We start from the raw sequence: 56,331 nt of genomic DNA, 5'->3' as shown, positions 1-56,331 counted from the left end.
CGGGCTAATGCACCAGACCTCACGCTGACAGGTGTCCCCATGAACCTCTCCGAGACGACCAACCTCCTCCGCCGGGCCGCTGACGACGAACTGACTTCCGAGGAAGTTCAGGCGCTCGAATCGCATCTTGCAGCGCGCCCACAGGACCAGGAGTTCATCGCGTTTGAGCGGCGCCTGCGCGGCGCTGTCGGGCGCGTGATGGGCGATGTCTCGGCGCCGCAGGATGTGCGCGCCGCGGTTCAGGCGCAGGTGGCGCAGCCGGCCCTTCGATTGGCGGGCACGGCGGCAGCGGCGCCTGGGATGCGTCGGGGGGCGCCGCGGCGGCTGTTGGCCCCTTCGGGGCTGGCGGCGGGCTTCGTGCTGCTCGTCGGAGCGGCGGTGGTCATCGGCCTGAGCGGGCGGGCGGACTGGTTCGACTGGTTCCGCGCGCCGCAGATCGACATCAGCACCGACGACGGGTCGCTGGGCTTCCCCATTGACGAACATCGCCGCTGCGAGAGCGACGCCACCTACGCCCGGCAGAAGTTCACGCTGCACGGCCGCGAGCAACTGCAGCAGTATTTCGCCGATGAACTGCAGTGGAACGTCACGCTGCCGGACCTGACCGCTTTCGGATTCGAGTTCGCCGAGGCGGGCAACTGCAGCGTGGGCAGTGGCACGGTCGATTCCGTGCACCTGCGATACACGAACGGGCCGAGCACGCTGAGCGTGTGGATCGAGCACTCCATGCCCTCCGATCTCACCCATTCAGCCGCGATCGTCGAGGGCCGTGCGTACCTCGTGACGCCGACCAATCGCGAGGCGGCGCGCGATGCGCGGGGCGCGTACTACGCCTGGCGCGTCGGCGATTTTGTTTATCGTCTCGTGCCCGCGTCGCTCGATAAGGCGCGCCAGATGGCTGTGGCCATCGGCATGCCCGACGTGCCCGCCGAAGAGATTCACTGAGTAGCCATTTCTCCCGATGAACCGGGCCGGCGCCGCGATGCTCTCGCTGCGCTCTGGTCGCCGCCGAGGCCCGGTGCGCCGGCGCGGCGCTATCATTGATTGACGCAAGCGATCACGCCAGTCTCTGCCCTGGCAGCGGAGGTGAAGCATGCCAGTCGAAATGACCCGAACGTTGCAACGGATGCTCAGCGCAGCCGCGGCGGGCGCCATGCTGTGCCTGGCGCCGATCGCTGCTGCACAGAATGCACTTGGCGACGGCCGCGCGCTGGACGCCAATCTGAGCACGCGCGGCCGCTACAACCAGCCCAAGCAGGGCTTCCTGCTCAATCGCATCAACGAGGCGATCGTGACGGGCACGGCCCCTGGGGGCAAAAGTTTCCGCGGCGACGTGGGCTACACGAGCCCGTTCGCGTTTCGCGGGAGCACCGCCGGGGGGCGTCTCTACGACTTCGAACGCGATTCGTTCTATTCAAACATTGCGCCGCGGCGCGGCGCGCCTCACCAGCCGGGCATGCTCGGCTCGTACCAGATTCCTGATCTCAGGCAGCGCGGCGACTCACCGTATGCGGCCGGGGCGACGGTGCTCACGCCGATGAGCGGCGCGAGCCTGCAGCAGATCGCGCGGGCCCGCTACGGCACGGGGCTGCCTGATTTTGAAGCGAGCGCTTCGGTGCAGCAGTTCCGCCCGAACCGCAGCGCCGCGACCGAATCGCTCGACGCGACGACCGGTTCGGCGGTGGAGCGCCAACTCAGCCCGCTGACGCTCGCGGCGATCAATTCCGTCGATCCGCTGCTCAATCGCACGTCGCTGCTTGCCGCGTCGGCCAGCGGGGCGCTGCGGCCTTCGACGCCGTGGCCGGCGCCTGACAATGAACGCACGGCCACCACTCCGGGCGTGACGCACAATGCTCTGGCCCGCGGCATCGACCGCACGTTCGACGGCGTAGCTTTTGCCGAGGGCTGGACGAACCGCATCGCCGCCCAGTCCGCCGCCTCGCCCAGCGCCGCCGAGCCGCTCCTGGCCGGGCAGGATGCGTACGCTGACTACGTCGCGCGCCTCACCGCGCCGCGCGGGCAACTCCCCGAGCCGGGACAGGCTTACAGCGCCGAGAACATCTCGGGCATGCGCGACTTCTCGCGCGATGTGTTGGGCATCAGCGCTCCAGGCGGCGTCGAGGCGCCAATCCAGCCGCCGGCAAGCCCGCTCGAATCGCTCGATGAGACGCGGCTGAATCAATTGACCCAGCCGCTGCCGCCGATCAAGACGCTCGCGGGCGATAACACGAGCCAGTTCGCTGAGCGCGTGCGGTTGGGGGAGACGGCGCTGAGCGAAGGCCGCTTCTTCGACGCCGAGAGTTGGTTCGACATTGCGCTGTACTACACGCCGCAGCATCCGCTGGCCCTGGCGGGCCGCGCGCATGCGCAACTCGGCTCGGGCAAGTACCGCTCGGCGGCGCTGGGTTTGCGCCGGCTCTTCGAGGCGCACCCGGAACTGATCAACTCGCGCTATGAGAGCAACCTGCTGCCCCCGCCCGAGCGCCTGGATGCGATCGCGGCGGAGTTGGAGCAGATGATCGCCCGGCCGGGCGCGGCGATCGAGTCCGGCCTGCTGCTCGCGTACGTGGGCCACCTGACCGATCGGCCCGAGCTGATCGAGAAGGGCCTGACGGACCTCGCGGCCCGGCAGGAGGATGATGCGCTGGGCCCGGTGCTGCGGCGCATCTGGTTGGCCGAACCGAAGCCGTAGCGTTTGCTCGCGGCTGCACTCAGGGCTCGTAGCAGGCGCTGCGCTTCGCCATTCGACGAGGCCGAATCGCTTCACGACCCGGCGCGGCCGCGCGGTTGCGAGGCGGTTTCGCGGCTACACTGTCGGCCCATGCCCAAAACAGCAGCGAAAACGAAGAAGCGCGGCTCAGCCCCGTCGCGCCGGCGGGCCACCTACACCGCCGCCACCGCCGACAAGCACCATCTCTATGAGCGCGCTGTGCAGAACCCCGAAGCGGAGATCGAGTTCATCGATCGCACCTTCCGCAAGTGGCGCGGCAGATTGCCCTCCGTGCTGCGCGAAGATTTCTGCGGCACGGCGTTCATGGCCTGCACCTGGGTTCGCGGGCGGCGCACCAACCAGTCCATCGGCGTCGATCTCGACCGCCCGACGCTGCAATGGGCCATCGCCAACAACCTCTCCTGGCTCAGCGACGAGGAGCGCACGCGCGTTGAACTCATCTGCGACGACGTCATGAAGGTGCGGGCCAGGCCGGCGGATGTGATCGCCGCGTTCAACTTCAGCTACTTCATCTTCAAATCGCGCGCGATGCTGCTGGATTACTTCAGGGCCGCTCGGCGCGGGCTCAAGGACGACGGACTGTTCTACCTCGACTGCTACGGCGGCTACGAAGCGCAGGACGTCATGGAGGAGCCGCGCAAGTGCGCCGGCTTCACCTACGTCTGGGACCAGGCGCACTTCAACCCCATCACCAGCGAGACGCTCTGCCACATCCACTTCCGCTTTCCCGACGGCACGAAACTGAACAAGGCGTTCAGTTACGACTGGAGACTGTGGTCGATCGCCGAGATCCGAGAACTCCTGGCGGAGGCCGGCTTTGCCCGCAGCACCGTCTACTGGGAAGGCAGCGATGAAGACGGCGAAGGCAACGGCATCTTCCGCCCGAGCACCAAGGGGGAAGTGTGTGCGGGATGGGTGTCGTACCTCATCGCGGAGAAATAGCGCCGCGGCGCGGGGCCGCGCACGAGCGCAGGCCGCTCAGGGCACGAAGTAGGTATCCAACCAGCTGATGATCTCGACGTCCGCCTCGCGGGCGTTGGTCGGGTCGTTGGGGGCGCGCATGAAGTTGTGGCCCTCATCGCTCCAGACGTTGCCTTCGAAGCGGCCGCCCATGCGCTGCAGAATGCCGCGGAATTCTTCGACCCGCTCGGGCGGCACCTCGGTGTCGAGGCGGCCGAAGATCCCCAGGATCGGCTCACGGACCTTCTGCAGCGCTTCGGGCGTGGTGATGAGCGGGCCGTAGCAGATGACCAGCGCTTCGAGGTCCATGTAGCGGGCCAGCGTGAGCGCGTGTCCGCCGCCCTTGCCCCAGCCGATCGCGGCATAGCGACCCACGGGAGTGCGGCCGAGTTGGCGTTCGGCTTCGGCGATGGCTGCGGTGACGTTGTCGAGCACGGGCTGATCGAACGTCTCGCCCGCGAGTTCGGAGAGATCGGGGCAGAGCACGTTGTAGCCCAGCCGCGCATACGCCTCAGCGCGCTGCTGGAGCCAGGCATCCACGTGCTCATCGAGCAGCAGCAGTATGGGCGCGCTGCCGGGGTTGTCGTAGCGCACGAAGTGGCCGAGCATGCGCCGGCCGGAGACGCTGTAGATGAGCGCGACGTGCTGAATCTCGCCGCTGGCGGGCACGGTGTTGCGCGGGTCGGGCAGCAGGACGCTGGGCTTGGGCTCGGCCGGCGCCGCCTCTTCTCCCTCCGGAGCTTCCTTGGGCGGCTTCTTCTGGTTGTTCTTGCAGCCCGGTGCGGCGGCGATCAGGGCCATCATCGCGCACGCGAGCGCGGCCCGTGAAACAAGTTTCGTTTTCAGCAGCAGGTTCAGTGTCATTTCATCGCCTCGAATCTGAGGTGTGCGTTCGGCTCAGCGCGGCCGCTGGGTCCAGATCGTGCCCTGCGGGCCATCCTTGATCTCGATACCCATCGACGCCAGTTCATCGCGGATCGCGTCGGCCCGCTTGAAGTCGCGACCGGCCCGGGCGGCGTTGCGCTCGGCAATCAGGCGCTCGACCTGCGCTGCGTCGATGCTCTCGCCCGTCGGCGCGATGCCGAGGCGATCGAGCAGTGCCGCGTCGGCCTGCTCGGGCAGTTCGAGCACGCCCAGCACGTTGTCGAGGCGGCGCATCATCGCCGCATCGGCGCGCGACGGCTCTGGCGTCTGGCTGATCCACTTGTTTATCGCGCCCAAAGCCCCGGCGATGTTGAGATCGCTGTCCATCGCCTCGCTGAACTCGCGCAGCACCGCCTCGTCGGCCGGGCGGTCCGAGCCGCTCGACTCGCCGCGCTCGACGAAGGCACGCCAGCGCTGGGTCATGCGCTGGGTGTCCTTGAGCCCCTGGAAGGTGAAGTTGGCGTTGGAGCGGTAATGGGTCTTGATGAGTTCGAGCCGGATGGCGGCGGGCCCGTAGCCGCGCGCGAGCAGGTCGCGCACGGTGAAGAACGTGCCCTTGCTCTTACTCATCTTCTGTCCTTCGACGAAGAGATGGCGCGGGTGGAACCAGTGGCGGGCGAAGTGATCAGCGCCGGTGGCGCCGCGGCTCTGGGCGATCTCGCATTCGTGGTGGGGGAAGATGTTGTCCTCGCCGCCGCTGTGCAGGTCGATGGTCGCCTCGCCGCCGCGGGCCAGCAGGTCCAGCGCCATGGCCGAGCATTCGAGATGCCAGCCGGGATAGCCCTCGCCCCACGGACTGGGCCAGCGCATGAGGTGCGTCGGATCGGGCTTCCAGAGCATGAAGTCGGCCGGGTGCTTCTTCACGGCCTGGTTCGCTTCATCGACGCGCCCGCCGGCGCCGCTGCGCAGTTGTTCGAGGGTGTTGCCCGACAGTTGGCCGTACTGCGGGAACGACTGCACGTCGAAGTAGACCACGCCGTCGCTGGCCACGTAGGCGTGCCCGGTGTCGATGAGCTTCTGCGTCAGGGCGATCATCTGCGGCACATACTGCGTGGGGCGCGGCATGATGCTCGGATCGTCAAGTACCTCGCTGGCGACCTTGAGACCCAGCACGCGCGCGTCAGCCAGGAACGCTTCGGCGTAGAACGAGCCGATCGCGTACGGGTCGTCGGGATCGAGACTCACGCCCGGTGGGAGCTTGCCCGCCTTCTTCGATTCGAGCAGGCGCTGGCGGGCGATCTCGAGTTTGTCCGGCCCGCCGCCGTCGGCCGCCTCGTCATCGACCATGTGCCCCACGTCGGTCATGTTCATGACCTGGCGGACCTGGTAGCCGCTGAACTCGAGGTAGCGGCGCAGGACATCCGCGGCGAGGAAGGAGCGGAAGTTGCCGATGTGGGCGAAGTCGTAGACGGTGGGCCCGCAGGAGTAGAACGTGACGCGCGGCGGATGAGCCGGTGCGAAGGCCTGCTCCGAGCGGGTCAGCGTGTTGTAGAGCACCAGAGGCATGCGGCAACGGTACGGGCCGACGACGGGCATCTCCACAGGATGCACGGGTGTCAGCGGTCGCGACTCAGCAGGATGGCGTCCACGGCCTGCATGGCCGCGTCCATCACGGCGGCGGCGTCGGCCGGGTTCACCATCAGCGGGTCGGGCACGACGTAACGCGCATCCGTCGGGAACTCATCCAACTGCTCGCGCGGCAGGATCGGGATGTTGTGCGAGTCGCTCTCGTTGAGCAGCTTCTGGCATTCGCTGCTGAGCAGGTACTCGGCGAAGAGTTGCGCATCGGGGTTGTCGGGCCGGCCGGCCACGAGGCTGACGGTGTTGGGGATGAAAAGCGTGCCGTGCCCGAGCCGGTCGCCGTGGCGCGGATACACGAGCGAGATCCGATGGCTGTTGCGCTGCAGGGCCCAGACGTCATCGGTATCCGTCAGGGCGAGATCGGCCAGGCCCTGCGCGACTTCGCGGGCGGCCTGCGAATTGCCGCTGACGATGCGGATGTCGTTGGCCTTGAGGGCTTCGAGGAACTCGGTGGCCTTGTCCGTGCCCCAGAGCACGAACCACGCAGCGACGTGGCCGCGCGTCGTACCGTAGTTCGGATCGGCCATGACCACGCGGCCTTTGAAGCGCGGGTCGGCCAAGTCGCGCCAGTAGCGCGGCGGGTCTTTGACGCGCTCCGGGTCGTAGGCGACGACGCGCGCGCGGGCGGCCAGGCCGTACCAGCGCCCCTGTGGATCGCGGAAGATCGCCGGCCAGTCGCGCGTGGCATCGCTCTCCCACGCCTGGAGCAGCCCCTCGTCGGCGAGCTTCTGCGTCAGGAACACCTCGCTCGACCAGAACACATCGGCCTGCGGGTTGTCGCGCTCGGCGCGGAGGCGCTCGACGAGGCCGGTGGTCTTGGTGGCCTCGGAGTCGTAGCGCGGCAGCACGAGGACCTCGGGATGCTTTTTCTGGAACGCGGCGAAAATGACCTCCGCGTACTCCTGGTCGGCGCTCGTGTACACCACCACGGTGCGCCGCGAAGGCGGCTGCGTGCACGACGTGATCGCCGCGCCGCACATCCCGATGAGCAGCGCCGCGCGAAGCATGTTCGCCGCCATTCTCGTTTGAAGCAGGGTCACGGCGCTCTCCGTAGATGAATCGAGGCGCGGCGGAAACCGGGCCGTGTTCATGATACGGGATGTGCGATGAGCCGGGCGATGGCGGCGCGATGGATCAGACGATCCAGCCGACGATGGTCAGCAGCCCGATCCAGAAGACGCAGCTCAGGCCGACGACGATTCCTCCCGCGAGCCACGCGGGGAAGAGGTCGATCGGTTCGGGTCCGGGCTGGAAGTCATCGCCGCCGTGGCCTCCGAATCCCGTTCTGACCGCGTCGTGGAGGCAGCCGGAGAATTCGGGCGCGGGGCCGGTCGCCAGGCCGGACATTCGCGCAACGGGTTGGGTGGGAGAGAGATACATGTTGCCCAATTCAATTCGGCGCGATCGGGGCGTCGCTTAAGGTGCTTTCGAAACCGCACTGCCGATAATGGGCGCCGGGCGGAAACCCGGAACGACCTTCCCCGGCTATGCTGCGTTTCATGCCAGTGAGATGAATTTCATCGTGGACCGCGAAAAGCCAGTCAGACGTGGATGGAGCCGCTGGTTTGCAATCGCGGCTGTCTTGATCTGCGCGCTGGTCCCCGCGGCGAGGCTGACCGGACCGAGCGACCTGCACGACCAGACGCAGGAAAAGACCAGCGCTTATACGACTGATCTCGCCCTGCACGCGGGCGACTGGCGGCGGTGGGTGCTGCCGATGCAGCAGGGCGCGTACCCGGCGACGAAGCCGCCGCTGTACAACTGGCTCGCGACGCCGGCGGTGCAACTCACACAGGGCCGATGGGAGTGGCCGCACCATCTGCCCAGTCTGCTGGCGTACGTGGTGGTGTGCGCGTTGTTGTGGAAGCTCGGCGAGCACATCGATCCGAAAGGCCTGACCGGGCCGCTCGCCGCGATGATCCTCGCGTCGAACTACGCGTGGTTCAAACTCAGCGTGCTCGTGCGGCCGGACACGCTGCTGTCGCTCTGGCTCGTGCTGGGCTGGATCGGCGCGACGGTGGTGCTCAGCGGCGCGGCGGGCGCTGCGAAGCGCAACCGGTGGCGGGCGGTGGTCTGGATCGCGTGCGCGCTGGCGGTGCTGACCAAAGGCCCGCCGGCCCTGCTCATTCCGCTGTTCATCGTGGCGCTGGGCTGCTTTACAGCCGAGCCAGGCAGCGGCCCGGCGGCGCGGCTGCGGCGAGCGGGCTGGGCGCTGCGGCAGTGCGGCGCGCACTGGGGCCTGCCGCTCGTGCTGGGCGTTACCGTGGCCTGGCTGGGGCTCGTGTGGTGGGTCAATCCCGATCACCTCTACAACACGCTCATTCGCGAGGAGTTCGTCGATCGCGCGATGGGCACGGGCGATGAGGGCGTGAAGCATGGGCCATGGGATCTGCTGCGAACGGCGCTGAACATGCCGCTCTACTTCGTGACGCGATTCCTGCCGTGGTCGGTCTTTTTCTTTGGCGCGCTCATCGACCTGCGGCGCGGCCGCGGAACGATTCGGGCCGAGGGCACGGCGGTGGATCCGGCGCGCCAATGGATGCGCAGCGGCGTGATTTACACGGTGCTCGTCGTGCTGGCGTTCACACTCTCTGCGGGCAAGCGGGCCGATTACATCGCTTCGGCGTATGTCTCGGCGTCGCTGGTGACGGCGTGGTGCCTGGCGCATCTGGGCTGGAGACTCGCCGCCCGGCAGCCGGCGCTCATCCTCGCCACCGCGGCGCTCACCACGGCAGCGCTCATCGTGCACGAGCGCCTCAACGCGTATGCAGTGAGACATCCACTGTCGGAATCACTCTGGGAGTTTGCCCGCGAGGTTCGGCCGGAGATCGAAGCCCAGCCGCTTCCGCTCGAGTTCTATCGCACGGGCGTGGCGCCGCTGCAGGTGATGCTGCACCGCTCGCAGCCGGTGCTCGCCTCGCCGGCCGAACTGGCCGAGGCGGTTGAAGGCAGGGAGATGGTCTGGCTGATCGTGACCGATCGCGGTCTGGGCGAAGTGCTCGAGCAGGCCCGGCTGCACGGCTGGTCGCTCGACCTGCGGGCGAGTTCGACGCCGGCCAGAGGGAGCGAGGCGGCGGCGCTGGAGATGCGCCTCTACCACGTGAGCCGCCAGCCGGGCAGCGAGCCATAGCGCCGCGAGACGAACTTGAGGATTTCATGCCCGAGGCGGTGAACCTCCGATAAGTCCGACATCGGTCATCATGGTCGTGATCGACGTCTGGGGCTCAAGGGGCTGCGCGTGCGAACCATCGCGATCATCAATCAAAAGGGCGGCTGCGGCAAGACGACCACCGCGATCAACCTCAGCGCCGCCGCAGCGCGCCGGGGCAAGCGAGTGCTGCTGATCGACCTGGACCCGCAGGGGCACTGCGCGCTGGGGCTGTCGGTGCCGGCGACGTCGATCGAGAAGCAGATCGGCGATGCGCTGATGGCCGATCTCAATCGCTCCTTCGACGCCACCGACCTGACGTGGCAGGCGGGGGACAATCTTGATCTCATTCCCAGCTCGGTGCGGCTTGCGGCTCTCGAGGCGGTGAGCGGCGGGCTGTCGCGGCTGCCTGACCGGGACCGGCGCCTGGAGCAACTGCTCCGCTGGGTCGCGCCGCGATATGACCTGTGCGTGCTTGATTGCCCGCCGCACATCGGCCTGCTGACGTTCAATGCGCTGCGGGCCAGCAGCGAGATCATCGTGCCTGTCGAGACAAGTTACTTTGCTCTGCAGGGGGCGGAAAACCAGGTTCGCACCATCGACACGGTGGCGCGGCGCATCGGGCGGTCGCTCTCGGTGGTGCTGCTGCCGACAATGTTCGATGAGGGCGTCCGTCTGTCGCGCGAGATTCTCGAAGAACTCCGGCGGCGCTATGGCCAGAGCGTGGCGCCGATCACGATTCGCTTCTGCGCTTCGCTGCGCGAGGCGGCGAGTTTCGGTCAGCCGATCTTCGAATACGCGCCCGAGTCCACGGGCCGGCAGGATTACGAAGCGCTGGCGCAGTGGGTGGAGGCGTACCGCCCGCCGCGACGCGCGGAGTTTGACGGGATTCCGGTTCATGCGGCCGCTGATGTTTCAGCTCCGGCGGTGGAGACGTGCGTCGGACCCACGTGGCCGCGGCCGAGCGCCGAAGGCGGCAACCGCGCCGCGGAATTGGCGCAGCGGGCCCGCTACCTGCTGCAGCGGCGCTTCGAGACGCAGGCGAGCGAGGCGACGAGTCTTGCCGAGGCCGAGATGCGGCCGGCGTCCATCAGGCCCGCATCCGCAGCGGCGCCGACTCCCGCCGCGGTGGAGTTGGAGCGTCGGCCGGCGGCAACCGGGTGCCGCATCAGGATGGTGTACCGCGCCGCGCACAGTGCCGAGCGCGTTTTCATCGCGGGTGACTTCAATCAGTGGACGCCGCAGGAAACGCCGATGCGATTCAACGAGTCGCAAGGGGAGTTTGAGGCTTGGCTCACGCTGCCGCCGGGGCGTTACCGCTACCGCTTCGTCGTGGATGGGCACTGGATCATCGACCCGGATAATCCGCGCACCGAACCGAGCGCCGCGGGCCAGTTGCACAGCCTGCTTACCGTGGCGGAGGATTCTGCCGCGCCGGCGAGAGACCCGGCGGGATGAGCGGGAGACGACGACGGGCCGGACGATCATGACGAACTCGAACCTGCCATACTCACGCGACGCCTACGACGACCTGGCTGATCTGTTTTTGACTGATCCAGAGGTGGCGCCGCCTCATGCCGAAGTGTCTGACCGGAGTGCGGTCGAGCCGTTGCGTTTTCCCGCGCCGGCGGGAGCACCAAATGAGCCCGGCCGGCCGGTGGGCAAGCCGCGATCGCGCGGGCGGCTGCTCGCCATGATGCGCGTCAACCTGCCGGTGATCGCGGGGCCGTGGCTGGAACAGGCTGCCTCCGTCCTCGCGAGCGAACTCGGCCCGGTGGCGCTGCTGCGCGAGCGAGGCTCGCACGTGATGCTCGATCTCATCGCCGGTCGGGCGGGTCAGCAGGCCGTCGCGGCGCTGCGATCGGACTCGCACCCGGCGACAACGCTGGAGTCGGCAGTGAGGCAACTGCGCGACGTGATGGCGTGCTGGGCCATCGAGGCGCCGACGCCATCGGCATCCGGCGAGGTCGACTGGTCGCAGTTCGACGAGATTGTGCTCCTCACCGGGGCGGACGAAGCGGCAACCGTCGCCGCCTTTGCGCAGGTCAAGTCGCTGCAGGCCGTGGTCGAGGTCATGCCTCGTCTGTGCCTTATTGTGGTTGGCAGCGAGGATGATGCAGCACGGCGAGCGGGCGGCCGCATCGCGCGGGCGTGCGAAGAGTCGCTCGGCTGCGATGTCGAACTGCGGGCGGTGGTGCGTCGCATGCAGCCCGTGCCGATGCGCCATCTCGGGCGGTTCGATCGCCTCCAAGGTAGCGCTGCGGTCATCGCGCGGGTGCTGGCCGAGGCCGGCGCGGCGCCGCGGGCGGCGTCAGTCGCGGCGCCGACTCCGGCACCGGTGGCGGCAAGCGTGCCGCCGGAAGTCGTCCGGGACGCGCCGCCGCGCATCGCGCTGCGGCCGGCGGCGCTGAGAACCGGAGCGGTCGAACCGCGCTCCGGGCGGTCGGCTGAACTGCCTGTAGTTGAGGTTCCATACCCGAACGAACGTGCCGTTGCGTCCGCACGCGAGCGGAATCGAAGTGATGGCGCCACCGAGAGGGCTGGCGCGCCGTCTCAGCCGCACGAGCCGAGCACAGCGCCCGCCGCAACGCTGGTGTCCCTGCTCCCCGACCTGCGGCCGCTGGACGCGAGGTGCCCGCGGGCGCCGGAAGTCGAACTCGCATTCAACCGGCTGGGGCGTCTGCACGCGCTGGTCGAGGATGACGGGGACGTTTCGCTGCACCATCTGATCGCGGCGGGCGACTGGGTGAAAGCGCACGGCTGCCTGCTGGTGAAGTTGGACCCGTGGCTGGCGGCGGCGGGCGGCGACGCGTGCGCCGAGCCGGTGCTGCACCTGTTCACGGCCCAGCCGCGGCAGCGGCGGGTGCTGGCCGAAGGCTCGCTGCGGGTGCACATCCTGGTGCGCGACGAGAGCGGTTGCGTCGTGGCGCATCTCGATTTGAACTGATACGGTCCAAGACACCTGAGCGTCAAAGCGCGCCCGCGTCAAGGGAAGGACGCTTCCGCAAAGGCCAGATCGGGACATGAGAAAAACAAGCGAGCCGCTCCGTCGAGAGCGGCCCGCGCAGGTGGATGTTGAGTTCAATTATTGCCGATTGATGCGGCCGTCGCGGACTTTGATCATTCCGAAAAGCATTCCGCGGCCGGCACGCTCGTTGCTCGTCTCAATCGAGATCGCCTCGATGCCCTGGATGAAGGAGGCGCCGTTGAATTCTGCAACGGAACGCTGATCGAGCGAGATCTGAAGTCGGCCGTCCGCCCGAGCAGCCAGAACGAGCGTGTAGTTGTGGTGTGCTTCCCAAGTCAAGTTGGGCACGGGCTCATACGCGCCGCCGCCCTGGCCGTCCGGGACGAGCACGAAGATGCCGCCGCCTGCCGCGAACTTGACGCGCGTGACGACGCGGTTGTTTGACAGGTTCTTGGGCGTGACGTACCAGCTGACATCCGTTCTGTCGAAGGCGAATTGCATGGTCATCACATAGTCATCCCCGGTCGGCTGAGGAATGCTCGCGAACGTCGGACTGGTGACAAGCGTTTCAAAACCGAACGCCGCGCCACGCGAAACGACACCAACGCCTGTCCGCCGATCCGTCTGACCCCAGCGCATCACGGTGGCGAAGCCGGGAATGGATTGCCAGCCATGCTGTCCATTCAGCTCACCGGCCTCGAATTGGCGTACTGCGTTCGGATGTACGCTGAACGGCTCCTCGTAGTAGATCACGAGCGCTGCGTTGGCCGTAGAGGCCACGAGCGCCACGAGGGCGGCGACGACAGCGGTGATGTGCGAATACCTGATCATCTTGCGTTCTCCACTTCTGTGACTTTGGCGCGCCCCTCTCGACGCGCTGCAACCCCCGATTGAACACGCCGGCGGCGCGTTACCTGAACCCATGCGGATGGCGCATCGGGCGATGGACCGGCCCTTCAGTAGACCCCGCCGCCGCGGAAATGCAAGCCGCAGCGGCAGATTTGCGGCGGATCACGCGCTTTTCCCTGCGTTTTCGGCAGATCCTGCCGCGCCTTACCAGATCATATACGTCAACTCGCCCCGATCCGGTTGCCGAATTCCCCGCGTTCGAAAAGATGGATCCGATCGAGGTCGATTCGTAGGCTCTCGCGGCTTCCCGGCTTAACAGCCGCTGTCGCATCCACGCGGGCGACCAGCCGCCGCCGCGTCGGACTGGCCAGGAACAAGTCCATGCGGTCGCCGAGGGGCTCGACCACCTGCACCTCGAGTTCGATGGCTGCGGCGTGGCCGTTGTCCGCCGCCTTCGTGGCGAGGCTGAACGCTTCGGGCCGCACGCCGAGCACGATCTCCCGCCCGGCGATTCGCTCCGCTGCCGTCCGCAGCCTCTCGGGCAAAGGAATGCGAAGCCCGTCTTTCTCAGCCGCCCACAGCCGCCCCTGCTCGGACTCGATGCGGACGTCGATGAAGTTCATGGGCGGCATCCCCAGGAACCCGGCGACGAACCGGTTGGCGGGCTGGCGATAGACCTCCAGCGGCGTGCCCACCTGCTGAACCACGCCCTGGCTCATGATGACCACCCGGTCGCCCAGCGTCATCGCCTCTTCCTGATCGTGGGTGACGTAGATGGTGGTGGTTCTGAGGCGCTGATGCAGGGCCTTGAGTTCAGCGCGGGTTTCGACGCGCAGTTTGGCGTCGAGATTGGAAAGCGGCTCATCAAAGAGGAAAGCCTTGGGTTCCCGGACGATGGCCCGGCCCACCGCCACGCGCTGCCTCTGGCCGCCCGAGAGTTGGCGGGGTTTGCGGTCGAGCAGGTTTTCGATGCCGAGGATCCTCGCGGTCTCATGCACCTTGTGGTCGATTTCAGCGCGGGGCACTCGCCGGAGTTTGAGCGCAAAGGCCATGTTGCGATGGACCGTCATGTGCGGGTAGAGCGCGTAGTTCTGAAAGACCATGGCGATGTCGCGGTCTTTGGGATGCACGTCGTTGACGACGCGTCCGGCGATGCTGACTGTGCCTGAGGTGATCGATTCCAGGCCGGCGATCATGCGCAGGGTGGTGGACTTGCCGCAACCTGAGGGTCCGACGAGCACGACGAACTCGCCGTCGGCGATGTCGAGGCTGACATCATCCACAGCGCGGACCGGTCCGGGGTAATCCTTGCAGACGTGGCTCAGGACCACTTCGGCCATCGCGCGGTTTCTCCTCGTGCAGCGGCCGCGCGCCGTGATGCGTCGGCTGCGAGCATAGTAGACGCGGCGGGACGATGCGGAGCGGACTTGCCCAACCGGCGCAACCGGCACGGATTGCCGCGTGCGGGCCATCGAGTCCGAGAGTTGAGCCCTCGGTGGGCCGACATCACTGGCAGCAGGGGGTGGATGCCATGCCACAGAGCAAGCCGTCGAAGAACTTTGATCAGATCAAGCCTTTCCTTCGCATGCTCGAAGGATCGATCGACGACGCCCGCAAGCGCCGCCTGGGGCACGATTCGCTCCCGCCGTCGCCGGGTGTCGCGGGCCGCGCCGCCCCAGCGCCGGCAAGCGCCGCGCAGCCAGGCCCGGGGAACCCGATTCCGATGCCGGCCAACCACGCAGCACCGCCTGCGGCCGCGCCCGAAGCGGACCGACCGCTGCGCGCCACTCCCATCAAGCCCAAGCAGTCGCTGCACCCGACGGGCTTTCGCCCGACCGGCTCCTGATCGGGGGACTGAAGCGAAGTTCAATGGTCCGCAAACGGCGCGTCATGCGCCGCAGGGCTTTCCCACGCTCTCAGGTCAGCCCCTGTTCACATCGTCAATGGCTTCAATGGCTTATGCCTCTTCGGCCGCTGGTCGAATTGGATCTGCAGTGCAGCGCCCCGGGCTGATGGCGCCATCGGCTTGCGGGTAGGGTCCGAATCGGGTGGTGGGGAAGTGAAGGATGTGGTCATGTCAGGTCCCAATATCATCAACCCGAATCTCGCGGTGCTCGACCGGCTGGGCGAAACGGCCGTCGTCACGCTGACGATCGAGGTCCTCTCGGGCGACGAGACGGCCTTGATGCTCCGCGAACTGCTCACGAGCGTCTACCAGCAGGGCAACAAGCACTTCATCCTCGACCTGCAGAACGTCTCCTCGATGGACTCGGTCTGTGTCGGCGTGCTGGTGGAGATGCTCACGCAGATGCAGCAGACGCGCGGCGGCGGTCGGATTGCTCTCGTGAACGCCGACGGCAACGTGGCGTACCTCTTCCGCATCACGCGGCTCGATCGCGTGTTCCCGATCTGCCGAGACGTGATGACGGCGCTCACCGCCGTTGAGCACGCGAGCGCGGCATGAGCCGGCGCGGCGAAGCATGCGTCTGCTGATTCGAACACGCCTCATGGAGCGCCTGGGCCGAACGTACTCGACGCGTCGCAGTACGAGCGGCGGTGAGACGATCGGCTGCGCTGTTTGCAGTGCGTCCAGCGAGAGCGAGCCCGAGTTCGACCCTGAAGCCTCGGGGTGAGATGCTCGTTATGAAGTGGTTGCGCCGCACCTTCTTCAGCGCGGCACAGGATGAGCGCGCGGGCAAGTCCTGCAGCGTCAGGCGCTTGCTGCGCGCTGCGATCCGCCGCGCCCCGCGCAGACCGAATCAGGCAAACTGCACCAATGGCACGATGACTTGACTGAAGCATGATTGCCTCTAGCGAGGCGGCGCAATCGGCCTCGTCGAGACATCGACTGCACGATGACTCATCAGCCAGTTCGGACGCTCACCCCTAGCGCGCGTCGCGTCGGACGAGTGAGCGCAGTACACCGCCCGCGGGGTGGCCATGGCCCCGAACGGGCGCGGGAAACGCAAGAAGGGATGTGCGACATGAGAAGCAGTATCTGGAAGTTGGCGGCAGGCGCCGCAGGCGCGCTGACGCTCGTACTCGCGACGGCGTGTGAGACGACCGACGATTCGCAAACGCGCCAGGAGCCCGCCGAACCTGTGGTGCGTGAGCAGCAGGTCGCGCGGGCTGAACCGACTCCACCGCCCGCGGCGCCAGAGGCGCCTCCGGTCGCCGCGCGCGCGGCGCCGCAATGGTGGCCGACGATGAAAAACGACCGAACGATGCGCTGGACGGCCATGTGCTTCCCAACCGGCGATCCGCTCACCAGCGTGCTCGGCATCGAGAAGGGCATGCCCAACGAGACCAGGCTCAACCAGAACTTCAACTACAGGATCCTCGTCACCAATCTGACGGCCAACACGCTCGAGAGCGTCGTTCTGTACGAAGATTTCGGCCAAAACCTTGAGTACTACGCATCGACGCCGTCCGCTTCGACCGGCGGCGGGCGCATCTCCTGGGTGCTCGGCACCATGGCGCCGCGCGAAACGAGGAACATCGTCGTCACCGCGAAACCCGCAGCCGAGGGAACGGTCGGCGCCTGCGCGAGCGTGACCTACGCCACGTCGTTCTGCGCCAATGTGCCCGTCGTGTCGCCCAAGCTCAAGATCGTCAAGACCGGTCCGGCTGAAGTCGTGCGGTGCGACGAGATCGTCTACAACATCGAGGTGTCGAACGTCGGAACCGGCGCCATCAACAACGTGAGAGTGATCGACACGCTGCCCAAGGGAATGACCACCGTCGAAGGTCGCAACGTCTTCGAAGCGGCCGTGGGCACGCTCGAGGCGGGGCAGATGAAGCGCTACTCCTTCCGCGCCGAGGTGGGGTCAAAAGGCAAGTTTGAAAACCGCGCTGTCGCGACGGGCGATGGCGATCTGACGGCCGAGTCGGCTCTTGTGTCCGTCACGGCGCGCGAACCGGCCCTGGAGATCACCATGTCCGGGCCCAAGGAGATCTTCCTCGCCGTGCCGGTGACTTTCGAGATCACCGTGACCAATAAGGGCGACACGGCGGCGACGGACACGGTGCTCGAAAGCGCCACGCCCTCCGGCGCGGCGCTCGTCGCTGCTTCTGATGGAGCGACCGCAGTCGGCGGCAAAGTCCTTTGGAAACTCGGCACGATCGCCGTGGGCGCCTCCAGGAAGGTCTCCATGACTCTGCGAGGGGATCAGCCCGTCTCGCTCCGCAATCTTGTCACCGCCAAGGCCTACTGCGCCTCGGCCGTGACCGCGACTGCGGATACCGTGGTGCGCGGCATCCCGGCGATTCTGCTCGAGGTCGTGGACTTGTCTGACCCCATCCGCGTCGGTGACAACGTGACGTACCAGATCACCGTCACCAATCAGGGATCCGCGATGGACCACAACATCACTCTCGTGTGCACGCTCGAGGAGAACCAGCAATTCGTCTCCGTGAGCGGGGCGACGAGCGGAAGAGTCGCGGGCAATGTCATCACGCTTGCGCCGCTGGCGCAACTCGCGCCCAAGGCCGAGGCCGTCTGGAACGTCACCGTCAAGAACGTCACGACCGGTGACGTCCGTTTCACGGTCGCCATGCGGAGCGACAACATCACTCGCGATGTCGAGGAGACGGAAGCCACGAACGTGTGGCGGTGATTCGCCGCTGTCGGTGGCTCAAAGCACCACGCCAGTGCGGCGCCCGGAGTCGAAAGACTTCGGGCGCCCTTCGTTTTTGAGGTCCGAGGGCAGTGGGGGCGATCGCCGCCGGCACTGTTCCTTGGGAATCCTGAACGATCTTCGCGGGTTATGGTTAGGGCGCCGACCACCTGCACTCCGCGGGAGGCGGCGCGTGTGAAAGCGAGGACCATGTGGCGGGGATGCGATTGGGCCGAGTCGTTGGTGCGTGCCTGGGGGGTTTGGTGGTGTCGCTGGCGGTGGTCGCACCAGCAGCGGCCCTTGCGGCGCCGCCGGTCGATTCCGCAGCCGGTGATGACCTGAGCCGCGTGCAGGTCTCGGCGTCGAGTGCCGATCTGCTCCGGTCGATCGTGCGCCAGATGGGCTTTGATGAGGGCGAAGCGAAGTGGTCGGGCCGCTGGGCGGAGTTGATCGTGACCGATCAACAGTGGCGGGCGCTCGAGCAACTCGGCTGCGACGTGCAACTCATCGAGCGCGGCCGACCTCTGGCGGACATCATCGCTCGGCGCCAGGCGCTCCGCGACGGCCCCGATTACCCGGACCTCGCCGAGGTGCTGGCACAGATGCAGGACGCCGCGACCCAGTACCCGTCGATCTGCGAACTGGTCGATCTCACCGCTCGCTACAACGCGCCGCCGACCTTCGAAGGCCGCCACCTCTACGCGGTGAAAATCTCGGACAACGTGGCGATCGATGAAGACGAGCCGCCGATGCTCATCGTCGGCGCGCACCACGCGAGGGAGATCGTCACGCCGGTCATCTCGCTGCTGGCGATGGACAACCTGCTCAGCGGCTATGCGGGCGACCCAGCCATCCGCGACCTGGTGGACAGCCACGAAATCTGGATCGCGCCGGTGTGGAACCCCGACGGCTACAACCACGTCTTCACCGTCAACAACATGTGGCGCAAGAACCGCCGCGTCTTTGCCCAGGGAGTCGGCGTCGATCAGAATCGCAATTACCCGCTGGGCTGGGAGCGGCCGTGCTCGGGCACGACCAACCCCGGCAGCGAGACCTACAAGGGACCCAGCGCCGGCTCCGAAGCCGAGACGCAGACGCTCATGACCTGGTCCCGCGACGTGCGCTTCGCCAAAGTGATCGACTACCACTCTTCGGGACGCGAGACGCTCTACGCCTACAACTGCACGAGCCACCCATTCGAGTCGTACCTTGAGGAGGAAGCATCGGGCCTGACGCTCGCGTCGGGCTACGTCGATGCGCGCCTGCCCAGCGCCGAAGGCGAGCACTTCCAGTGGCAGGCGGGCCATTTCGGCACGCAGGCGTTTCTCATCGAGACGCACACAGAGTTTCAGCCGTCGTATCAGAGCGCGCTCGACGAGGCCAACCGCGTCTGGCCCGGCATCGTGTGGATGCTCGAGCATCACCTGCCAGTGACGGGCCGCGTCACGGAAGCCGGCAGCGGCGATCCCCTGGAGGCGACCGTCACGCCGGTGGGGGTGAATTACGTGCTGGGAGAGGGCAATTCGTCCAGCCCCCTGACCGGCCGCTTCTACGCCGCGTATCCCGCCGGCGCGTACGACGTGGCTTTTGAAGCGCCGGGCTACCAGACGCAGGTCGTGCACGTTGATGTGCAGCCCGGGTCGCCGAGCGTGATCGATGTCGCCCTCAACCGCACGCTCATTTCGTTCGACTTGCCCAGCGGCGTGCCATCCACCATTCATCCGCGCTTCGATCGATTTTCTCTGCGCATCGATGAATCCGAGCCGGGTTCGCTCGAGCCGGGCACCGCGATGCTCCATTACGGACCGCCGGGCGGGCCCTACGAGAGCAACCCGCTCGTTTCGATGGGCGGCGGCGCGTGGCTGGCGGTGTTCCCGCTCACGCCCTGCGGCGAGCCAGTCGCCTACTGGCTCAGCGCGGAGGATGTGAACGGCGTGCTGGTGGTGAGCCCCGCCGCCGCGCCGAATGAAACGTACCTCGCGCTCTCGTCGACCGGCGTTCAGACCGTGTTTGAAGACAACTTCGAAACCAGCCTCGGCTGGACGACCGCCGTCAACGGCGCCACCGCGGGCCAATGGCAGCGCGGCGTACCCGTCAACGATCCCAACTGGGCCTACGACCCCGAGACGGATGGCGACGGCAGCGGCTCGGCGTTTCTCACGCAGAACGAACTCGGCAACACCGACGTGGACAACGGCGCGGTGCTGCTCACCTCGCCCGTGTTCGATCTCTCCGCCGGCGGTGCGAGCATCGGTTACTTCTACTACCTCAATCTCACGAACGAAGACGGCAGCGACCGTCTGCTCGTTGAACTTTCCAGCAATGGAACCGGCGGGCCGTGGACGCCCGTGATCGCGCACACCACCAACGGCGGTCTCGCGTGGCGGCAGCACACCATCTCACAGGCCGACCTCGACGCAGCCAGCATCACCATGACGGCCAGCATGGCCCTGCGCTTCACCGCCAACGACGCCGGAGCGCAGTCCATTGTTGAAGCAGGCATCGATGGCGTGTCCATCACGACGTCGCGCTGCGATCCGTTCCCGATCCTCGTGGTGGGCAGTCTCGTCGGCGGCCAGTCCGGCCAGTTCGACGTCACGAGCGCCACGCCGAATCAACTGGCCTACCTGATTTACAGCCTGCGCGGCTACGGCACGACCAACGTGCCGCCGCTGGGCGTCACGCTTGATCTCGCTCAGCCCGTTCAGGCCGGCACGGCGAAACGCACCGACGGCCAGGGCGCAGCGCGCTGGACGCTCCCGATTCCCGACGTGCACAACGTAACGGTGTGGTTCCAGGCGGCGCAGCAAGGCCGGACGAGCAACGTGGTGAGGACCGTAGTGCAGTAGACCGTCGGCTTCCGCCGCCGGCTGTGGCGCGAGGGATCATGCTGGGACGTGGGCAGTTGAGTCCGCGCTTACGGACTCTTCTCGGTCCAGTAGCGCCTCACCTTGCCGTCGATGAGTTCGAAGCAGGTGGTGGTGGTTTCTTCCTTGTGGTTCCAGCCGTCGTAGAGGAAGAGGAACTCGCCGCTGCTGCTTTCGCTGCGGCGGTACTCGTAGCGCCAGATCTCGCCTTTCACCCCGTCGCGCTCGAAGGTCTTGCGAGAAGTCGGCGCGCCGAACGCGGCGTCGAGCCAGTCGGCGCTGGTTTGATTCGGCTGCACCTGCGCGAGGCTGGCGCTGGTGATGCGCCGGCCCTGCACGCTGACGGTCTTGTTGCCGCTGACGATGTTGCAGCCGCTCAGTGCGACGGCGGCGAGCAGAGTCGTGGCGAGGGTGAACTGACGGGCGCGAGTCAGAGTGGGCATGGTCCATCTCCTGGCGCTGCGGGGCGCAGCGGTAGAGGCTTTCAGCGATCATCGGCAATGCGGCAACACCACCTGCATCGCATCATAGGACGGCGCTGCCGCGAGGTTATTCGCCACTTCCGTTTGGCGCGGCCGATCGCGGCAAGGCAGTCGGAAACGGGTCCCAGCGGCTCAGATCGAAGCGCCACCGGCCCGGATCAGCGCGCCAGGGCAGTCCGGGGCGCGGGAAGCAGTCGATCGCATCGCTGCCTTCGTGCATCCGCACCAGGCCCAGATCGAGCGCCAAGCCCTCGGTCACCGCGCGCGGCAGCGAGAGCGTCACCGTCCAGCGAGCTGGTTCGAGAGCGGTCGTAACGTCGCGGGCGTCGAGCAGCGCCGATCTCTGCCAGTCGCGCACCGAGCCGTCGGGCAGGACGGTCAGCGCGATGACAGGCTCATCGAACGGGCCGAGCAGGATGGTGAGCGATTCGTAGCCGACGAGTTCGCTCCAGTGCGCGACGGCGTCGGTCGGCGGCGGTGACTGCGGCGCATCGCCCTGCGGCGGCGGCAGCGGCTGCGCGAGAGTGCAGGAAATCGTCAGTTGCCACTCGTCGGTTTCGGGATGGCGGCGCACGAGCAGCGCCGTGGGGCGCGCGGGGTCGGACGGCTCGGGCTGGCCGGCGAGCCACGTTGCCAGCGTCCAGCTGCGCCAGCGTACCTCGATGCCGTAGCCGGGCGGCAGCACCAGGGCCGACGGCGCGAGCAGCGCAAGCGTGCGATTCGTGTCGAGCACGCGCACGATCAGGCGCTCCGAAGGCGGGGCCGTGTCGCGCCCGAGGCGCGCGCGCCCGACGCTGGCGGGCGCGAGGCTCAGGTCGGCGAGCTGCCTGGGCGGATTGGCGAACGACATCGAGGCGCTCTGCGCTGCGGCCGAGAGATTGGCACAGGCCAGTCTGACTTCAAGTCCGGCGTCGGATTCGATCCACGGCGCTGCGTCGGGCTGGCTCGACAACCAGGACCTGAGGCGCAGACGCCACTCCTCATCGCGCGGCGCTTCGGTGAGGCGCGCCAGCAGGATCGCTTCGAGGCGGCTGAGATTGGCGTCCCACGCCGGCCAGGCGGCGAAGCGGGCCGGCCCGTCCCACGCCGTGCGAATGAGCATGGTTTGCAGTTGCCGCGAGAGTGATTCGTCAATGACGGTCAGGTCGCGCAGCGCCGCCATCCAGCGCCCGCTGGTCTGCCGGCCGAGGACGCGCTCGAGGGAAGTCTCGTCGGCCTCGCCCGCCGCTGCGTCGGGATTGACGTGCCGCCGCCACAGCGCGCGGCGGACTGCGTCGAGCGGCGACGTCGCGTCGGGCTCGGCGAGTTCGCTGTCGCCCGCAAATGGCGCGCTCGACGGCTCATCGGGGTCCGGCGTGACGGGCACAAGCACGGCGCGATCGGCGCCGATGTTGATTCCCGCGCCCGGCCAAGCCTGCGGATCATCGAGCATAATGACGTATGTCGCAACCGGCGCACCGTTCTGGCCCGGCCCCATCTCGTAAACCTCCGCGGGCGGCGCCGCCCACGGCCAGTGCGGGTAGCGCAGCACTGAATCGAGCCGGGGTTGGGGCGGCCGGGCGCCCAGGCGGCGCACCGGCAGCGTGACGCTGCTGCCGGCGTCGGTCCGGGCCTGCACGCTCGCCGGGGCGGCGGCAGATTCGCCGGTCCAGCGCAGGGGGATGAGCAGCGGCCGGTCGGGCAGCGTCGCGATGGAAGTCTCGAGCAGCGCGTAGCGGCCGGCGGCCTGGGTTCGCGCTTCGCCGGGGCGCTCTGTGCCGGATGATTTTCCCGTTTTGCACGCGCTCAGGCCAACGCAGACAAAGACGCACGCCAGCGCAACCGATAATCGCTGTGGCCTCCGCGCAGCGCGAGGCTTGCGGGGCGGACGTGGAGAAGGCGACGGTCTGGAGGATCGTCGGGGCATGGGTGGCGGCTGGCCCTCGTGGCTTGCCGTCACTTTAGCGCGGGCAGTCGAAGGAAGGGACGAGTCGATCATGGTCACGCCTCAGCCGCAAGGCACGCACCGCTTCGAGATCTATCTTCCCGAGGCGCGATCAGTGGCCGTGGCCGGCACGTTCTGCGAGTGGTCGCCTCAGCGCCACCTCATGCAGCGGCGCGGCGACGGGTGGTGGACCGCGGAAATCGAGATCGAGCCGGGCGATCATTCGTTCCAGTACGTCGTCGACGATCGCGAGTGGGTCGCGGACTTCGCGGCCAGCGGCGTGGAGCGCAACGGCTTTGGCTGCTGGGTGAGCCGGCTGTTCGTCAAGCCTCGCTCGAGCCGGCCGATGCTCGATCGCGAACTCGAAGCGATCGTCGAGCTCGTGCGCGAGGCGGCCGACCGCCTGCGCGACCCGGCCCCGCGCCCGCTGGCGTTTCCGCGCTCGGCCGAAGTCGCGGATGACGATGAGCGACTGGTGGCCTGAGTCTTGAATCAACTGCCCGCGCACCGTTCGAACGCCGGAAGATGATGTTCCGCGGACGCCCAGCGCAACCGTTCAAACGCGTCTCGAACGTCCTGTTGCTCAATGGTCGGCAGCAGCCGGTCGTAGAGGGCGATGTTCTCTCGCTCTGACCTGGCGGCCAGCACGCACGCTTCCGAGCGCGTGGCCGGCACTTCGAATTCGAATGAACCATACGGGTTGGCCGGCGCCTGCACGCCATACTTTTCCAGCAGCGGAGTCAGCAACATCTGATGACGGCGCTCGGCCTGGACAATGTTGACGAACGGTCTGATCTCACCCATCGAGGAGATGATCTCTGCATACAACGCCTCGGCGCGGCGTTCGTCGTCCAGAGCGGCGAGCAGTGCCCGTTGCGTGGGTTCGTCGAGCATCGCCACGCGTTGCGCGTCGGCAGATTCGCTCAGTGCCGTGGAGCTTGCGTTCTGGCTGCTGCACGACATGCTGACGCCGGTTGCCAAGGTCAGCATTACAGCGTGGCGGGATCTCATTGAAGTCGCTTTCATGGTTCACTTCCCGTCGAGTGATCGCTGGCGGCGCCTGGCCGCTTGTGGTGTGTACGCTGGCACTACCTGAGTGTCACCCGACTTACCACGCGCGGCTACGGGGAATCTCCCCCCGAATCTGTGGAGTGTGAAATCAGCAACACGGCCTCTCCGAACGCATCCTCCCGCGGTGCATCGAGTCTCCGGGTCGGAGCGATTGTCGGCGGGGCTCACGACGTCCACAGCGCGTCTCAAGAGCCGTGTTTTCGGACAGGTCGTCTCCAGCGGACGTGCGAAGAGTCTGCTACGGATAGGATTGCTCCGATAAGGCAGCAAGTCTTGTGCTTTGGGGGGCCAGCAATGGCTTCGGAAATGGCTCAATCGTCCGGAACGGCGGAGCGTCGAGTCGAAGATCTCATCTTCGTCGGCTTCAACTCGCGCGTGGCGGCCCTCGATCGCTACAGCGGCGAACTCGTCTGGCAGTGGAAAAGCCCCAAGGGCACCGGGTTTGTGTCGCTGCTGCTCGATGGCGACCGATTGATTGCATCAGTGAACGGCTACACGTACTGCCTCGAGCCGCTCTTCGGCCAGCAGGTCTGGGTCAATCCGCTGCGCGGCTTTGGGCTCGGCGTGCCCTCGCTGGCAAGCGTGCGCGGCATGACGGGCGCCAGCGGCATGGGCGCCCGCGCGGCCCAGCAGCAGCGCGCCGCCGCAGCGGCCGCAGCGGGCTGATGCATCAGGAGAGCGATACATGACCGACTCGGACATTCCGGATTTCAAGCCGATGACTCCGCCGCCCGGGCCCGGCGAGGATGGGCCGCGCGCAGGAGACGTCGTGCGCGTGCCGCCGGTGGGCACGGCCCCGCCGACGTATCGGCCGCATTACGAGCGGCTGCAGGAGTCGGCCTGGCCGCGCGTCATCGGCATCATCTGCATCGTCTTCGGCTCGCTGGGTTCACTCGGCGGCTTCTGCGGTGCGCTGGCGAGCCTGCTGCAGGGGGTGTTCTCAAGTTGGGCGACGCAAGCCGGTCAGCCCCAGGCGATGGCGGACGCGGCGGCGCGCTACACGCCGTATCTCGTCGTGGCCAACATACTCACGCTCGGCGTGGCGGTCGTGCTGCTCGTGGGTGGAATCGGCCTGGTCAAGCGCCGGCGCTGGTCGCGCATGGCGCTGCTGCACTGGTCGTGGATGAAGATGCTGGTGGCCGTCGTTGGCGGGGTGCTGGGATACCTTGTGCAGCAGGCGCAGTTTGAGGCGATGCAGAACGATCCGGGTATCTCCGGGCAGATGCCGGCTATGTTCGGATCCATCATGCGCACTTTCGGTGGCGTGGGGCTGGTCTTGCAGATCACTTGGTATTGGGCGCTGCCGGTCTTTACGCTCGTCTGGTTCAACCGGCGGCCGATTCGGCACGAGGTGAGCCAATGGAGTTGATCGCAGCCCGCGGAGCAGCGCGATGAACTGCAAGACCTGCGGCTATGCGCTCTGGAACCTCCGCGCCCGGGTGTGCCCGGAGTGCGGCCAAGGCTTCAGCCCGGCGGATTTCGAGTTCGCGCCCACGAGCGTAAAGTTCTGCTGCCCGCACTGCAATCAGGAGTATTACGGCACCGATGCGCAAGGCCACCTCGTGCCGCGCGAGTTTGAGTGCGTGACGTGCACGAAACCCATCACCATGGATGAGATGGTGGTGCTGCCGGCGCAGGGCCTGCGCGAGGCGGACACGGCGCCGTACCAGGTGCCGTGGCTGGTGCGGCTCGACAAGGGGCGCCTGAGCACGTGGTTGCGCACCGTGGGCTGGGGATTCGGCATGGCGCCGCAGGTCGGGCGGTCGCTGGGAACACAGGCGGGCGCCGGTGCGGCATTTTCGTTCGGCTCGAGTGTGCTCTTCATCATGGTGCTGCTCTTTGCGGGGTGGTTTGCAGCGATTATGTTTGCCAGCAGCACATCGGGCGGATTCGCGCTGCAACTCGTGGTCGGCGCCGGCGTGTCGCTTCTCGGGTCGCTGGCGGTCGCCGCGGCGCTGCTGGGCATCGTGATTGCCATGGCGCACGGCGTGCTGCGCATGATGGGCGAAGGCACGCGCGGCATGGGCCGCAGCACGGAGGCGATCGCCTACACGACCGGGCCGATGCTGACCGGCGCCGTCCCGTGCATGGGCATCTACATTCTGCCTCTCGGGTGGATCTGGTGGATGGTCAGCAGCGCCCTGGCGCTGGCCGAAGCGCAGAAAGCCCGGACCTGGAAGTGTTTCGTAGCGATGGCCGTGCCGGGCGTGGTTCTGCCGGGCATTCCGATCGCGTCGGTGTTCATTTCGGTTTTCTCGTCGATCGGCGCTTTCAGCGCGGCGATGCCGCCGGCTGGTTCCGGTATGGGCACGGACTTTTCCGTGACGATGCTGGGCATGGCGTGGCGCTCGCAGGCGGCTATGCAGGGCGGTCCCGTGACGGCGCACGGCAGCGCCTTCATGACCGGCGGGTTCGTCACGCCCAGCGCCTATCTGACCGCCGACTCAACGCTGTCGCCGGCGGATGTGCCCATCGGCTCGCACACGCTGGCCGACTTCTCCGCCGGCGCGCTCTCGCCGGCACAGCAGCAGTCCATCGACGCGGCGGGCGCAGCGCTTTCCCCTGCGACGATCGCGCACCGCGTGGGCGACATGGTCTTCACCTACCACGGCGTGGACCGCGGGCCGCAGTCCGATCGGTTGTGGATCGTCATCGCCTGGCCCGATCGCACGGGCGCGGCGGCGCTCGATCCAACGTACGAGATTGTCGTCGGCCGGGCCGACGGCGAGACACGCACTTATGCCGTGGCGGACTTTCCCGCGCAACTGCAATCCCAGAACATGATCCGAGCCCAGCAGAATCTGCCGCCGCTGCCCATGCCCGACACCATCACGCAGCAGCAGCCGGCCCTGGCGCCGGAGCGTTAGGCGAACATCACGTCGCGACGGCCCTGGCGTTGCGATTCACGCGGCGGCGCTCGGCTTCGCTGAGCAGGCGCTTGCGCATGCGGACCTCGTCGGGCGTGATCTCGACGAGTTCATCATCCTCGATGTACTCGAGGGCCATTTCGAGGGTCATCTCGCGCGGCGGCTTGAGAACGATGAGTTTTTCGGCGGAGACGGCGCGGACGTTGGTCAGCTTCTTAAGGCGGCAGACGTTGACCTCGATGTCGTTCTCGCGGTTGTGCTCGCCGACGACCTGCCCGGCGTAGACGTGGTCGCCGGGTTTGACGAAGAACATGCCGCGGTCGGCGAGGTTTTCGATCGCGTAGGCGGTGACGGCGCCGGTGTCGGCCGAGACGAGCACGCCGCTGCTGCGGCCGGGCACGCTGCCGCGCAGGTTTTCGTACTCGTAGAAGTTGTGATGGATGATGGCGGTGCCGTTGGTGGCGGTGAGGATGCGCGAGCGCACGCCGATGAGGCCGCGCGTGGGCACGGTGAATTCGAGATAGGTGCGCTGCACGCCGGCGTCCATCTTGATGCACAGGCCGCGCCGGCCGCCGAGCAGTTCCATCACCGGACCGACGTGTTCGTTGGGCACGTCCACGACGCACAGTTCGATCGGCTCGGCCTTCTTGCCGTTGATCTCGCGGTAGATGACCTTGGGCTTGCCGACGGCCAGTTCGTAACCCTCGCGGCGCATGTTCTCGATGAGCACGCTCAGGTGCAGGATGCCTCGGCCCGAGACGTGAAACTCGTCGCCGCCCGCGCCGCTCTCGACGCGCAGGGCCACGTTGCGCTGCAGCTCCTTTTCAAGGCGGTCGCGCAGGTGCCGGCTCGTGACGTACTTGCCGCTGCGACCCATGAACGGCGAGTCGTTCACGCGGAAGGTCATGTGCAGCATCGGCTCATCGACGCGGATCATCGGCAGCGGTTTGGGATTCTCGGGATCGGCGATGGTGTTGCCGATGTCAACGTCTTCGATGCCTACCACGGCGGCGATGTCGCCAGCGAGCGCTTCATCCACCTTGGTGCGGCCCAGGCCGTCGAAGACGAAGAGTTCGCCGATGCGTTCGTTTGTTCGGCGGCCGTCGCGATGGATGACGGTCACGGCCTGGCCGGATTTGAGCCGACCGGCGAAGATGCGGCCGATGCCGATGCGCCCGACGTAATCGCTGTAATCGAGCGTAGTGACGAGCATCTGCACCGGCGCGTTGACATCGACCTGCGGCGGCGGGACGTGGTCGTGGATCGCGTCGAAGAGTTCGAAAATGTTCTCCGGCCGCTTGTCCGGGTCGCGCGACGCCCAGCCGTTGACGGCCGAGGCGTAGATGATGGGAAAGTCGAGCGTCTCATCATCAGCGCCGAGTTCGATGAACAGATCGAGCACTTCATCGACGACTTCGGCCGGCCGGGCCTCGGCGCGGTCCATCTTGTTGATCACCACGATCGGCCGGAGCTTGTACTCGAGAGCCTTGCGCAGCACGAAGGTCGTCTGCGGCATCGGGCCCTCGAAGGCGTCCACGAGCAGCAGGCAGCCGTCGGCCATCATGAGCACGCGCTCGACCTCGGCGCCGAAGTCGGCGTGGCCGGGCGTGTCGATCAGATTGATCTTCGTGTCCTTGTAGTTGATGGCGATGTTCTTGGCGAGGATGGTGATGCCGCGCTCGCGCTCGAGGTCGTTGCTGTCGAGGATGCGCTCGCCGCGCAACTGCGAGTCGCGGAACTGGCCGCACTGGCGGAGCATCTGGTCGACGAGGGTGGTCTTGCCGTGATCGACGTGGGCGATGATGGCGAGATTGCGGATGGTGACGGTGTCGGCGGGCACGGCTGGCGTTCCGGGGTGCGTGTGAACGGTGATTGTAGGATGCACGGGCCCGCGCGCGGGGGAGGTGGATAACCGAATCAACCGGGCGGCGATATGATCATGCCCTTGCAGTTGTTGGAAATGTCACCCCTGGCCATGTCCGGAGCACCCACGATGATCCGAAGAATTGTGTTCGGCCTCGCCGTAGCCGCATCGGCCTGGCAACCGGCGCTGGCGCAGTCTCACGAGCCGATTGCGCCAGGGAGCGATCAGGTACAGATCGTGACCTTCCCGCACCAGGCGGACCTGTGGGATGCAGCGCTCTCTCCCGACGGGCGGCTGCACGTCGTCTACTCCGTCAAGGCGGTGGGCCAGGGGCGGCGCGGGGCGTCGAGTCTCTTCTACGTGGCCACGAGAGATGCGAGCGGCGAGCACTGGCTCGATCCGAGACCGGTTCCAACCGGGGAGCTTCCCGCCACGGTGGGGGGCGAGCGCCAGCCGCTGATTGCCGTGATGCCGCACGATGTCGTGCTCGTCGCGTGGCCCAGCGGCGGAATGATCGGCGCTGCGCGAAGCGCGGATAACGGCGGATCGTGGGTCGCAGTCTCACCGCGCGATGCCAACGCGCCCGGCCACGCCGACACGATGACCATGGGCGCGAGCCCCGGCGGCCGTGTCGCGTTTGCCTGGACGGACACGGCGGTGATGGGTCGCGGCGGCGATGAACTGGCCGCGCCACTGCACGTGGCGATCTCCACCAACAGCGGCGCGACGTACGCCGCGCCGACGGCGATCAACACCGATCTGCCCGGTGCGTGCGTGTGCTGTACGCCTGATGTGGCGTTTGACGACTCGGGCAATCTCTGGGTGGCGTACCGCACGAGCAGCGAGAACATCAAAGAAATCTGTGTGGCGCGCGTGGGCCTGGACGGGGCCGTCACCGGCGTCATCGTGAGTCGCGACGAGTGGCATCTCAAGGGCTGCCCGATGAACGGGCCTGAATTGGCAGTGAGCGGCGACGGCGGCAAGGTGAGCGTCACGTGGACGCGCGAGGCGCTGATCCGCGGCGCCACCAGTAGCGACGGCGGGCGGCAGTTCGGGCAGGTCTTCGACCTCGGCGCTGGCAGGATGCACAACGGCGCCGCGCGCGGCGGGGCTTTGCGCATCAACTGGGAGTCGGGCGGCGGCCTCATCGTGGCCGATCCGGCGCAGCGCGAGCAGCAGCAGGCCCTGCGCGTGAGTCGCGGGGCGACGATGCAGGTTACCGCCGACGGCCGGACGCTGCTCGTGACGGCTGCGGCGAAGGATGAGTCACCCGCGCCGGAGGAGCCGCATCACTGACTGGCGCAGCGGCGGCCGGCTGCTGAACTGGTGTTAGCCGAACTGTGCGGCGATACCCGTTCGGTCGACCGGCCGGATCACGCCGCGCTCGGTCACAATCGCGGTGATGAGTTCGGCCGGCGTGACATCGAACGCGGGGCTGAAGACGCGGGCCTCATGCGGCGCCGTGCGGCGGCCGAAGCCTTCGGTGACCTCGTCGGCGGCGCGATGTTCGATAGGGATGTCGGCGCCGCTGGGGCAATTGAGATCGATCGTGCTGGTGGGCGCGGCGACGACGAACGGGATGCCGTGGTGCCGCGCGAGCACGGCCACGCCGTAGGTGCCGATCTTGTTGGCGGCGTCTCCGTTGGCGGCGATGCGATCGGCGCCGGTAATGACAGCGGTGATGCGCTTCTGGGCCATGGCCGTGGCGGCGGTTGAGTCGGTGATGATCGAAACGTCGATCCCGGCCTGGCCGAGTTCCCATGCCGTGAGTCGCGAGCCCTGCAACAGCGGCCGCGTCTCGTCGGCGAGCACCGTAATGGGCAGGCCGAGTTCGGCAGCGCGGTACATCGGCGCGGTGGCCGTGCCGATGCCGCCCGTGGCCAGCGCGCCCGCGTTGCAGTGGGTGAGCAGGTGGAGGCGGTCGCCCGTGAGTTCCCGCAGCAGGTTCAGGCCGTGCTCGCCGATGGCGCGGCAGGCGGCGCGGTCTTCTTCGTGTATCGCCACCGCTTCGGTATGCAGATGCGTGCGCAGGTTTGCGTCGGCGACACTGGCGGCGGATGCCTTGAGGCGCTCGATGGCCCAGAAGAGATTGACCGCAGTGGGGCGGCTGGTGGCGAGATGCGCGGCGGCGGCAAGGAAGCCCGCGCGGGCTTCGCGCTGCTGCGCGCCGATCACGCAGCCGTACGCCGCGGCGATGCCAATCGCCGGCGCGCCGCGCACGCTCAGGCGCCGGATCGCCTGCCAGACGCTCTGCACATCGCGGCAGTCGAGCCACTCGGTGCTCGCCGGCAGTTGGGTCTGGTCGAGCAGGCGGAGGTGGCCAGTAGTGGCGCTTCCGACCCACTCGATATGTTTCACAGGCTCGTGCATGGCGATGGCGCAACAGGGGCGCGTGTCAGTGAAAGTCGGACGATCAGTCCAGACGCCCGGCGTAGCCGTTGGGATGGCGCGAGTACCAGCCCCATGCAGAGGCGATGATGTCATCGATTTCGGTGATCTTGGCCGACCATCCGAGTTCTCGCCGGATGCGGCTCGGATCGGCGAACAGCCGCGGCGGATCGCCGGGGCGCCGGGGACCCTCGATCACCTTGATCTTCTTTCCCGTGACGCGCTGCGTTGCGTTGATGATGTCGCGCACGGAGTAGCCCTTGCCGATTCCCAGGTTGAAGACGAATCGCTTGCCCGGCTGGAGCCGATCCATGCAGAGGATGTGCGCGTCGATGAGGTCTTCGACGTGGATGTAATCGCGGATGCACGTGCCGTCGGGCGTGGGGTAGTCGGTGCCGAAGATCTCGACATGCGGCCGCAGACCGAGCGCCGCCTGGAGGATGATGGGAATGAGATGCGTTTCCGGGTCGTGCGCCTCGCCGATCTCGTGCTCGCGATCGGAGCCGGCGACGTTGAAGTAGCGCAGCACGGCGCAGGAGAAGTCGGGATTGGCGCGGCTGTAGTCGGCGAGCACGCGCTCGACGAAGTACTTCGACCAGCCGTAGGGATTGATGGGCTGCTGCGGGCAGTCTTCGCTGATGGGGATGTGTTCGGGCCGCGGCTCGCCGTAGGTCGCGCAGGTGCTCGAGAAGACGAACTTCTGCACGCCGACGATGCGCATGGCGTGGAGGAGTTCGATGGCGTGCGCGGCATTGTTGCGGTAGTAGCGCAGGGGATCATCGACCGACTCGCCGACGTATGCGAGCGCGGCAAAGTGCATGACGCAGTCGATGGCGTTGCCGCGCAGGATGCGGGCCATGTGCCGCCAGTCGCACAGTTCGTGGACGACCAGGGGCGTTTCGCCGGTGACCGCGGCGCGGAAGCCGCGGCTGAGGTTGTCCACGACCACGACTTCGTGCCCCGCCCGGCGCAAGAACTTGACGGCGTGCGAGCCGATGTAACCAGCCCCGCCGGTCACCAGTACGTTCATGAGTTCCTCCGCACCCGATGCCGAAGGTCCATCCAACCCGCCGCACCGGTAGTCCCTCGTGTGCGCGAGCCCGGCCGGCGCCGGCCTCAGTTTAGCAACTTGATGACGAGGAAACCGCCGACCAGCAGGGCGGTGAAGACAATGCACAGGAGGTTGAAATACCGGTCGATGAAGGGCAGGGCCCGCGGGCCGATCGCCCAGAACACGCCGGCCACGGCGAAGAAGCGCAGGCTGCGCCCGACGATGCAGGCGATGGTGAACACGAGCAGGTTCATCTTCGCAAAGCCGGCGGTGATGGTGAGCAGTTTGAAGGGGATCGGCGTGAGCGCGGCGACGAACACCCAGATCTCGCCGCGCGCGTCGAATTCGCCCGCGAGCCAATCGATGCGCTCCTGCGTGATCCCCGGAATATGCAGCGCCAGATCGATCAGCGCGTAGCCGATGACGTAACCGAGAAACGCCCCCAGCACGCTGGCCACCGTCGTGACCGTCGCGAACCACATCGACTTCCTGCGGTTGCCCAGGCACAGTGGCCCGAGGAGCACGTCGGGCGGAATAGGGAAGAAGCTCGATTCGGTAAAACTCAGGATGAACAGCGCCAGTGTCGAGTGCCGGTGGTGCGCGAACGACAGGACCCAGTCGTAGAGGCGCCGGTGCAGAGCCCAGCGCGGCACGTGGACGACTGCGGCGGCGGCGGCGGAATCCCCCGGGTTCGCAGTGAGGGTGGCTGGCGGATCGGGCATGGCCGGATTGTATCGACGCTTTCCATGCGGCTGCTTTGCCGACTTGCCCGCCGGACGCGTCGTATCATCCGCGGATGCCCAGTGGCACGCTCGAATCACTTTCGTCGGTCATGGTGCGGGGCGGCTGGGTCATGTGGCCGCTGCTGCTGCTCAGCGTCGTTTCCGTCACGTTGTGCATCGAGCGCGGCTGGTTCTGGGTCACCTTGCACAGCCCCGGCCGGCGGCAGCGGCTCAATCGCCTCAATACCGCCCTGCGCACGGGCAACCGAGCCGAGGCCGAGCGACTGGCGCAGCGGGCTGGGCGCAGCGTCTACGCCATGCTCGCGTCGCGGCTGCTGGGCGAGAGCGCCAGCGACGCGGTGGCGATCGAGTGCATCGAGGAACTGCGTCCCGCGGTCGAGCGGTTCATGCCCACGCTCTCAACGATCATCACCGCGGCGCCTCTTCTGGGGATTCTCGGCACGGTGACGGGGCTGATCAGCAGCTTTGAACTGCTCGGCACTTCGCAGATGATCACCGACCCGCGCGAGATCTCCGGCGGCATCGCCGAGGCGCTGATCTCTACGGCGGCGGGATTGATCGTCGCGCTGGTCACGCTGTTTCCGTACATGATTTTCAAGGGACAGGTGGAGCGGGCGTATCGTCGGATGGAATCCATCATCGCCGCGGCCCAGCACGGCCTGACCGGCGCGGGCGGCGCGACCAAGTGACGGGAGCAGAAAAATGACCCTTCGAAATCGTGTGGCCGCCACCTGTATCGGCGCGCTGGGTTGGTTTGCCTGTCTCGCGGCGCCGGCAGCGGCGCAGGATGCCGCGTGGAGCGGCTCAGGACCATACCTGCGCGTCGTGGATGTCGACGACACGCACATGCGTCTTGACATCGCCGTGCGGCTGTTCGCGCCGGCGCAGGGCGAGGGTCCGACGGTCGCGCTGGCGGGCGCCATGCACATCGCCGAGCCGACGTTCTATGCGCTGCTCCAGCAGTTTCTCGATGCCCAGGATCTCGTGCTCTTTGAAGGCGTCAAGCCGCGCGGCACGGGTGGGATGGAGGCCGCTGACGACCCGACGCGCGTGCGGCGCACGGAGTCGGCGATCCGCTTCATCGCTATCATGGCCGCGCGCCAGCACAAGGCGGCGGGAGCGTACCCGGCGAGCATCGACGATCTGGTCAAGGCGCTCGAGGCCGAAGGCGGCGAGCAGGCGACGTGGGTGCGCTCGTCGATGAACGACGCATGGGGCCGGCCGCTGCTCTACTCGGCAGGGGATGATGCGATCGAATTGCGCAGCCTCGGCGCCGATGGGCGCGAGGGCGGTACGGGCTTTGACGCGGACCTGGCGCTGAGCGACCAGACGCCGCTGACGGCCGCGGAGACGGGCGACGACCCCGGTCTGCAATCGCGCATGGCGCAGGCGCTGGGGCTGGCGTTCCAGCTCGATGCGCTCCATCACGACGGGCCGACGTATCGCAACAGCGATCTCACCATCGATCAGGTGCAGGAGCGCGTGGCGGCGGCGGGTGGGGATGCGTCGTTTCTCTTCAAGATTCTCGATGGATCGTCATTTGCCGGAATGGCGGCGCGCGTCGTCGTGGGCATCATCGAAAAGGTTCCGACCATGAAGGCCATGATGAAGGTCATGCTCGTCGAGACGATGCGGGCGACCGACATCGAGAATCTCGCCGACGGCAAGGGACTCCCGCCGGGCATGGCCGAGATGATGCGCGTCATCGTGGTTGATCGCAACAAAGTCGTGATCGAAGATCTCAAGGGCGTGCTGGCCGCCGAGGATGTGCCGCAGTCGATCGGCATCGTCTACGGCGCCGGGCACATGGGCGACATGGAAAAGCGGCTGGTGGCTGAGTGCGGCTACCGGCACGTGGGCGGTTTCTGGCTGCCGGCGATCACGGCCGATCTGGCCGAGGCGGGCATGGGTCGCGCCGATCTGGAGCGCACACGCAAGATGCTGGAGATGATGCAGGGCGGCGGGCGGTAAGGCTCGACGCGGCGCAACGGCTGGCATTCTGCCGGCAATGCTGCAAGACGGCGCGCGGCCGCCGACATAAGTGTGCGGACGGGCGGCCTGCGCATCATCCCTGATTCGTGGGGGCGGGTCGCCCTCCGATTGATTCCCGGGGCACAACTGAGTGAAGACGGCTGACGCGCGCAGGGCGAACCGGTGCGCTGCGCGATCCATCTGCCGCGATCGGGGTTTCACATCCGTGAGCCTGCTGCAACTTCGAGAGAAAGGGAACGCCAACATGACACTGCTCAACCGACGACATCCGCTGACCATCGTGCGCCGCGTGGCGACGTCGATGGTCGTGCTTTGCGCCTGCGCCTGGTCGCACGCGCAGGTGCTGAACTTCAATCTGACGCTGGACGGCTCGCAGGAGGTGCCGCCCGTGGACACGATGGCGACGGGGCTGGGTACCGCCACACTCGATCTGTCCAACAACCTCTTCTCGTGGAACTTCTCCTACGAGAACCTGAGCAGCGGCGAGACGGCCGCGCACTTCCACGCGCCTGCGGCACTCTGCCAGACGGCCCCGCCTTCGATCACCCTGCCGCTGGGCAGCCCGAAGGTCGGTTCGCAGGTGGTCACCAGCCAGCAGCGCGACCAGATCATCCAGGGCCTGTGGTACGTCAACGTGCACACGAGCAATCACCCTGGCGGCGAGATCCGCGGCCAGGTGGAGCCTGAGCCGATCAGCGACCCGCTGCCCGGCCCGATTCCGCTGAGCGGCCATACCGTTCGACTCGAAACGGTGGCGGATGGCATGACGGCGCCCAACTGGGCCGCCCCGGCCCCCGGCATCGCGGGGCGCCTGTATGTCAGCGATCAGACCGGGATCATCTGGAACGTTGATCTCTCGACGGGCGCCAAGAGCACCTTCCTCGACGCCAGCAGCCGGCTCGTGCCGCTGGGCATCTTCGGCCAGGGCACGTTCGACGAGCGCGGCCTGCTGGGCGTCGCGTTCCATCCCGGCTACGCGAGCAACGGGCTGCTCTACACCTACACGTCCGAGCCGTTTGACCCGAACGGCCCGCCGGCCGACTTTTCGACGATGCCCCAAGGCACGGACCCTAACCACCAGACGGTGATCATCGAGTGGCGCGTGAACAACCCGACCGATCCGAACGCGACGGTCGATCCGAACAGCGCCCGGGTGCTCATGCGCATCGATCAGCCGCAGTTCAATCACAACGGCGGCTGCGTCAACTTCGGTCCTGACGGCATGCTCTACATCTCGCTGGGCGACGGCGGCAACGCCGACGACCAGGACACGGGCATCGATCCTTTCGGCGTCATGGTCAAGGGCCACGGCTGCAAGGGCAACGGGCAGGACAAGAACACCATCCTCGGCTCGGTCGTGCGCATCGACCCCCAGGGCAACAACTCCGCCAACGGGCAGTACGGCATTCCCGGCGACAATCCGTTCGTGAATGCCGACGGTCTTGATGAACTCTTCGCGTACGGACTGCGCAACCCCTTCCGCTTCTCGTTCGATTCAGTCAGCGGCGCGCTGCTGCTGGGCGACGTGGGTCAGAACGACATCGAGGAGGTCAACATCATCGAATCCGGCCGCAACTACGGCTGGAACCTGCGCGAGGGCACGTTCCGCTTCGTGCGCAACGGAGCAAGGTCGGGATACGCGGCCGATCCGGACGGCATGATCGACCCGGGACTCACCGACCCGATCGCCCAGTACGATCACGATGAAGGCATCTCGGTCATCGGCGGCTTCGTGTACCGAGGCAACGCCATGCCCGCACTCAATGGAACGTACATCTTCGCTGAGTTCGGCCAGCAGTTCAACAACGACGGCCGTCTGCTGCACCTGGATGAGAACAACGGCATCCAGGAGTTCCGCATCGCGGGCGGCGGCGAGGTGGATTTCTTCATCCTCGGCATGGGCCAGGATGCCAACGGCGAGATCTACGCGCTGGCCAACAACACCGGCGTGCCCTTCGACACGACGGGCAAACTGGTCCGGATCAGCCCGCCGCTGTCGCTGGCGATCGGCGGCACGTGCCCGGGCATGATGACGGCGACGGCTGGCGGCGCCACGCCCGGCGGGCGCGTCGCGTTCATCCGGGCCACCGGCACAGGCAGCCAGCGCATCCCGCAGGGTAATCCTTGCGCCGGCACGACGCTGGGTCTGGATCGCACCGCGGTGCTCGTCGCCTCGCCGACGGCCAACAACCAGGGCCAGGCGAGCATCAGCGGCAACGTGCCTCAGAACGCCTGCGGCAACGTGTTCCTGCAGGCGCTGGACATCCAGACCTGCACCACGTCCAACGTGGCGGGGTTGTAAAACGATCCCGAAGCGGTTCCGCGACGTAACCACCACCGCCCTGGCAGGCACCGCCTGCCGGGGCGGCTTGCTTTGACGCGAGGTAAAAACACACAATCTTCGTACTTCTTGCCCGAATCTAACTCGTCCCGACCCCGAAATCGTGTACATTTTGGGCACGTGGCTAACCCCGACCCAATGGGAAGCAGCCTGAGAACCGCGCGCCTGTCGGCGGTGTCTTCTGGCGGTCGCGACGGGCTGTGTACGCCCGTGTCGTATGTGGCTTCGGCCGAGTCGGGATTCAAGAAGGAGGATCTCATGAAACTGCGTCGTTTGATGGGGCTGCTGGCGGTGTGCACCTTGGGGGGGGCGCTGACGGCCTCTGCTGATGTGATCAACTTTGACGACCTGCAGGGGCAGGCGCCGGTGCCGCCGGGTTACGGCACCGTCGCGGACTGGGGCGATTTCACCTACTACGACGCCTCCCAGCCGCCCTACAACCCCAATTCGCCCCCGTGCAGGGTCTACAGCTACTCGCTGCAGACGTTCAAGTTCGGCCGCGACGTCGTGGTCGAAGGCGCCTACTTCTCGGGCTACGGCACGAACCGCGGCTTCCGGCCCATCGGCTTCACGCTGTACAGCAACAACGTGCTCGTGCATACGAGCGCCACGCTCGATCTTGGCGACGGCTCGGGTCCGACCTGGCTCGCAACGGGTTACTCCGGTGTTTGCGACACCGTCGTCCTCACCGGTTCGCCAGGCTTCTACGTGATGGATGATGTGACGTTCCACGAGGCGGGCGGCTATCGCCTCACCGTTCGCGGCACGTGCCCCGGCACCCTGACCGTCGAGTGGAACGGCGCGACTCCTTCGGCCCAGCAGGGACTCGTCTTCGGGCAGTCTGAAGGCAGCACGACTGTTCCGAACGGCGCCTGCCAGGGCACCATGCTCGGCATCCAGGGCCAGGTGCGCCTCGTGAACTCGTTCGGCACCGGTCCCAACGGCAGCGGCACCGTTTCAGGTAATGCAGGCACCAGCGCGTGCGGCCATTACCTGCAATTGATCGAAGTGCCATCATGCTCGACCAGCAACGTGGACAACATCCCGTAACCGCGGAAGGCAATCTTTGCCTCAAGAGCCGCCCCGGGGAGTTCGCCGGGGCGGCTCCGTTTTTCCACGCCCACGATGAGGCTCTGCGAATCGTGGGATGCGTTCAGTCTCTGGGATCGCCGGCGCGCCAGACCCATGCGCCCTGCCGGGCATGATCAATGATGTAGCGCTCGACATTGGACAGATGCGACTCATCGCGCACCGGATCCACGCCGATCTTGCGCTGCCAGAGTGATCCCGGGATCTCGGCTCGCAATCGGGTGCGATGACTTGCGCTTGGCGTTGCCGACGACCTTGCGAAGTGCGGCTTCGTCGACGGCCGCACTCACAAGCAGATGAGCATGATTGGCAACGACCGCGATCGCGCGAACGTGCAGCCCCTGCTCGTCCAGCGAATCGCGCAGGCACTTGCCGGCTGTCACGCGCTGCGAGCGATCCAGACGTACGGCGTCTTTGTGAAGCGCGGATTGAACAGCGAGGTTGAGGGCTTGATGTTCGTGGGGCGGCGGCGGGTTGCGGTAGTCGCCCGAGGAGTGGATGCGATGATCGTGATCACGAAAGCCGCGAGGGTGCCGGGCAGCCAGGTGCCGAAAGTGTTGAACTCCACGTGAAACCAGTGAAGCGGAGGAGACATGGGCGAGGGTAGAAACCGATTCTGTAGCGGAAAAGTTTCGAAGTTCAGGAAATGCACCCCACGATTCGCTTGAAGACTCGCTCATCGTGGGCGTGTGGCGCGACCACGCCAACAATGAGGCTCTGCGAATCGTGCGATGCGTTCCAGCGAGAATCGCGCCCTTTACTGCCCGTCCACGGTCAGTTGCACGCCGCTTCCGGTGCGGTTGCGGGCGATGATGTCCACGCCGCTGCCGAGTTCGCCGATGGGGTCGGGGGGGATGATGTCGACGACCTTCTCGCCGAGTTTCGCTTCGCCGCGCTGGACGCGCGCCTCGAAGACCTTGCACTCGTGAAGCAGGCGCTCGAGGATTTCCTCTTCGGGAATGTTGGCGACCTTCTCACCCTGCACGTAGATGATGCCGCGCCGGTCGCCGGCGAAGATGGCGACATCCGCGCCTTCCGCTTCGCCCGGCCCGTTGACCACGCAGCCCATGACGGCGATCTTGATGGGCAGCGCGATCTCCTCGGCGAGCTTGCGGCGAACATCCTGCACGAGCTTGTAGAGATCGACCTGGATGCGGCCGCACGTCGGGCAGGCGATGAGTTCAGCGCCCTTGCGCTCGCGCAGGCCGAGGCAGTAAAGCATCTCCAGGCCGTCCTGCACTTCGAAGACGGAGTCGTTGGCGTAACTGATGCGGATCGTGTCGCCGATGCCGTTGGCCAATAGCGTGCCGATGCCGATTACGCTGCGCACGGCCCCGGTCTCGCGCGGGCCGGCGTGGGTTACGCCCAGATGCAGCGGGTAGTCGAAGCGCTCGCTGATAGCGGTGTAAGCGTCAATGACCACGGCCGGGTCGATCGACTTGGCGCTGATGACCACGTCGTGGAAGTCGCGAGACTCGAAGATCTCGAGGTACTCTTCGAGCTTGGCGATCATGATGGCGATGAGCCGGCCGTGCTTCTGGTCGGAAAAGAACTCGCCGAGTTCCTTGAGTCGCTTCTGCTTGTCCTTGCGCTCGATGATGGAGCCTTCGTTGACGCCCACGCGGATGGGCAGCCCGCGCTCCTTGCAGGCGTCGATGACGGCGTTGACCTGGTCGCGGTCGGAGATGTTGCCGGGGTTGAGGCGGATCTTGTGCACGCCCGCCTCGATGGCTTCGAGGGCCCGCTTGTAGTGGAAGTGCACGTCGGCGACGATGGGCACGCGCGTCTGATTGAGAATCTCAGGCAGGGCCTGCGTGTCGACTCGCTCGGGCACGGCGACGCGGACCATGTCGGCCCCGGCCGCGGCGAGGCGGTTGATCTCGGTGACGCAGGCGTCGATGTCGTAGGTGTAGCCGGCGGTCATGGTCTGGACGGAGACGGGAGCCGGCTCGGTGGGGCGGCCCTGGGCATCGGGCAGCCCGCCGCCTATGCGGACGATGCCGACGCGCTCATCGCCGACGCTGACAAGCCGGGTTGGACGACGCTTTTGCATGGCGGGATTGTAGAAGGGTCAGGCGAGAAGGCGGGGACGCGGAGCGGGTTTGCATCGGTCGTCTCGTTCATCGGCAATTGATACGGCTCGTGACCGAAGCTGGTGGACTAGCGCGGCCGCCGGGCCACGAGCCACATGTTGTCACTGGTTGGAAATCGGTCGAGTGCATTGAAGCGGAGGATGTCGAACTTGGCGTCGCGGAGCATGCGCGCGAGCGTCGCCGGCGTGAAGTAGTTGACATGGTGGGGCAATCGGTAGCCGCACCAGCGCAGGCCGCGCACGGAACGGTTGACGCAGCCGTGGTTGGGCGCCTTGATGATGAGCGGCGCGCCGGGACGAAGCTTGGCAAACGCTCGGCGGAGTACCGCCGCAGGCTCGACTTCGTGCTCGAGGTAGGCATACATGACCATGCCGTCGAATGAAACATCTTGGAACGCGTCGAGGCTGGCGAGAGCGGGCGCGGAGAACGCGCGGCCGCCGCGCGCGGCAAAGAGGGCATTGGCTCGCGTGGCGGCTGCTTTTTCGATTTCGATGCCGAACGGAATGACCGCGGCCGGAAAGCGCTCGGCTCGGTGCCCGACGCCGCAGCCGACATCGAGCACAGTGCCGCGCGGGATGTAACGCTTGACGAGCGCGGTGAGCTTGTCGCGCGGCTTGATGGCGTCGCGCACGCCGTGCGTGATTTTCCGGGCTGCGGTCAGCACGGGTTCGCGCTTCGCCCGCCTTTGTTTTTCTTCACGCCACGACCGCTGCCACGCGGCTGAGTCGTCGCTGAGCAATTCGTACGTGGGTGCGTTTTCGAGGTAGACCATCGAGCAGGCGGCGCACTGACGGATGTGCCATGGCAGCGATGGGAACAGGGCGGGGGCGCCGGCGTTGTCCTGGCCGCAAAGGGGGCAGGTGCGGTGCATCAACTGCCCGTGGAATGAGGCGAAACCTTCGGCGAGGTCGGATTGGAGTTGGGTGATTATGCGCATGATCGGTGTCGGGGGATGCTAGGGCGGCGGGCATTGAGATGGCGTCGTGGTACGATTCTCCACCATGGGACTCGACGGCGTTGAACTGGTCATGCTGGTTGAGAGCGAGTTTGGCATCACCCTCTCAGATCGGGAGTGGACGCTGATCGCAACGGTCGAGGACATGGTTTGTGCGATCGAAGCGAAGACTGCGGATGCATCGAACAAGAAACGCGCCGAGGAGCGGTTCACGGGATTGACGAGCGAGCGACGTCGCGACCGCATTCGTCAGCAGGTGCCGCTGTTTTACCGACTCCGTCAGGTCCTGTCCGATTCCGTGCTGGTCGAGAAGCGATTGATTCGCCCGGATACGGAATTGTGCCGCATAATCCCGAGCGATCAGCGAGTAGCCGTCTGGCAGGACTTGAGAGATGCGGGCTTCGAGCTTCCCCCGTTGGGATGGTCCTGGTTCGGACGACTCCTCTTTCCAGTTTCATGTCTTGCGGTTGTGGTTCTGGCTGTCGGGATCGCCATGCAGTTCGCGATGTCGCCCGAGTGGGTGATCATCCTTGCTTCGCCGATGCTGCTGGTTGGTTGGCTAACAGTGATCTTTGGTCTGCGCTGGATGGGGCGAGTCGGAATGCTCTCACGATTGTGTGGCATGATCCCGGCGTATTGCGCGACGCCGGCGCGCATTATAGAACACACGGCGCGATCTACTACGTCATCATCTCGGTCTAGGCTGAGTGAAGTGGGCGTGGACGATCAAGAAGTACAAAGCGAAGCCGTTAGCCTCGCGGCTCAGGCGCTCTGTTCGCGAATGGCGGCCATTGTCCAGATTGAACCATCCACGCTGCTGCCCGACACTCGGCTCGCTGACATCATCCCCGCCGACAATCGTTTCGCGACTTTCGGCGAGCTGCGCGCGGGAGGTATGCCTGTACCGGAACTCGAATCGACGACTTGGGGCCGAATCGTTGCCGCGGCGATGACAACCATCGCAGTAGTCATCGCATGTGGGTTCTTTGTACTGTTGAATATTGGTGCCCGCCGACTCGGAGCGCCCTTGTTATTGCGGGCGGCAATGGACGGTCTCCTTCTCATGTTGGTGGTCGCTGTTGCGGTGTCGGCTTGGGAGATCGTTCTCGGTGTTGCCGGACGGCGTCAGAGCTGGAGACTCCACGGCGGCATTCCTCGCGAATGGGAGACCATCGAGCGCGCGGCGATCTGGCTCGCGATGTGCGAATGGCCCGCAAGGGCGGATGATCCCGATCATGTGAGGATTGTGCAGCGCGTCCGCGAACTCATCGCAGTGAATTCTGGCACTCCTGTCGAGGAGATCAGACTCCAGTCGCGACTCGCCGATCTGCTTGACTAATCGGGAAACGTCCTCTGCGGCCCCAGAGTTTGTGGCACGACATTCGTCCTCGCTCGCGCGTCGGGCTGGTCGCGTTGATCATTTCGTGCTGGCGATCGATGCGTTCGTAAACAGGCACCGATCCGGTCGCTGGGCGGTCGTCGTTTTCAGCCGCATCCAGGGAGTGGGGCGGTCGTGCGTTGAGATCACGAGTTTGTCGCGCAGTTGCGGGGCGGCCTCGTAGATTTCCTCGACGCGCTTGGGGTCGTTGCACTGGCGCGACAGGTGGAGCAGGCAGATCGTCTGCAGGCGCGACGTGGTGGCAATGCGCTGCACCGCCTCGAAGGACTGTTCATTGGAGAGGTGGCCGCTGCCGCCCATGATGCGGCGCTTGAGAAAGATCGGCCGGTCCGACTCGCGCTGCATCACGGGGCAGTAGTTGCTCTCGAACGCGAGCACATCGAGATTGCTGAAGTGGTCATACAGGTCGTCGGGAACCTTGCCGAGATCGGTGGCGAAGCCGATCGAGCCCGCCTGCGAGTCGAAGCGGTAGCCGACCGTGCCGTGCTCGTCGTGGGCGAAGTGCACGGGACGGACGCGCACGCCTTCGGCCAGATCAAACGTGGTGTGAAAGCAGTCGCAGCGCATCACAGTGGCCCCGGCGCGATGGGCGTATGGCCGATGGTGCCGGTGGAAGCGCAGCGTGATGCCGTACTTGCGGCTGGCGTTGATCCAGCCCTGGTAGAAGTGGTCTGAGTCGAAGTGGGTGATGAGCGCGGCCTGCACGTCGGTGAGGCGCAGGCCGACGTGCCCGAGCCGGCGGCCGGTTTCGCGCGGGCTCAGGCCGAGATCGATGAGCGTGACGGTGCGCTGCCCGGCGGGGTCTTCGCACACGAGCACGCTGCAGTTGCCCGTGGACCCGCTGCCGAGGACGCACAGAGACATCCTTGTCATGTGGCGTGTCCTCCGTGGGTGCAGGGTACTCGGCGGGGCGGTTGTGTCAACCGGAAACGGCCCCGATGTCCGAAGATATGGCCATTAATCACTCAGCGCCGCCACGCCGTCGGCTTCGGTCATTTCGCGCGAGGTTTTGCCCGCTTCGAGTTCCGCGATCGGTCCGGCGTGCGTCTGCAGAAACGCCAGCGTCTCCGCGACGACGGGGGATTCAGTCGCTCGCTCTCTGAGCGTTTCGACCATGGTCGGTCGCGTGTTGCGCGAGAGAAAGAGCGTGCGGAAGATCCACTTGACCTGATCGATCTCGTCGCGACTCATGCCCGAGCGGCGCAGGCCGACGATGTTGATCCCGCCGACGGTGCGCAAGGATCGCGAGATCATGAATGGAGGGACGTTTCGCGTGATGCCGACCGTGCCGGAGACGAAGGCCAATCGCCCGACGGCTACTTTCTGGGCGACGCCCCCGCAGCCCCCGAGATTCACGCCGTCGTAGATCACCGCGTGACCGCCGACGAGCGCGTTGTTGGCGAAGATGCAGCGATTGCCAACGCACGCATCATGCCCCGCGTGCGAGCCCACCATCAGCATGTTGTTGTTGCCGATGCGCGTGGGGACGGTCTCGGAAGTCGCTCGGTGGATCGTCACGTGCTCGCGGAGGATATTGTCGTTGCCGATGACCGTGCCGGCCCCGGCTCGCGACGGGTCGAACTTGTAATCCTGCGGCTCAAAGCCGATGCAGGCGAAGGGATAGAAACGGTTGTTGGCGCCGATGGACAGCGGGCCGCGCAGGAAGTTGTAGCCCATGAGGCTCGTGCCCGGGCCGATGGTGATACGGCCTTCAAGGCGGCAGCCGGCGCCGATTTCGACGTCGTCCGCCAGTTCCACCTCAGGTCCGATGACCGCGCTGGGATCGATTCGTTTCATAGCCTGAATCGTAGTCGCGCAGGTTCGCTCTACAATCGACCGTGCCGGTGCAGGCGGGCAGCGCGGGAGCCGAACTGGAGGTCATCGACCTCGGGCGGATGCGCTACGCGCAGGCGTACGAAGAGCAGCTCCGCCGGCGCGATGTCCTGCTGGCGGCCCGGCAGCGGGGGCAGGCGGATGCGCCGATGTTCCTGCTGCTCGTCGAGCATGACCCCGTCATCACCGTGAGCCGCCGGCCCGGCGCAGGGGGTCACCTGCTCGCGCCGCCGGGCGAACTGGCCCGGCTGGGCATCGAGGTCTGCGAAACCGATCGCGGCGGCGACATCACCTACCACGGGCCCGGCCAACTGGTCGTCTACCCCATTCTTGATCTGCAGCGGCTCGGGCTGGGAGTGGCGGCGTACCTGCGCTGGCTTGAGGGTGTCGTCATCGCCACGCTGGCGCATTTTGACGTGCAGGGGCATCGGGACGCGTGCGCGACGGGCGTGTGGGTCGGCGGGGCGGGCGAAGGCGAGTTATGCACGGCGGGCGGCGGCGGGGCGAAAATCTGCGCCCTGGGCATCCGTGTCGGACGGTGGATCACCATGCACGGCCTGGCGCTCAACGTGTCGACGAACCTCGAGCACTTCCGCACCATCGTGCCCTGCGGCCTGATGGGAAGGTCGGTGACAAGCCTGCAGCAACTGCTCGGCCCTGCGGCACCGCCGATGGATGAAGTGAAGGGCGCCATGGCGGCAGAGTTCAGAGCGGCACTCAAGGCGCGGGCGGCGCCGGCTCGCTGACCTGCACCGTGGCGCCGGCCTTATCCGCGATGCGCCGCTTGAGGCGCGACTCCATCGAGGCATCGCGCGCGATCGGCTCCCAAAACTGAGCGGTCATGCCGCGCTCGCGCAGCGACGGGTCCACGGTGACGCTGCTCTTGCGCACCGCCATCGTGGGCACCTGCAGGCCCGGCCGGTGCGAGCGCTCGACGAAGCAGCGGACGTTGACAACGAGCGTGCCGCGATGCTCCGCCGGGATGAAGAACGGCTCGGCGGGGCTGACCTGGCCGAAGGGGGGCAGCGTATCCGGGCCGGTCTCGGCCGCGACGCCGCCGACGGGTTCGAACTCGATGCGCACGATCCGCCGCTGGTACTGCAGTGTTGATTCAACCGCCTGGGCGACGTTTGAGTTGTCGCCCTTCCACGGTTCGAGGAAACTGCTGGCCGACCGCGGCCGGGTGGTGATGACGCCCAGGCGCCGATCGATGCGGTCGAGCAGGAACTGCTCATCGCGCAGTGCCTGCACAGTGGCGTCGAATGCGGCGTCATAGTTGGCGGGGCGGACTTCGACGCGGGTGGGCCCGCGCGAAGCGCAGCCAGCCGCGCCGGCGGCGAGCAGCAGCAGCAGGGCGATGGCGAGAAGGTTGAGCGGCCGGTTGTCCATCCGGCACAGCATATGCGGGGAGAAGCGGCGAGGCATCGAGGAGGCCCCGTCACCCCCTCATCCCGTCACCCGTTCACCCCATCACTCCCTCACGCACCCGGTTCCTCCATCGCGGCGCGGAGCACGTCGATGAACCCCTCGGGCATCTCCCGCCCGAGGTCGCGCAGTGCGTGCACGTGGCGCCACGACTGCTCGTACTTCTCCATCTGGCAGTAGAGCACCGCGAGGTTGCGGTGCACGCCGGTGTCATCGGGGTCGGCGGCGAGAATCTGCAGGTAGAGCGACTCGGCCTGTTCAAGTTGGCCTTTGCTCTGATGCTCGATCGCTGCGGCGAACAGGTCGCGGTGGGCGCGCGGTTGATCGACAAAGCGCACGTCGCGGATGATGATCTCGCGCGGCTCGGCCGGCGCGGCATCAGCCGCGGTTCCATCAGACGATGCGAGTCCGGCCCGGGCGAGCAGGCTGTTGAGATCGCCCGCGCCCGCCGGGAGTTGTTTGGCGATGTCAGAGTTCATTTTGGCTCCGGCCGCGCCGGTGAGCAGGCCGAGCGCTGCCTGCGGTCCCAGACCCTTCTCCCGCAGCACGAGCAGCGGCTCAACGAGGCGCGCCGCCCCGTAGAGCGAGACGCAGGTCATGGCGAGGTACAGAGCCGGCTTGATCTTGCGGAATCCACCCATGCGGCCAGTATCGAGCGGGCCGCGGCGGTTGTTGAGCACACCCCGCCCCCGGCCGCAGTCAAAGCACCGGGCAAGCCCGAACAGCCGTCAGAGCCGCGTCGGAGAATGGTCCGAAAAGCCCCCCCAGGCGCGCTGGACCAATTACTATGTGACGCATAGTATGTGAGGTCCAACAGGAGAAGCGGCGATGCGGATTGAAAGCGAACTCATGCGCGGCGCCGGGCCGCTGGCGGTGCTCAAACTCCTCGAGCGGCGCGAGATGTACGGCTACGAACTCGTCGAAGCCCTCTCGCGGCAGACGAACGGCGTGCTCGACATGGGCCAGTCCACGCTCTATCCGCTGCTTTACAACCTCGAGGCCAAGGGGCTGATCGCCGCGGAGTGGCGCGAGGCGGATTCCGGGCGTCAGCGCAAGTACTACCGCTTGACCGGCGCCGGGCGCAAGCGGCTGGCGCGCGATGCGAAGCAGTGGGCGGCGCTGAGCGGCGCAATGGCGGCGCTGGGGATTGCGCCGAGCCCGCGCGCGGAGGCCGTGCTGTGAACGCGCGGCAGGATTCGACGGATTCGCTGTGGTGGAAGGTGTTCTTCACGCCGGTGGGGCCGCGGCTGGTCGTGGGGCGGCGGTGGCCGGGATTGCCGAGACGGCGGCCATCGGCCGGTGCGCTCATCGACGCCTCCGATGTGCCGCAGGCGCTGCGCGATTTCGTCAGGACACTGGTGAAACGAACCCGCCTCTGGCGGCAGGAGAAGGCGGATGTCGCGCGCGAATTGATCGCGCACTTCGACGATGCGCTGCAGCGCACGGCGACGGCAGATGAAGTGGTGCGGGAATTCGGCGACTCGCGCTGCGCCGCGAAACTCATCCGCCGCGCCAAGAAGCGCCAGAGGCCGCTGATCTGGCAGGCGTGGCGGCGAGCCGTGCAAGCTGCTGAGCTTGCCGTTGCGCTGGTCGTCGTACTCTGGATGGCGATGGTCGCTCGGTATTATGCCGGTGCGCCGGAGATCAGCCGGAACTTCACGGCCGAAGCGAATGCGTCGATTCTGGCTTTGCCGGAGAGTGAGTGCGGTTGGCCGCATTATCGCGATGCGCTGCTCTCGCTCGAAGCGCCGCCGCCGACGTCTTCCGATGGCCGCTCGATCGTGTCGCCGCAGGATGCGGGCTGGCCCGCCATGGTCGCCTATCTCAATGAGCATCAAAATGCGCTCGAACTGGCGCGTCGAGGAGCGGCACGCCCCCATCTCGGAGTTCCCTTGACCACTGATGATGCGGGGCTGCGGACGCACCTGGCGATGCTCACAGGCAGGCAGTCGAGCAGTGCGGACCAGGAAGACCAGATCTTCGGATGGGGTTCACCGATGGGGGTCTCCGAAACGAGGCCGCTGACGCGCCTGCTGCTGGCCGATGTTCGCCTTGCGGTTGCCGAAGGTGATGCCTCCCGCGCCCGGTCTGATCTTGTGGCGTTGATGGACATGGCATCGCAGTTTCGCGAATCGCCGATGTTTGTCGCGGAGATTTTCGCCCTGGATGTGCTTCTCTCCGTCTCGCGCGCCATCGATGAAATCCTTATCGAATCGCCCGCCGCGTTTGACGAAGCGCAACTGACCGGGTTGGCTCATCGTTTCGCGACGTTTTCCGGCGGAGGGCCGATTCGACTGCGATTTGAAACGCACCGCGCGTATTTCCAGGACATGATGCAGCGCCTCTACACCGATGACGGCGATGGCGATGGCCGACTGACAGACGCAGGTATCAGACTGCTGCTTCAACTGGGGCCGGACGTACCGTTGATGGAACGAAGCAAGGGCAAGGGCGCGCTGGACTTGCTCAAGGCGCCGTTGGCGGCACAGCTCATCGGCAGCCGGCGCGAGGTGGTGGAGGAGTTTGAACGGCAGCTGGCAAAGATGAACCAGGAAGCGGCGATTCCCATGTGGCAATGGGAAACTGTTCCCGGCAATGCCTTTGAGCAGCAACTGGCGGACGAAGCGTACTACCGCAAGTACATACCGCTGTATGTGCTTCTGCCGGCGGTGGGCCGCGCTGCAACTCAGGCAGAAATAGTCATGCAGCGGCGCGACGCCACACTCACGGCGATTGCACTCGAGCTCTATCGCCGGCGAAATGGGGTCTACCCGCAGTCGCTCGACCAACTCGTGCCAGAACTGCTCCCCGCGGTCCCAGCTGATCGCTTCGATGGTCAGCCGCTGCGCTATCGCTTGAGCGACGAGGGACCGCTGCTCTACTCGATTGGTTCTGATCGCATCGACGACGGTGGCAAGCCGGCCGAGACGGAATATCAACAACTGAACGTGCCGCGGTATTCGTGGAGGATGCCGAATCCACCAATGCACGTCGACTGGATCCTCTGGGATGGGCGGCGCTCACAAAAGGACTCAGATCAGTAGCGTGGATGCGCGGCCCAGCGCTCCACGCGCCTGAGCCGTCCGTCTGCTCAAAGGTCTCGCGTCACTTCGACAGCCGCCTCGCGGAACGCCACGCCTTTGAAGAAGTCGCGAGCTCGGGTATTGCTCGCCGCCACGAGGCCGCGCAGGTGCACGGCGCCGCGGCAGCGGGCCCACTGCGCCACGTGATCGATGAGCAGCCGGCCGACGCCCGCGTTGCGCAAATCCCGATCGACGCAGATGTCGTGCACAAAGACGTGGGCAGGAGACCAGAAGTGCGGAGCGGCCGCGTAATGCTCGGCGATCGTGTAGCCGACGAGACGCTCCCCGGCGCCGGGCTGCATCTGCATGGCCACCAGCGCGAGCAGGTCGCCGGCGGGATCGACCCGGGAGAGCCAGTCCCTGTACACCGACTCAATGTCGTTGGGCAGGTAGAAGCGGCTTGGGTCATAATCAAGATGAGCCGTCGCTAGCTCTCGAGCCATCGCCGCGATGGCCTGGGCGTCCTGCGGGCGCGCGGGCCGCACGTCGATCGATGCGCAGGAAGTGTCGGCAGCGCTGTGCATGCGGTTCTCCGTGACGGGGATTAGCGCGGAATGGTGCGTTTAGCAGAGCCTCCGCCGCACCCTACATGCGTCTCACTTCAGCGGCAATCGTTTCGCGTGATCGAGGTAGGCGTCATAATTGGCCCGCATCTCGATGAGCGAATCGCCGGCAAACTTCTCGCGCAGCACCCGGGCCACTTCGAATGCGATCACGTTTTCCATCACGACGCTGGCGGCGCTCACGGCGCAGATGTCGGAGCGCTCGTACTGACTCATTTCAGGCTGCTTGGTGTTGAGATCGACGCTGGGAAGGCCGCGCAGGAGTGTGCTGATGGGCTTCATGGCCCCGCGGACGACGATGGGCATGCCGTTGGTCATGCCGCCTTCGAGCCCGCCGGCGTTGTTGGTCGGGCGCGTGAAGCCGAGCGACGGTTCGCTCTTTCGAGATGCGTCATGCTCGATGGGATCGTGCACCTGCGAGCCGAAGCGGCGCGTGGCTTCGAAGCCCAGGCCGATCTCGACGCCCTTGAAGGCCTGGATGCCCATGACCGCGGCGGCGAGGCGCGAGTCGAGCTTCTCGTGCCAGTTCATGCACGAGCCCAAGCCGATGGGGCAGCCGAAGACGTGCGCCTCGACGACGCCGCCGACGGTGTCCTTTGCCTTCTTCGCTTCGTGAATGGTTTCGATCATCGCCTGGCTTGCGGCGTCATCGGGGCAGTAGACCTCGCTCGCATCCCGCTTCCGCCGCCACGCGTCAAGTTGATCGCCAGCGATCGCGGCGTCGGTGGTGATGGCATGAATCGAGCGCACGAAGCCGAAGGTCTCGATGCCGAACTCGCGGAGCAGGCAGCGCGCCAGAGCGCCGGCGGCGACGCGCGAAGCCGTCTCGCGGGCGCTGGCGCGCTCGAGCGTGTCGCGGCAGTCGGTGGTGAGCCACTTGACGCTGCCCGCCAGGTCGGCGTGCCCGGGCCTGGGCCGGTGCACGGCGGGGGTTTTCGTCTTATCATCGAGACGCGAATCGCGGTTGGGAATCTGCATGACGACGGGCGCGCCGGTGGTGACGCCGCGGCGCACGCCGGCGAGCATGGTGACGGCGTCGGACTCGATGCGCTGGCGGCCGCCGCGGCCGTAGCCGCCCTGGCGCCGATGCAGTTCGGCGTTGATGAAATCGACATCCACGGCCAGGCCGGCGGGCAGGCCATTGACCAGCGCGGTCAGGGCCGGGCCGTGTGATTCTCCGGCGGTCTGGCAGGTAAGGTCAGCCATGGGTTGAGCATAGGCGAGGGCGGGTGCAGGGTGACTTCCCGATGGCGGCTGGGGCGCGGCGGCGTTATGATGGGGCCATGGCTACAGCCGTTCCTCCCTTCACCGTCGGACAGCACGTGCGGGTGACGCAGCAGATCCCGCAAGGCGAGGCGACCTGGACTACCACTGTCGAGGGTGAGGTGGTGGCCTATCGGCAGGCGAAGACCGGCTCGTGGTTTGCCCACTCCAAGGACGACCGGCTGTGGCTCGACCGGCTTGAGCTTCGCCGGCGCGATGGCGAGATCGTGGTGTGCAACCTCGACCGCTTCAGCCGGGTGGATGTTCTCGGCGGTGCGCCTGCGCTGGCGGCCAGCGGCGAGGCCGCCGGATCGTCAAGACCTGATGAAGAATAACCACTTGTAGTAGAGCGACTTATGCGAGCCGATGGCCCGCTGCGGCGGCGCGGCCGTGGCGGTGAATGTCGCGATCTTTCCGCTTTTCTTGTGATCCCGGCGGTCCGATGAGCGGTACAACAGCAGCGGCGAGACCGTCGCAGACGATCGGGTCTGCGCGGTTCCCACCCGGCCATCCGGCATCTTTCGGGCGGCAACATCCATCAACACAACAACGAAAGTGGAGAAGCCATGCACACGCGGAATCGGTTGAGTCTCTGGACCAGTGTCGGCCTCGTGGCCCTGCTCGGAATGACTGCGGCGATGATGAACCCGCCGGGGGCGGCGAGCGGCTCGCAGCAGCCGGCGGTGATCGGGCAGGCCGCGCCTGATTTCACGCTCAAGGACGTGAACGGCAAGGAGCACAAACTCAGCGACCTCAAGGGCAAGAACATCGTGCTCGAGTGGATCAACCCGGGCTGCCCGGTGTGCAGGCGCGTGATGGCCAGCGGCCTCGTCGAGCAGATGCGCACCGAACTCAAGGCGATCGACAAGGGCTTCGTGCACCTGGCCATCAACAGCACCAAGAACATGACGGCGCAGGACAGCGTCGATTACCTCAAGAAGTACAAGCTGGCCGAGGACATCCCCGCGCTGGATGACAGCGAAGGAACGGTTGGCAAGTTGTACGGCGCCAAGACCACGCCGCACATGTACGTCATCGACTCCAAGGGCGTGCTGCGCTACTCCGGCGCGTTTGATGATGATCCAAACGGCCGCAAGACCGACCGGACGAACTACGTCGTCAACGCGCTGCGGCAGATCGTCGCGGGTGAGACGGTGACGCCTGAGAAGACCACACCCTACGGCTGCGGCGTCAAGTACAAGAACTGATCGCTGGGTACGAGTCTGATGCGACCGAACGCAAGCCCCCGCTCGATCTGAGCGGGGGCTTTATCTCGCGCTTCGGCGCTCAGGGAGGCCCGAAACGGCGGGCGGGCGGTTCCCAACAATTCTCTGGCGGGGCAATCCGCCGAAAGGAGACGGCTGTGGGTCAGGGTTCGACGGGAAACGTGATTGCGGCTGTGTGTTCGTTCTTCGTGCCCGGCCTGGGCCAGCTCGTGCAGGGGCGGCTGCTGGCGGCGGTGCTCTACTTCCTCTTCGCGGCCCTGCTCTGGCTCGTGCTGCTGGGCTGGCTCGTGCACCTCGTTTCCATCCTCGACGCGGCGCTCTACGTGCCCCCGCTCGCCCGGCGGCGCAACGTGCAGGTCCGCTGCGCGGCAGGTTGAGCGGCCCTTGCCGTACTTTTTTTCGGGAATCTGGCGAGAATCCAAACCGCGCCCCGGGGCAAGTGCGTCATGATTGGTGACACACACCCGCTGGAGGCGCGCCATGGCGAGCGACATTCACCTTTCGCTGCTGGACCGAGTCAAGATTGCCTCGCCGTGCACCGCGAAGTGGGAGGACATGGCCGGCGACGACGTGACGCGGCACTGCAGCCAGTGCAATCTGGATGTGCACAACCTCTCAGCCATGACGCGCGAGCAGGCGGAGTCGTTTCTGCGCGAGCACACGGGCGGCGGCCGGGTCTGTGGCCGCATCTTCCGCCGCACTGACGGGACGATCCTGATGAAGGATTGTCCGGTCGGGCTGGCGGCCATTCGCGCTCGGGCGCGGCGAACAGCCGCGCGCGTGGCGGCGGCCCTGGCGGCGATGGTCTCAGCGACTGCATTCGCGCAGTGGCGAAGCGGTCAACATGAAGAGTATCCGCTGAGCAATTGCGCCAGCGTGCGCGACTTCAACTTGTTTGACAGAATTCGCAGCTGGGTGCGATCCGCGCCGCCGCAACAGGTGAGCGGCGGAATGTGGATGGGTGCGATCGCGCTGCCGGATGTGCGCACGTGGGGCGAAACACTGACGAATACTCCCGACGGTAAACGAGGCTTCGAGTAGCGCGCCTTCGCAAGGCGCGTCGGACGGAGTGGCAGCATGCTGGCCTATCTGATCGGTACGGCGATTCCCTGGCTCGGACTGTTCGGCTGGATGTGGTACGCCGAATGGGAGGGCGAACGGTATTGGATCGAGAGCGTCTGGAACGTGCCTCGGCTCGAGTACTACGACGTGCCGTGGATCCTCACGCTGCTCGTGCTTGTGCCGATCGTTACCGCCTGGTCGGGGATGGAGTTGATGCGCCTCTGGCGCCGCCCTCGCCTCTTTGATCGGCGCATTGGCGGCTGGTGCGGGAAGCGTGCAGCGCTTGGCCTGATCGCTGGGCTGGCCGGGGTGGCGCTGTTTGGTCTCGCGACGACGTATCAGCCCGAGACGCATCTGCCCGACGTAGCGAATGTGCTGGGGAGCATTGCTCTGGCGACTGCCAGTCTGGGGCTGCTCCTGCCGCGCATCAGACCCGGCTGCTGCATCGTGTGCAACTACGACACGCGGCATCTACCCTTTCCGCAGCCGCCCGGCCTGCGCCGATGTCCGGAGTGCGGCGCGGAGGTGGCGTAAGGGAGGGCTGATGGACAAAGTCAATCTCGTCGAGAAGTTCGCGCTCTTCACCGACCAGTGGCAGCCAAAGATCGTCGGGCAGTGCAATGGCCAGCTCGTCAAGATCGCCAGAGTCCAGGGCGAGTTCATCTGGCATGCGCACGAGGAAGAGGACGAACTGTTCTTCGTCGTGCGGGGCTCGCTCACGATCCGGCTGTGCGATCGCGACGTCGAACTGCGCGAAGGTGAGATGTTTATCGTGCCGCGCGGCGTGGAGCACCTGCCCGTCGCAAAAGACGAAGCGTGGATCATGCTCTTCGAACCCGCCTCGACGCTCAACACCGGCAACGTGCGCAGCCAGCGCACGGTTGAACGGCTCGAGCGCCTTTGACAGCCGCCTGCAACGGCGCGCCAACTTGCATGTAGACAGAGTCAACCAACACCCTACACCTGGAGTTCCATATGGGTCAGCCCGTCGTGCACTTTGAACTGTGGTCGAAGAACCCGGCGAAGATCGGCGAGTTCTATTCGAAAGTCTTCGGCTGGAGCGTGAAACACATGCCGGAGATGAACTACCGCTTCGTGGACACGGGCGGCGAGGGCGGGATCAACGGCGGCATCATGCAGCCGCAGGAAGGGCCGTGGCCCGGCAACATGGCGCTGTACATGAACGTCGACGACCTGGCGACCTATCGCCAGAAGATCATCGAAGCCGGCGGGAAGATCATCGTCGAGCAGATGGATATTCCCGGCGTGGGGTCGCTGTGTCTGTTCGAAGACACCGACGGCCGCGTCATGGGCATGTGGCAGAAAGCGGCGGATTGATCAGGGCGCGTTCCGCCATTTGAACCACTTGCCGTGGTGGTGCGCCTCGGCCAGCAGCGTGCGCTGCGGCTTTCCGCTGCGGATCGTCGTGAGATGCAGCATCGGGCCCGGGTCGTCGCCGAGCCATTCGAGGGAAATACGGGCGAGGTCGCGCCCCCGGCCGAGGCCTTCGATGAGTTCGTCGAACTGCTGACGCCACGCGCTGTCCATCTGGTAGATGGCGTGGCAATGAAGGATGCACGGCAGGGCGTCTTCGTTCACCGCGGCGAAGACTTCGGGCGTCAGGTCCATCGCGTCGCCGGCGAGGATGTGCGGCGGCTGCTGACGCGCGATATCGCGCGCAGCGCGGAAGAGAGTGAGGCGATCCACCATGTCCGGCCAGATGAGCGATTCGAGCCAGCGCATCGCATCGTCGTCCATCACATCCACGGGCGCCAGGTCGATGCCCACGCGATCGGCGATCGGCGGCATCGCGGCAGGCAATGGCGCCGCGGCCTCGCCGCGCAGTTCAGTGATCACTTGCGCGGCCGACGCAGGACCGGCACGGTGTCCGTTGCTGTACGCGTAGCGGTAGCGGTCGAAGAAGAGGTTGAGTCCGCTGGAGGCGCCGACTTCGATGAGGTGCAGGGGCTTGTTGAATGAGGCAAAGGCGCAGGCGAAAGCCGGCAGCAGCACGCCGCAGCGGCCGACTTCGTTGGTCTGCACGAGTCGAGTGGCGACGAGGTGGAAAATCTCGGATCTGAACTGCCCGCAGAAGTCGCGGAACGCCGGCCAGGCGTCCGCGGCCGGCCGCGTGCCGCCAACGGTGGGATAGAACTCGCGCAGCGGATGGTCGAGACCGCCCAGCAGCAGGTAGTGCACAGCGCCAAAGAGAAGGTTGGCGGGCGGATGCTGCGGATGCCCGCCGCACGCCATGTTGCGGATGGTCTCATCCTCGGCGACCCGGGCTGAGAGAGCCGCGTAGAGCGGGCAATACTCGGCGCACACCGTGGCGAAGAAGGCGAACTCGCTGCGGAGCCGTTCCGAATTCATCATTGCGATCAGTGGTCGCGCCCCAGCGGGAACGCTTTGCAGAACTCCGCGATCTCGCCGCGGACCGTTTCGCACGTCGCGGCGTCGCCGGCGCTGCCCAGGACGCGGTCAATCCACTCGGCGACCTGCGTCATCTCGCGTTCCTTGAGGCCGCGCGTCGTCAGTGCCGGGCTGCCCAGGCGCAGGCCGCTGGTCACGCGCGGCGGCCGCGGGTCGTTGGGGATGCCGTTCTTATTGGTGATGATGCCGGCCGACTCGAGCCACTTCTCCGCGTCGGCGCCGGTGAGGTTCTCATCGCGCTGGCGCAGATCGACGAGCATGAGGTGGTTGTCCGTGCCGCCCGAGCAGAGGCGGTAGTTGCGCTCGGCCAGCGCGGCGGCCAGAGCCCTGGCGTTCTTCACAACCTGCGCGCAATACGTCTTGAAGGAAGGCTGCAACGCCTCGCCGAACGCCACGGCCTTGGCGGCGATGATGTGCATGAGCGGCCCGCCCTGCACGCCCGGGAAGAGCGCCTTGTCAATCTTTTTGGCGATCTCTTCGTCATTGGTCATGATGAGTCCGCCGCGCGGCCCGCGGAGGGTCTTGTGCGTGGTGGTGGTCACG

The 56,331-nt window shown here is 66.4% G+C and carries 56 protein-coding genes (1 of these 56 only partly in view); 31 read left to right on the top strand and 25 right to left on the bottom strand.

Going from position 1 to position 56,331, the window contains the following annotated elements; all coding sequences use genetic code 11:
• Positions 1–39 precede the first annotated feature (39 nt).
• The 3 genes from IT430_03330 (at position 40) to IT430_03320 (ending at position 3,673) form a co-directional block, all read left to right on the top strand.
• Positions 40–945 carry a hypothetical protein gene (locus IT430_03330; protein MCC6906951.1) on the top strand — a complete coding sequence of 302 codons (906 nt, stop codon included), beginning with the start codon at positions 40–42 and terminating at the stop codon, positions 943–945.
• A gap of 160 nt (positions 946–1,105) precedes the next feature.
• Positions 1,106–2,692: a hypothetical protein gene (locus IT430_03325; GenBank protein MCC6906950.1), complete on the top strand. Its 1,587-nt coding sequence runs from the start codon at positions 1,106–1,108 to the stop codon at positions 2,690–2,692.
• 129 nt (positions 2,693–2,821) lie between these two features.
• Positions 2,822–3,673 (top strand): hypothetical protein, encoded by an 852-nt coding sequence (locus IT430_03320; GenBank protein MCC6906949.1) that lies wholly within the window; start codon positions 2,822–2,824, stop codon positions 3,671–3,673.
• A 36-nt stretch (positions 3,674–3,709) separates the two neighbouring features.
• Here IT430_03320 and IT430_03315 read toward each other — a convergent pair whose 3' ends face one another.
• From IT430_03315 to IT430_03300, 4 genes are all read right to left on the bottom strand, one after another.
• Positions 3,710–4,555, bottom strand: a complete 846-nt coding sequence (locus IT430_03315; protein MCC6906948.1) for a dienelactone hydrolase family protein — start codon at positions 4,553–4,555, stop codon at positions 3,710–3,712.
• Positions 4,556–4,588: 33 nt separating this feature from the next.
• Positions 4,589–6,151 (bottom strand): cysteine--tRNA ligase, encoded by a 1,563-nt coding sequence (locus IT430_03310; GenBank protein ID MCC6906947.1) that lies wholly within the window; start codon positions 6,149–6,151, stop codon positions 4,589–4,591.
• A 20-nt stretch (positions 6,152–6,171) separates the two neighbouring features.
• Positions 6,172–7,236 (bottom strand): extracellular solute-binding protein, encoded by a 1,065-nt coding sequence (locus tag IT430_03305; protein ID MCC6906946.1) that lies wholly within the window; start codon positions 7,234–7,236, stop codon positions 6,172–6,174.
• Between the two features lie 94 nt (positions 7,237–7,330).
• Positions 7,331–7,576, bottom strand: coding sequence for a hypothetical protein (locus IT430_03300; protein MCC6906945.1), 246 nt, complete (start codon positions 7,574–7,576; stop codon positions 7,331–7,333).
• A 202-nt stretch (positions 7,577–7,778) separates the two neighbouring features.
• On the opposite strand from IT430_03300, the gene IT430_03295 reads away from it, so the two are divergent.
• From IT430_03295 to IT430_03285, 3 genes are all read left to right on the top strand, one after another.
• Entirely contained in the window at positions 7,779–9,326 is a 1,548-nt protein-coding gene (locus IT430_03295; protein MCC6906944.1) for a glycosyltransferase family 39 protein, read from the top strand.
• Between the two features lie 108 nt (positions 9,327–9,434).
• The gene (locus tag IT430_03290; protein ID MCC6906943.1) at positions 9,435–10,802 is read left to right on the top strand and encodes an AAA family ATPase; all 1,368 of its coding nucleotides are present in this window, start codon (positions 9,435–9,437) and stop codon (positions 10,800–10,802) included.
• 28 nt (positions 10,803–10,830) lie between these two features.
• The gene (locus IT430_03285; protein ID MCC6906942.1) at positions 10,831–12,291 is read left to right on the top strand and encodes a hypothetical protein; all 1,461 of its coding nucleotides are present in this window, start codon (positions 10,831–10,833) and stop codon (positions 12,289–12,291) included.
• A 138-nt stretch (positions 12,292–12,429) separates the two neighbouring features.
• Here IT430_03285 and IT430_03280 read toward each other — a convergent pair whose 3' ends face one another.
• Together IT430_03280 and ugpC are read right to left on the bottom strand one after the other, a co-directional pair.
• Entirely contained in the window at positions 12,430–13,065 is a 636-nt protein-coding gene (locus tag IT430_03280; protein ID MCC6906941.1) for a hypothetical protein, read from the bottom strand.
• A gap of 317 nt (positions 13,066–13,382) precedes the next feature.
• Positions 13,383–14,501: a sn-glycerol-3-phosphate ABC transporter ATP-binding protein UgpC gene (gene ugpC / locus IT430_03275; GenBank protein MCC6906940.1), complete on the bottom strand. Its 1,119-nt coding sequence runs from the start codon at positions 14,499–14,501 to the stop codon at positions 13,383–13,385.
• A 191-nt stretch (positions 14,502–14,692) separates the two neighbouring features.
• Here ugpC and IT430_03270 point away from each other — a divergent pair, with 191 nt between their 5' ends.
• The 4 genes from IT430_03270 (at position 14,693) to IT430_03255 (ending at position 20,626) form a co-directional block, all read left to right on the top strand.
• Positions 14,693–15,007 (top strand): hypothetical protein, encoded by a 315-nt coding sequence (locus IT430_03270; protein MCC6906939.1) that lies wholly within the window; start codon positions 14,693–14,695, stop codon positions 15,005–15,007.
• A gap of 228 nt (positions 15,008–15,235) precedes the next feature.
• Positions 15,236–15,625, top strand: coding sequence for an STAS domain-containing protein (locus tag IT430_03265; protein MCC6906938.1), 390 nt, complete (start codon positions 15,236–15,238; stop codon positions 15,623–15,625).
• Positions 15,626–16,145: 520 nt separating this feature from the next.
• The gene (locus IT430_03260; GenBank protein ID MCC6906937.1) at positions 16,146–17,777 is read left to right on the top strand and encodes a DUF11 domain-containing protein; all 1,632 of its coding nucleotides are present in this window, start codon (positions 16,146–16,148) and stop codon (positions 17,775–17,777) included.
• 221 nt (positions 17,778–17,998) lie between these two features.
• On the top strand, positions 17,999–20,626 hold the full coding sequence (locus IT430_03255; GenBank protein ID MCC6906936.1) for a hypothetical protein: 2,628 nt from the start codon (positions 17,999–18,001) through the stop codon (positions 20,624–20,626).
• A 68-nt stretch (positions 20,627–20,694) separates the two neighbouring features.
• Here IT430_03255 and IT430_03250 read toward each other — a convergent pair whose 3' ends face one another.
• The gene (locus tag IT430_03250) at positions 20,695–21,087 is read right to left on the bottom strand and encodes a hypothetical protein (GenBank protein ID MCC6906935.1); all 393 of its coding nucleotides are present in this window, start codon (positions 21,085–21,087) and stop codon (positions 20,695–20,697) included.
• Positions 21,088–21,193: 106 nt separating this feature from the next.
• Positions 21,194–23,032 carry a hypothetical protein gene (locus IT430_03245; GenBank protein MCC6906934.1) on the bottom strand — a complete coding sequence of 613 codons (1,839 nt, stop codon included), beginning with the start codon at positions 23,030–23,032 and terminating at the stop codon, positions 21,194–21,196.
• On the opposite strand from IT430_03245, the gene IT430_03240 reads away from it, so the two are divergent.
• Entirely contained in the window at positions 23,031–23,534 is a 504-nt protein-coding gene (locus IT430_03240) for a hypothetical protein (protein ID MCC6906933.1), read from the top strand. The two genes, IT430_03245 and IT430_03240, sit on opposite strands and share 2 nt — an antisense overlap.
• Positions 23,535–23,542: 8 nt before the next feature.
• On the opposite strand, the gene IT430_03235 is transcribed toward IT430_03240, so the two are convergent.
• Positions 23,543–24,076 carry a DUF2202 domain-containing protein gene (locus tag IT430_03235; GenBank protein ID MCC6906932.1) on the bottom strand — a complete coding sequence of 178 codons (534 nt, stop codon included), beginning with the start codon at positions 24,074–24,076 and terminating at the stop codon, positions 23,543–23,545.
• Positions 24,077–24,427: 351 nt separating this feature from the next.
• Here IT430_03235 and IT430_03230 point away from each other — a divergent pair, with 351 nt between their 5' ends.
• The 3 genes from IT430_03230 to IT430_03220 are packed head-to-tail and all read left to right on the top strand — an operon-like array spanning position 24,428 to position 26,988.
• The gene (locus IT430_03230; GenBank protein ID MCC6906931.1) at positions 24,428–24,787 is read left to right on the top strand and encodes a PQQ-binding-like beta-propeller repeat protein; all 360 of its coding nucleotides are present in this window, start codon (positions 24,428–24,430) and stop codon (positions 24,785–24,787) included.
• 19 nt (positions 24,788–24,806) lie between these two features.
• Positions 24,807–25,490 carry a hypothetical protein gene (locus IT430_03225; protein MCC6906930.1) on the top strand — a complete coding sequence of 228 codons (684 nt, stop codon included), beginning with the start codon at positions 24,807–24,809 and terminating at the stop codon, positions 25,488–25,490.
• A 22-nt stretch (positions 25,491–25,512) separates the two neighbouring features.
• Positions 25,513–26,988, top strand: coding sequence for a YIP1 family protein (locus tag IT430_03220; protein MCC6906929.1), 1,476 nt, complete (start codon positions 25,513–25,515; stop codon positions 26,986–26,988).
• 7 nt (positions 26,989–26,995) lie between these two features.
• On the opposite strand, the gene typA is transcribed toward IT430_03220, so the two are convergent.
• Positions 26,996–28,807, bottom strand: coding sequence for a translational GTPase TypA (typA, locus tag IT430_03215; protein ID MCC6906928.1), 1,812 nt, complete (start codon positions 28,805–28,807; stop codon positions 26,996–26,998).
• A gap of 174 nt (positions 28,808–28,981) precedes the next feature.
• Here typA and IT430_03210 point away from each other — a divergent pair, with 174 nt between their 5' ends.
• Positions 28,982–30,148: an exo-alpha-sialidase gene (locus tag IT430_03210; GenBank protein MCC6906927.1), complete on the top strand. Its 1,167-nt coding sequence runs from the start codon at positions 28,982–28,984 to the stop codon at positions 30,146–30,148.
• 33 nt (positions 30,149–30,181) lie between these two features.
• On the opposite strand, the gene mtnA is transcribed toward IT430_03210, so the two are convergent.
• From mtnA to IT430_03195, 3 genes are all read right to left on the bottom strand, one after another.
• Positions 30,182–31,210, bottom strand: coding sequence for an S-methyl-5-thioribose-1-phosphate isomerase (gene mtnA / locus IT430_03205; protein ID MCC6906926.1), 1,029 nt, complete (start codon positions 31,208–31,210; stop codon positions 30,182–30,184).
• 55 nt (positions 31,211–31,265) lie between these two features.
• Positions 31,266–32,270: a UDP-glucose 4-epimerase GalE gene (galE, locus tag IT430_03200; protein ID MCC6906925.1), complete on the bottom strand. Its 1,005-nt coding sequence runs from the start codon at positions 32,268–32,270 to the stop codon at positions 31,266–31,268.
• Between the two features lie 86 nt (positions 32,271–32,356).
• A complete protein-coding gene (locus IT430_03195; GenBank protein ID MCC6906924.1) occupies positions 32,357–33,013 on the bottom strand; it encodes a DedA family protein in 657 nt (218 codons plus the stop codon).
• 74 nt (positions 33,014–33,087) lie between these two features.
• On the opposite strand from IT430_03195, the gene IT430_03190 reads away from it, so the two are divergent.
• The 4 genes from IT430_03190 to IT430_03175 all read left to right on the top strand — a co-directional run bounded on the left by IT430_03190 (position 33,088) and on the right by IT430_03175 (position 38,417).
• Complete coding sequence (locus IT430_03190; protein ID MCC6906923.1) at positions 33,088–33,723, top strand: MotA/TolQ/ExbB proton channel family protein; 636 nt, start codon at positions 33,088–33,090, stop codon at positions 33,721–33,723.
• Between the two features lie 13 nt (positions 33,724–33,736).
• On the top strand, positions 33,737–35,005 hold the full coding sequence (locus tag IT430_03185) for a type II secretion system protein GspG (protein ID MCC6906922.1): 1,269 nt from the start codon (positions 33,737–33,739) through the stop codon (positions 35,003–35,005).
• Between the two features lie 265 nt (positions 35,006–35,270).
• Entirely contained in the window at positions 35,271–37,328 is a 2,058-nt protein-coding gene (locus IT430_03180) for a PQQ-dependent sugar dehydrogenase (protein ID MCC6906921.1), read from the top strand.
• A 297-nt stretch (positions 37,329–37,625) separates the two neighbouring features.
• The gene (locus tag IT430_03175) at positions 37,626–38,417 is read left to right on the top strand and encodes a hypothetical protein (GenBank protein MCC6906920.1); all 792 of its coding nucleotides are present in this window, start codon (positions 37,626–37,628) and stop codon (positions 38,415–38,417) included.
• A gap of 103 nt (positions 38,418–38,520) precedes the next feature.
• Here IT430_03175 and IT430_03170 read toward each other — a convergent pair whose 3' ends face one another.
• On the bottom strand, positions 38,521–38,673 hold the full coding sequence (locus tag IT430_03170) for a hypothetical protein (protein MCC6906919.1): 153 nt from the start codon (positions 38,671–38,673) through the stop codon (positions 38,521–38,523).
• An 85-nt stretch (positions 38,674–38,758) separates the two neighbouring features.
• Here IT430_03170 and IT430_03165 point away from each other — a divergent pair, with 85 nt between their 5' ends.
• Positions 38,759–39,028: a hypothetical protein gene (locus tag IT430_03165; protein MCC6906918.1), complete on the top strand. Its 270-nt coding sequence runs from the start codon at positions 38,759–38,761 to the stop codon at positions 39,026–39,028.
• Between the two features lie 185 nt (positions 39,029–39,213).
• On the opposite strand, the gene ispG is transcribed toward IT430_03165, so the two are convergent.
• Entirely contained in the window at positions 39,214–40,509 is a 1,296-nt protein-coding gene (ispG, locus tag IT430_03160) for a flavodoxin-dependent (E)-4-hydroxy-3-methylbut-2-enyl-diphosphate synthase (protein ID MCC6906917.1), read from the bottom strand.
• 107 nt (positions 40,510–40,616) lie between these two features.
• Positions 40,617–41,486, bottom strand: a complete 870-nt coding sequence (locus IT430_03155) for a class I SAM-dependent methyltransferase (GenBank protein ID MCC6906916.1) — start codon at positions 41,484–41,486, stop codon at positions 40,617–40,619.
• A gap of 64 nt (positions 41,487–41,550) precedes the next feature.
• On the opposite strand from IT430_03155, the gene IT430_03150 reads away from it, so the two are divergent.
• Positions 41,551–42,843: a hypothetical protein gene (locus IT430_03150; protein MCC6906915.1), complete on the top strand. Its 1,293-nt coding sequence runs from the start codon at positions 41,551–41,553 to the stop codon at positions 42,841–42,843.
• Between the two features lie 78 nt (positions 42,844–42,921).
• Here IT430_03150 and IT430_03145 read toward each other — a convergent pair whose 3' ends face one another.
• Both IT430_03145 and lpxA read right to left on the bottom strand, forming a co-directional pair.
• Complete coding sequence (locus IT430_03145; GenBank protein ID MCC6906914.1) at positions 42,922–43,776, bottom strand: MBL fold metallo-hydrolase; 855 nt, start codon at positions 43,774–43,776, stop codon at positions 42,922–42,924.
• 84 nt (positions 43,777–43,860) lie between these two features.
• Positions 43,861–44,700: an acyl-ACP--UDP-N-acetylglucosamine O-acyltransferase gene (lpxA, locus tag IT430_03140; protein ID MCC6906913.1), complete on the bottom strand. Its 840-nt coding sequence runs from the start codon at positions 44,698–44,700 to the stop codon at positions 43,861–43,863.
• A gap of 41 nt (positions 44,701–44,741) precedes the next feature.
• On the opposite strand from lpxA, the gene lipB reads away from it, so the two are divergent.
• Positions 44,742–45,482 (top strand): lipoyl(octanoyl) transferase LipB, encoded by a 741-nt coding sequence (gene lipB / locus IT430_03135; protein ID MCC6906912.1) that lies wholly within the window; start codon positions 44,742–44,744, stop codon positions 45,480–45,482.
• Here lipB and IT430_03130 read toward each other — a convergent pair.
• On the bottom strand, positions 45,454–46,125 hold the full coding sequence (locus tag IT430_03130; GenBank protein ID MCC6906911.1) for a hypothetical protein: 672 nt from the start codon (positions 46,123–46,125) through the stop codon (positions 45,454–45,456). The genes lipB and IT430_03130 overlap by 29 nt on opposite strands.
• An 89-nt stretch (positions 46,126–46,214) precedes the next feature.
• Complete coding sequence (locus IT430_03125) at positions 46,215–46,802, bottom strand: hypothetical protein (GenBank protein MCC6906910.1); 588 nt, start codon at positions 46,800–46,802, stop codon at positions 46,215–46,217.
• A gap of 187 nt (positions 46,803–46,989) precedes the next feature.
• Here IT430_03125 and IT430_03120 point away from each other — a divergent pair, with 187 nt between their 5' ends.
• Entirely contained in the window at positions 46,990–47,343 is a 354-nt protein-coding gene (locus IT430_03120) for a helix-turn-helix transcriptional regulator (protein ID MCC6906909.1), read from the top strand.
• Positions 47,340–49,205: a hypothetical protein gene (locus IT430_03115; GenBank protein ID MCC6906908.1), complete on the top strand. Its 1,866-nt coding sequence runs from the start codon at positions 47,340–47,342 to the stop codon at positions 49,203–49,205. The genes IT430_03120 and IT430_03115 overlap by 4 nt, the downstream gene beginning before the upstream one ends.
• A gap of 47 nt (positions 49,206–49,252) precedes the next feature.
• Here the strand turns inward: IT430_03115 and IT430_03110 are convergent, their stop codons facing one another.
• Entirely contained in the window at positions 49,253–49,768 is a 516-nt protein-coding gene (locus tag IT430_03110) for a GNAT family N-acetyltransferase (protein ID MCC6906907.1), read from the bottom strand.
• Positions 49,769–49,840: 72 nt separating this feature from the next.
• Positions 49,841–51,013, bottom strand: coding sequence for a chorismate synthase (gene aroC, locus IT430_03105; protein ID MCC6906906.1), 1,173 nt, complete (start codon positions 51,011–51,013; stop codon positions 49,841–49,843).
• 77 nt (positions 51,014–51,090) lie between these two features.
• Here aroC and IT430_03100 point away from each other — a divergent pair, with 77 nt between their 5' ends.
• The gene (locus IT430_03100) at positions 51,091–51,405 is read left to right on the top strand and encodes a hypothetical protein (protein ID MCC6906905.1); all 315 of its coding nucleotides are present in this window, start codon (positions 51,091–51,093) and stop codon (positions 51,403–51,405) included.
• On the opposite strand, the gene IT430_03095 is transcribed toward IT430_03100, so the two are convergent.
• Positions 51,385–51,642 carry a hypothetical protein gene (locus tag IT430_03095; GenBank protein ID MCC6906904.1) on the bottom strand — a complete coding sequence of 86 codons (258 nt, stop codon included), beginning with the start codon at positions 51,640–51,642 and terminating at the stop codon, positions 51,385–51,387. The two genes, IT430_03100 and IT430_03095, sit on opposite strands and share 21 nt — an antisense overlap.
• Between IT430_03095 and IT430_03090 the strand changes: the two genes are divergently transcribed.
• From IT430_03090 to IT430_03065, 6 genes are all read left to right on the top strand, one after another.
• Positions 51,637–52,278 carry a redoxin domain-containing protein gene (locus IT430_03090; protein ID MCC6906903.1) on the top strand — a complete coding sequence of 214 codons (642 nt, stop codon included), beginning with the start codon at positions 51,637–51,639 and terminating at the stop codon, positions 52,276–52,278. The two genes, IT430_03095 and IT430_03090, sit on opposite strands and share 6 nt — an antisense overlap.
• A 155-nt stretch (positions 52,279–52,433) precedes the next feature.
• Positions 52,434–52,673 (top strand): hypothetical protein, encoded by a 240-nt coding sequence (locus IT430_03085; GenBank protein ID MCC6906902.1) that lies wholly within the window; start codon positions 52,434–52,436, stop codon positions 52,671–52,673.
• 103 nt (positions 52,674–52,776) lie between these two features.
• Positions 52,777–53,337, top strand: coding sequence for a hypothetical protein (locus IT430_03080; protein ID MCC6906901.1), 561 nt, complete (start codon positions 52,777–52,779; stop codon positions 53,335–53,337).
• A gap of 36 nt (positions 53,338–53,373) precedes the next feature.
• Positions 53,374–53,892 carry a hypothetical protein gene (locus IT430_03075; protein MCC6906900.1) on the top strand — a complete coding sequence of 173 codons (519 nt, stop codon included), beginning with the start codon at positions 53,374–53,376 and terminating at the stop codon, positions 53,890–53,892.
• A 10-nt stretch (positions 53,893–53,902) separates the two neighbouring features.
• A complete protein-coding gene (locus IT430_03070) occupies positions 53,903–54,262 on the top strand; it encodes a cupin domain-containing protein (GenBank protein MCC6906899.1) in 360 nt (119 codons plus the stop codon).
• Positions 54,263–54,333: 71 nt separating this feature from the next.
• Positions 54,334–54,696 (top strand): hypothetical protein, encoded by a 363-nt coding sequence (locus IT430_03065; GenBank protein MCC6906898.1) that lies wholly within the window; start codon positions 54,334–54,336, stop codon positions 54,694–54,696.
• Here IT430_03065 and IT430_03060 read toward each other — a convergent pair whose 3' ends face one another.
• Entirely contained in the window at positions 54,697–55,728 is a 1,032-nt protein-coding gene (locus tag IT430_03060; protein MCC6906897.1) for a DUF2332 domain-containing protein, read from the bottom strand.
• An 8-nt stretch (positions 55,729–55,736) separates the two neighbouring features.
• Positions 55,737–56,331, bottom strand: the 3' portion of a protein-coding gene (locus IT430_03055) for a serine hydroxymethyltransferase (GenBank protein MCC6906896.1). Its footprint extends 671 nt past the window's final position; the window shows 595 of its 1,266 coding nt (coding positions 672–1,266); its start codon lies beyond the right edge, outside the window; its stop codon occupies positions 55,737–55,739.

It is taken from the genome of Phycisphaerales bacterium (genome assembly GCA_020852515.1).
Lineage (GTDB): Bacteria > Planctomycetota > Phycisphaerae > Phycisphaerales > UBA5793 > UBA5793.
The sequence above is the reverse complement of the archived record's forward strand: the minus strand, read 5'-3'. Positions and strand labels throughout refer to the sequence as shown.

Coding starts and splice junctions, on each gene's coding strand:
- IT430_03065 (MCC6906898.1), top strand. CDS start 54,334: ATGGGTCAGCCCGTCGTGCACTTTGAACTGTGGTCGAAGAACCCGGCG.
- IT430_03180 (MCC6906921.1), top strand. CDS start 35,271: ATGACACTGCTCAACCGACGACATCCGCTGACCATCGTGCGCCGCGTG.
- IT430_03100 (MCC6906905.1), top strand. CDS start 51,091: ATGGCTACAGCCGTTCCTCCCTTCACCGTCGGACAGCACGTGCGGGTG.
- IT430_03220 (MCC6906929.1), top strand. CDS start 25,513: ATGAACTGCAAGACCTGCGGCTATGCGCTCTGGAACCTCCGCGCCCGG.
- IT430_03235 (MCC6906932.1), bottom strand. CDS start 24,076: ATGAAAGCGACTTCAATGAGATCCCGCCACGCTGTAATGCTGACCTTG.
- IT430_03080 (MCC6906901.1), top strand. CDS start 52,777: ATGGCGAGCGACATTCACCTTTCGCTGCTGGACCGAGTCAAGATTGCC.
- IT430_03300 (MCC6906945.1), bottom strand. CDS start 7,576: ATGTATCTCTCTCCCACCCAACCCGTTGCGCGAATGTCCGGCCTGGCG.
- IT430_03250 (MCC6906935.1), bottom strand. CDS start 21,087: ATGCCCACTCTGACTCGCGCCCGTCAGTTCACCCTCGCCACGACTCTG.
- IT430_03325 (MCC6906950.1), top strand. CDS start 1,106: ATGACCCGAACGTTGCAACGGATGCTCAGCGCAGCCGCGGCGGGCGCC.
- IT430_03255 (MCC6906936.1), top strand. CDS start 17,999: ATGCGATTGGGCCGAGTCGTTGGTGCGTGCCTGGGGGGTTTGGTGGTG.
- IT430_03195 (MCC6906924.1), bottom strand. CDS start 33,013: ATGCCCGATCCGCCAGCCACCCTCACTGCGAACCCGGGGGATTCCGCC.
- galE (MCC6906925.1), bottom strand. CDS start 32,270: ATGAACGTACTGGTGACCGGCGGGGCTGGTTACATCGGCTCGCACGCC.
- ugpC (MCC6906940.1), bottom strand. CDS start 14,501: ATGGCCGAAGTGGTCCTGAGCCACGTCTGCAAGGATTACCCCGGACCG.
- IT430_03075 (MCC6906900.1), top strand. CDS start 53,374: ATGCTGGCCTATCTGATCGGTACGGCGATTCCCTGGCTCGGACTGTTC.
- IT430_03310 (MCC6906947.1), bottom strand. CDS start 6,151: ATGCCCGTCGTCGGCCCGTACCGTTGCCGCATGCCTCTGGTGCTCTAC.
- IT430_03155 (MCC6906916.1), bottom strand. CDS start 41,486: ATGCGCATAATCACCCAACTCCAATCCGACCTCGCCGAAGGTTTCGCC.
- IT430_03145 (MCC6906914.1), bottom strand. CDS start 43,776: ATGACAAGGATGTCTCTGTGCGTCCTCGGCAGCGGGTCCACGGGCAAC.
- ispG (MCC6906917.1), bottom strand. CDS start 40,509: ATGCAAAAGCGTCGTCCAACCCGGCTTGTCAGCGTCGGCGATGAGCGC.
- IT430_03060 (MCC6906897.1), bottom strand. CDS start 55,728: ATGAATTCGGAACGGCTCCGCAGCGAGTTCGCCTTCTTCGCCACGGTG.
- IT430_03330 (MCC6906951.1), top strand. CDS start 40: ATGAACCTCTCCGAGACGACCAACCTCCTCCGCCGGGCCGCTGACGAC.
- IT430_03260 (MCC6906937.1), top strand. CDS start 16,146: ATGAGAAGCAGTATCTGGAAGTTGGCGGCAGGCGCCGCAGGCGCGCTG.
- IT430_03315 (MCC6906948.1), bottom strand. CDS start 4,555: ATGACACTGAACCTGCTGCTGAAAACGAAACTTGTTTCACGGGCCGCG.
- IT430_03265 (MCC6906938.1), top strand. CDS start 15,236: ATGTCAGGTCCCAATATCATCAACCCGAATCTCGCGGTGCTCGACCGG.
- aroC (MCC6906906.1), bottom strand. CDS start 51,013: ATGGCTGACCTTACCTGCCAGACCGCCGGAGAATCACACGGCCCGGCC.
- IT430_03130 (MCC6906911.1), bottom strand. CDS start 46,125: ATGGACAACCGGCCGCTCAACCTTCTCGCCATCGCCCTGCTGCTGCTG.
- IT430_03090 (MCC6906903.1), top strand. CDS start 51,637: ATGCACACGCGGAATCGGTTGAGTCTCTGGACCAGTGTCGGCCTCGTG.
- IT430_03230 (MCC6906931.1), top strand. CDS start 24,428: ATGGCTCAATCGTCCGGAACGGCGGAGCGTCGAGTCGAAGATCTCATC.
- IT430_03150 (MCC6906915.1), top strand. CDS start 41,551: ATGGGACTCGACGGCGTTGAACTGGTCATGCTGGTTGAGAGCGAGTTT.
- IT430_03070 (MCC6906899.1), top strand. CDS start 53,903: ATGGACAAAGTCAATCTCGTCGAGAAGTTCGCGCTCTTCACCGACCAG.
- IT430_03270 (MCC6906939.1), top strand. CDS start 14,693: ATGCCACAGAGCAAGCCGTCGAAGAACTTTGATCAGATCAAGCCTTTC.
- IT430_03225 (MCC6906930.1), top strand. CDS start 24,807: ATGACCGACTCGGACATTCCGGATTTCAAGCCGATGACTCCGCCGCCC.
- lpxA (MCC6906913.1), bottom strand. CDS start 44,700: ATGAAACGAATCGATCCCAGCGCGGTCATCGGACCTGAGGTGGAACTG.
- IT430_03125 (MCC6906910.1), bottom strand. CDS start 46,802: ATGGGTGGATTCCGCAAGATCAAGCCGGCTCTGTACCTCGCCATGACC.
- IT430_03320 (MCC6906949.1), top strand. CDS start 2,822: ATGCCCAAAACAGCAGCGAAAACGAAGAAGCGCGGCTCAGCCCCGTCG.
- IT430_03285 (MCC6906942.1), top strand. CDS start 10,831: ATGACGAACTCGAACCTGCCATACTCACGCGACGCCTACGACGACCTG.
- IT430_03185 (MCC6906922.1), top strand. CDS start 33,737: ATGACCCTTCGAAATCGTGTGGCCGCCACCTGTATCGGCGCGCTGGGT.
- IT430_03165 (MCC6906918.1), top strand. CDS start 38,759: ATGATTGGCAACGACCGCGATCGCGCGAACGTGCAGCCCCTGCTCGTC.
- IT430_03240 (MCC6906933.1), top strand. CDS start 23,031: ATGGGTGGCGGCTGGCCCTCGTGGCTTGCCGTCACTTTAGCGCGGGCA.
- IT430_03110 (MCC6906907.1), bottom strand. CDS start 49,768: ATGCACAGCGCTGCCGACACTTCCTGCGCATCGATCGACGTGCGGCCC.
- IT430_03175 (MCC6906920.1), top strand. CDS start 37,626: ATGAAACTGCGTCGTTTGATGGGGCTGCTGGCGGTGTGCACCTTGGGG.
- IT430_03190 (MCC6906923.1), top strand. CDS start 33,088: ATGCCCAGTGGCACGCTCGAATCACTTTCGTCGGTCATGGTGCGGGGC.
- IT430_03245 (MCC6906934.1), bottom strand. CDS start 23,032: ATGCCCCGACGATCCTCCAGACCGTCGCCTTCTCCACGTCCGCCCCGC.
- IT430_03210 (MCC6906927.1), top strand. CDS start 28,982: ATGATCCGAAGAATTGTGTTCGGCCTCGCCGTAGCCGCATCGGCCTGG.
- IT430_03120 (MCC6906909.1), top strand. CDS start 46,990: ATGCGGATTGAAAGCGAACTCATGCGCGGCGCCGGGCCGCTGGCGGTG.